The sequence below is a fragment of the uncultured Mailhella sp. genome (assembly GCF_963931295.1).
Taxonomy (GTDB): Bacteria; Desulfobacterota; Desulfovibrionia; order Desulfovibrionales; family Desulfovibrionaceae; genus Mailhella.
Window position 1 is genome coordinate 1,495,955 of the sequence record NZ_OZ007001.1, and the last position, 56,496, is coordinate 1,552,450.

General features: G+C 61.2%; 54 protein-coding genes and 1 other RNA gene (2 of these 55 only partly in view). 35 read left to right on the forward strand and 20 right to left on the reverse strand.

Annotation, left to right across the window (positions count from 1 at the left end; genetic code table 11):
• The 8 genes from ABGT79_RS06120 to atzF all read left to right on the forward strand — a co-directional run.
• Window positions 1-1,364, forward strand: the 3' portion of a protein-coding gene (locus ABGT79_RS06120; RefSeq protein WP_346665454.1) for an ammonium transporter. The gene continues 19 nt to the left of window position 1, outside the view; the window shows 1,364 of its 1,383 coding nt (coding positions 20-1,383); the start codon falls outside the window, past its left edge; it ends in the stop codon at window positions 1,362-1,364.
• A 32-nt stretch (window positions 1,365-1,396) separates the two neighbouring features.
• Window positions 1,397-1,723, forward strand: a complete 327-nt coding sequence (locus ABGT79_RS06125) for a P-II family nitrogen regulator (RefSeq protein ID WP_294484136.1) — start codon at window positions 1,397-1,399, stop codon at window positions 1,721-1,723.
• A gap of 59 nt (window positions 1,724-1,782) precedes the next feature.
• A complete protein-coding gene (locus ABGT79_RS06130; protein ID WP_346665455.1) occupies window positions 1,783-3,390 on the forward strand; it encodes an ABC transporter substrate-binding protein in 1,608 nt (535 codons plus the stop codon).
• 119 nt (window positions 3,391-3,509) lie between these two features.
• Window positions 3,510-4,523: an ABC transporter permease gene (locus ABGT79_RS06135; RefSeq protein ID WP_346665456.1), complete on the forward strand. Its 1,014-nt coding sequence runs from the start codon at window positions 3,510-3,512 to the stop codon at window positions 4,521-4,523.
• Entirely contained in the window at window positions 4,520-5,365 is an 846-nt protein-coding gene (locus tag ABGT79_RS06140) for an ABC transporter permease (protein ID WP_346665457.1), read from the forward strand. Before ABGT79_RS06135 ends, ABGT79_RS06140 begins: the two co-directional genes overlap by 4 nt.
• Window positions 5,365-6,219: an ABC transporter ATP-binding protein gene (locus tag ABGT79_RS06145; RefSeq protein WP_346665458.1), complete on the forward strand. Its 855-nt coding sequence runs from the start codon at window positions 5,365-5,367 to the stop codon at window positions 6,217-6,219. The genes ABGT79_RS06140 and ABGT79_RS06145 overlap by 1 nt, the downstream gene beginning before the upstream one ends.
• Before the next feature lie 8 nt (window positions 6,220-6,227).
• Window positions 6,228-7,025 (forward strand): ABC transporter ATP-binding protein, encoded by a 798-nt coding sequence (locus ABGT79_RS06150; protein ID WP_346665459.1) that lies wholly within the window; start codon window positions 6,228-6,230, stop codon window positions 7,023-7,025.
• 26 nt (window positions 7,026-7,051) lie between these two features.
• Window positions 7,052-8,884: an allophanate hydrolase gene (gene atzF, locus ABGT79_RS06155; RefSeq protein ID WP_346665460.1), complete on the forward strand. Its 1,833-nt coding sequence runs from the start codon at window positions 7,052-7,054 to the stop codon at window positions 8,882-8,884.
• Window positions 8,885-8,984: 100 nt separating this feature from the next.
• Here atzF and ABGT79_RS06160 read toward each other — a convergent pair whose 3' ends face one another.
• On the reverse strand, window positions 8,985-9,584 hold the full coding sequence (locus ABGT79_RS06160; RefSeq protein WP_346665461.1) for a nitroreductase family protein: 600 nt from the start codon (window positions 9,582-9,584) through the stop codon (window positions 8,985-8,987).
• Window positions 9,585-9,839: 255 nt separating this feature from the next.
• Here ABGT79_RS06160 and ABGT79_RS06165 point away from each other — a divergent pair, with 255 nt between their 5' ends.
• The 11 genes from ABGT79_RS06165 (at window position 9,840) to ABGT79_RS06215 (ending at window position 20,799) form a co-directional block, all read left to right on the forward strand.
• Window positions 9,840-10,076, forward strand: coding sequence for a KH domain-containing protein (locus ABGT79_RS06165; RefSeq protein WP_346665462.1), 237 nt, complete (start codon window positions 9,840-9,842; stop codon window positions 10,074-10,076).
• Window positions 10,076-10,681, forward strand: a complete 606-nt coding sequence (gene rimM, locus ABGT79_RS06170) for a ribosome maturation factor RimM (protein ID WP_346665463.1) — start codon at window positions 10,076-10,078, stop codon at window positions 10,679-10,681. Before ABGT79_RS06165 ends, rimM begins: the two co-directional genes overlap by 1 nt.
• Window positions 10,682-10,687: 6 nt before the next feature.
• Window positions 10,688-12,004 carry a tRNA (guanosine(37)-N1)-methyltransferase TrmD gene (gene trmD, locus ABGT79_RS06175; protein ID WP_294484153.1) on the forward strand — a complete coding sequence of 439 codons (1,317 nt, stop codon included), beginning with the start codon at window positions 10,688-10,690 and terminating at the stop codon, window positions 12,002-12,004.
• A 29-nt stretch (window positions 12,005-12,033) separates the two neighbouring features.
• Window positions 12,034-12,381, forward strand: coding sequence for a 50S ribosomal protein L19 (rplS, locus tag ABGT79_RS06180; protein WP_346665464.1), 348 nt, complete (start codon window positions 12,034-12,036; stop codon window positions 12,379-12,381).
• Between the two features lie 286 nt (window positions 12,382-12,667).
• Window positions 12,668-13,330, forward strand: coding sequence for a ribonuclease HII (locus tag ABGT79_RS06185; protein ID WP_346666656.1), 663 nt, complete (start codon window positions 12,668-12,670; stop codon window positions 13,328-13,330).
• On the forward strand, window positions 13,324-13,791 hold the full coding sequence (locus ABGT79_RS06190; RefSeq protein ID WP_346665465.1) for a YraN family protein: 468 nt from the start codon (window positions 13,324-13,326) through the stop codon (window positions 13,789-13,791). Before ABGT79_RS06185 ends, ABGT79_RS06190 begins: the two co-directional genes overlap by 7 nt.
• On the forward strand, window positions 13,718-14,566 hold the full coding sequence (gene rsmI / locus ABGT79_RS06195; protein ID WP_346665466.1) for a 16S rRNA (cytidine(1402)-2'-O)-methyltransferase: 849 nt from the start codon (window positions 13,718-13,720) through the stop codon (window positions 14,564-14,566). Before ABGT79_RS06190 ends, rsmI begins: the two co-directional genes overlap by 74 nt.
• A gap of 201 nt (window positions 14,567-14,767) precedes the next feature.
• Entirely contained in the window at window positions 14,768-15,442 is a 675-nt protein-coding gene (locus tag ABGT79_RS06200; RefSeq protein WP_346665467.1) for a Crp/Fnr family transcriptional regulator, read from the forward strand.
• Window positions 15,443-15,874: 432 nt separating this feature from the next.
• Window positions 15,875-17,503, forward strand: coding sequence for an FAD-dependent oxidoreductase (locus ABGT79_RS06205; protein WP_346665468.1), 1,629 nt, complete (start codon window positions 15,875-15,877; stop codon window positions 17,501-17,503).
• The gene (locus tag ABGT79_RS06210; protein WP_346665469.1) at window positions 17,500-19,230 is read left to right on the forward strand and encodes an FAD-binding protein; all 1,731 of its coding nucleotides are present in this window, start codon (window positions 17,500-17,502) and stop codon (window positions 19,228-19,230) included. The genes ABGT79_RS06205 and ABGT79_RS06210 overlap by 4 nt, the downstream gene beginning before the upstream one ends.
• Before the next feature lie 183 nt (window positions 19,231-19,413).
• Entirely contained in the window at window positions 19,414-20,799 is a 1,386-nt protein-coding gene (locus tag ABGT79_RS06215; protein WP_346665470.1) for an SLC13 family permease, read from the forward strand.
• Window positions 20,800-20,814: 15 nt separating this feature from the next.
• On the opposite strand, the gene ABGT79_RS06220 is transcribed toward ABGT79_RS06215, so the two are convergent.
• Window positions 20,815-21,102, reverse strand: coding sequence for a hypothetical protein (locus tag ABGT79_RS06220; protein ID WP_346665471.1), 288 nt, complete (start codon window positions 21,100-21,102; stop codon window positions 20,815-20,817).
• Between ABGT79_RS06220 and smpB the strand changes: the two genes are divergently transcribed.
• Complete coding sequence (gene smpB / locus ABGT79_RS06225) at window positions 21,083-21,532, forward strand: SsrA-binding protein SmpB (RefSeq protein ID WP_346665472.1); 450 nt, start codon at window positions 21,083-21,085, stop codon at window positions 21,530-21,532. The two genes, ABGT79_RS06220 and smpB, sit on opposite strands and share 20 nt — an antisense overlap.
• Window positions 21,533-21,723: 191 nt before the next feature.
• Here smpB and ABGT79_RS06230 read toward each other — a convergent pair whose 3' ends face one another.
• Window positions 21,724-22,902, reverse strand: a complete 1,179-nt coding sequence (locus tag ABGT79_RS06230) for an iron-containing alcohol dehydrogenase (RefSeq protein WP_346665473.1) — start codon at window positions 22,900-22,902, stop codon at window positions 21,724-21,726.
• On the opposite strand from ABGT79_RS06230, the gene ABGT79_RS06235 reads away from it, so the two are divergent.
• Window positions 22,883-23,236, forward strand: coding sequence for a hypothetical protein (locus ABGT79_RS06235; RefSeq protein WP_346665474.1), 354 nt, complete (start codon window positions 22,883-22,885; stop codon window positions 23,234-23,236). The two genes, ABGT79_RS06230 and ABGT79_RS06235, sit on opposite strands and share 20 nt — an antisense overlap.
• Window positions 23,237-23,530: 294 nt before the next feature.
• Here ABGT79_RS06235 and lpxA read toward each other — a convergent pair whose 3' ends face one another.
• The 9 genes from lpxA to ABGT79_RS06280 all read right to left on the reverse strand — a co-directional run bounded on the left by lpxA (window position 23,531) and on the right by ABGT79_RS06280 (window position 29,660).
• A complete protein-coding gene (gene lpxA / locus ABGT79_RS06240; protein WP_346665475.1) occupies window positions 23,531-24,346 on the reverse strand; it encodes an acyl-ACP--UDP-N-acetylglucosamine O-acyltransferase in 816 nt (271 codons plus the stop codon).
• A 1-nt stretch (window position 24,347) separates the two neighbouring features.
• Window positions 24,348-24,812 (reverse strand): 3-hydroxyacyl-ACP dehydratase FabZ, encoded by a 465-nt coding sequence (fabZ, locus tag ABGT79_RS06245; protein ID WP_294484177.1) that lies wholly within the window; start codon window positions 24,810-24,812, stop codon window positions 24,348-24,350.
• A 128-nt stretch (window positions 24,813-24,940) separates the two neighbouring features.
• Complete coding sequence (gene lpxD / locus ABGT79_RS06250) at window positions 24,941-26,047, reverse strand: UDP-3-O-(3-hydroxymyristoyl)glucosamine N-acyltransferase (RefSeq protein WP_346665476.1); 1,107 nt, start codon at window positions 26,045-26,047, stop codon at window positions 24,941-24,943.
• 14 nt (window positions 26,048-26,061) lie between these two features.
• Window positions 26,062-26,619 (reverse strand): OmpH family outer membrane protein, encoded by a 558-nt coding sequence (locus ABGT79_RS06255; protein WP_346665477.1) that lies wholly within the window; start codon window positions 26,617-26,619, stop codon window positions 26,062-26,064.
• A gap of 106 nt (window positions 26,620-26,725) precedes the next feature.
• Window positions 26,726-27,289 (reverse strand): homoserine kinase, encoded by a 564-nt coding sequence (gene thrB, locus ABGT79_RS06260; protein WP_346665478.1) that lies wholly within the window; start codon window positions 27,287-27,289, stop codon window positions 26,726-26,728.
• Window positions 27,290-27,442: 153 nt separating this feature from the next.
• Window positions 27,443-28,318: a DMT family transporter gene (locus tag ABGT79_RS06265; RefSeq protein ID WP_346665479.1), complete on the reverse strand. Its 876-nt coding sequence runs from the start codon at window positions 28,316-28,318 to the stop codon at window positions 27,443-27,445.
• A 269-nt stretch (window positions 28,319-28,587) separates the two neighbouring features.
• Window positions 28,588-28,980, reverse strand: coding sequence for a 30S ribosomal protein S9 (gene rpsI / locus ABGT79_RS06270; RefSeq protein ID WP_294484183.1), 393 nt, complete (start codon window positions 28,978-28,980; stop codon window positions 28,588-28,590).
• A 10-nt stretch (window positions 28,981-28,990) separates the two neighbouring features.
• Complete coding sequence (gene rplM, locus ABGT79_RS06275) at window positions 28,991-29,425, reverse strand: 50S ribosomal protein L13 (protein WP_294484185.1); 435 nt, start codon at window positions 29,423-29,425, stop codon at window positions 28,991-28,993.
• Between the two features lie 61 nt (window positions 29,426-29,486).
• Entirely contained in the window at window positions 29,487-29,660 is a 174-nt protein-coding gene (locus ABGT79_RS06280) for a hypothetical protein (RefSeq protein ID WP_346665480.1), read from the reverse strand.
• A 32-nt stretch (window positions 29,661-29,692) separates the two neighbouring features.
• Between ABGT79_RS06280 and ABGT79_RS06285 the strand changes: the two genes are divergently transcribed.
• Entirely contained in the window at window positions 29,693-30,943 is a 1,251-nt protein-coding gene (locus tag ABGT79_RS06285) for an HD domain-containing protein (RefSeq protein WP_346665481.1), read from the forward strand.
• A gap of 414 nt (window positions 30,944-31,357) precedes the next feature.
• On the opposite strand, the gene ABGT79_RS06290 is transcribed toward ABGT79_RS06285, so the two are convergent.
• The 3 genes from ABGT79_RS06290 to ABGT79_RS06300 all read right to left on the reverse strand — a co-directional run bounded on the left by ABGT79_RS06290 (window position 31,358) and on the right by ABGT79_RS06300 (window position 34,488).
• Window positions 31,358-32,755 (reverse strand): Na+/H+ antiporter NhaC family protein, encoded by a 1,398-nt coding sequence (locus tag ABGT79_RS06290; RefSeq protein ID WP_346665482.1) that lies wholly within the window; start codon window positions 32,753-32,755, stop codon window positions 31,358-31,360.
• Between the two features lie 301 nt (window positions 32,756-33,056).
• The gene (locus ABGT79_RS06295; protein WP_346665483.1) at window positions 33,057-34,184 is read right to left on the reverse strand and encodes an acetamidase/formamidase family protein; all 1,128 of its coding nucleotides are present in this window, start codon (window positions 34,182-34,184) and stop codon (window positions 33,057-33,059) included.
• Between the two features lie 25 nt (window positions 34,185-34,209).
• The gene (locus ABGT79_RS06300) at window positions 34,210-34,488 is read right to left on the reverse strand and encodes a hypothetical protein (RefSeq protein ID WP_346665484.1); all 279 of its coding nucleotides are present in this window, start codon (window positions 34,486-34,488) and stop codon (window positions 34,210-34,212) included.
• A 6-nt stretch (window positions 34,489-34,494) separates the two neighbouring features.
• Here ABGT79_RS06300 and ssrA point away from each other — a divergent pair.
• Window positions 34,495-34,877: a transfer-messenger RNA gene (ssrA, locus tag ABGT79_RS06305) on the forward strand.
• A gap of 117 nt (window positions 34,878-34,994) precedes the next feature.
• On the opposite strand, the gene ABGT79_RS06310 is transcribed toward ssrA, so the two are convergent.
• A complete protein-coding gene (locus tag ABGT79_RS06310) occupies window positions 34,995-35,147 on the reverse strand; it encodes a hypothetical protein (RefSeq protein WP_346665485.1) in 153 nt (50 codons plus the stop codon).
• A gap of 1,231 nt (window positions 35,148-36,378) precedes the next feature.
• Between ABGT79_RS06310 and ABGT79_RS06315 the strand changes: the two genes are divergently transcribed.
• The 5 genes from ABGT79_RS06315 (at window position 36,379) to ABGT79_RS06335 (ending at window position 39,988) form a co-directional block, all read left to right on the forward strand.
• Entirely contained in the window at window positions 36,379-36,984 is a 606-nt protein-coding gene (locus ABGT79_RS06315) for a recombinase family protein (RefSeq protein WP_294484196.1), read from the forward strand.
• A gap of 220 nt (window positions 36,985-37,204) precedes the next feature.
• Complete coding sequence (locus tag ABGT79_RS06320; protein WP_294484199.1) at window positions 37,205-37,636, forward strand: Rrf2 family transcriptional regulator; 432 nt, start codon at window positions 37,205-37,207, stop codon at window positions 37,634-37,636.
• Between the two features lie 41 nt (window positions 37,637-37,677).
• The gene (locus ABGT79_RS06325; protein ID WP_346665486.1) at window positions 37,678-38,622 is read left to right on the forward strand and encodes a DUF4037 domain-containing protein; all 945 of its coding nucleotides are present in this window, start codon (window positions 37,678-37,680) and stop codon (window positions 38,620-38,622) included.
• Window positions 38,622-39,413, forward strand: a complete 792-nt coding sequence (locus ABGT79_RS06330; protein ID WP_346665487.1) for a tetratricopeptide repeat protein — start codon at window positions 38,622-38,624, stop codon at window positions 39,411-39,413. The genes ABGT79_RS06325 and ABGT79_RS06330 overlap by 1 nt, the downstream gene beginning before the upstream one ends.
• An 11-nt stretch (window positions 39,414-39,424) precedes the next feature.
• Window positions 39,425-39,988 (forward strand): DUF4125 family protein, encoded by a 564-nt coding sequence (locus ABGT79_RS06335; RefSeq protein ID WP_346665488.1) that lies wholly within the window; start codon window positions 39,425-39,427, stop codon window positions 39,986-39,988.
• A gap of 166 nt (window positions 39,989-40,154) precedes the next feature.
• Here ABGT79_RS06335 and tmk read toward each other — a convergent pair whose 3' ends face one another.
• Window positions 40,155-40,778 (reverse strand): dTMP kinase, encoded by a 624-nt coding sequence (gene tmk, locus ABGT79_RS06340; RefSeq protein WP_346665489.1) that lies wholly within the window; start codon window positions 40,776-40,778, stop codon window positions 40,155-40,157.
• A complete protein-coding gene (locus ABGT79_RS06345) occupies window positions 40,763-41,809 on the reverse strand; it encodes an HD domain-containing protein (protein WP_346665490.1) in 1,047 nt (348 codons plus the stop codon). Before ABGT79_RS06345 ends, tmk begins: the two co-directional genes overlap by 16 nt.
• Before the next feature lie 154 nt (window positions 41,810-41,963).
• On the opposite strand from ABGT79_RS06345, the gene surE reads away from it, so the two are divergent.
• The 5 genes from surE to ABGT79_RS06370 all read left to right on the forward strand — a co-directional run bounded on the left by surE (window position 41,964) and on the right by ABGT79_RS06370 (window position 49,569).
• The gene (gene surE / locus ABGT79_RS06350; protein WP_346665491.1) at window positions 41,964-42,755 is read left to right on the forward strand and encodes a 5'/3'-nucleotidase SurE; all 792 of its coding nucleotides are present in this window, start codon (window positions 41,964-41,966) and stop codon (window positions 42,753-42,755) included.
• 142 nt (window positions 42,756-42,897) lie between these two features.
• Window positions 42,898-43,821 carry a class II fructose-1,6-bisphosphate aldolase gene (gene fba / locus ABGT79_RS06355; RefSeq protein WP_346665492.1) on the forward strand — a complete coding sequence of 308 codons (924 nt, stop codon included), beginning with the start codon at window positions 42,898-42,900 and terminating at the stop codon, window positions 43,819-43,821.
• Window positions 43,822-44,462: 641 nt separating this feature from the next.
• Window positions 44,463-46,442: an FAD-dependent oxidoreductase gene (locus ABGT79_RS06360; RefSeq protein WP_294484212.1), complete on the forward strand. Its 1,980-nt coding sequence runs from the start codon at window positions 44,463-44,465 to the stop codon at window positions 46,440-46,442.
• Between the two features lie 72 nt (window positions 46,443-46,514).
• Entirely contained in the window at window positions 46,515-48,494 is a 1,980-nt protein-coding gene (locus ABGT79_RS06365) for an NAD(P)/FAD-dependent oxidoreductase (RefSeq protein WP_346665493.1), read from the forward strand.
• A gap of 175 nt (window positions 48,495-48,669) precedes the next feature.
• Window positions 48,670-49,569: a LysR family transcriptional regulator gene (locus ABGT79_RS06370; protein ID WP_346665494.1), complete on the forward strand. Its 900-nt coding sequence runs from the start codon at window positions 48,670-48,672 to the stop codon at window positions 49,567-49,569.
• Window positions 49,570-50,181: 612 nt separating this feature from the next.
• Here the strand turns inward: ABGT79_RS06370 and ABGT79_RS06375 are convergent.
• Window positions 50,182-51,621, reverse strand: a complete 1,440-nt coding sequence (locus ABGT79_RS06375) for an SLC13 family permease (protein ID WP_346665495.1) — start codon at window positions 51,619-51,621, stop codon at window positions 50,182-50,184.
• Between the two features lie 364 nt (window positions 51,622-51,985).
• Between ABGT79_RS06375 and ABGT79_RS06380 the strand changes: the two genes are divergently transcribed.
• On the forward strand, window positions 51,986-52,909 hold the full coding sequence (locus tag ABGT79_RS06380) for a LysR family transcriptional regulator (RefSeq protein ID WP_346665496.1): 924 nt from the start codon (window positions 51,986-51,988) through the stop codon (window positions 52,907-52,909).
• 478 nt (window positions 52,910-53,387) lie between these two features.
• Here ABGT79_RS06380 and ABGT79_RS06385 read toward each other — a convergent pair whose 3' ends face one another.
• A complete protein-coding gene (locus ABGT79_RS06385; protein ID WP_346665497.1) occupies window positions 53,388-54,326 on the reverse strand; it encodes a LysR family transcriptional regulator in 939 nt (312 codons plus the stop codon).
• A gap of 281 nt (window positions 54,327-54,607) precedes the next feature.
• Here ABGT79_RS06385 and ABGT79_RS06390 point away from each other — a divergent pair, with 281 nt between their 5' ends.
• Window positions 54,608-56,496: the 5' portion of an NAD(P)/FAD-dependent oxidoreductase gene (locus ABGT79_RS06390; protein WP_346665498.1), read on the forward strand. 100 nt of this gene lie beyond the right edge of the window; the window shows 1,889 of its 1,989 coding nt (coding positions 1-1,889); it begins with the start codon at window positions 54,608-54,610; the stop codon falls past the right edge of the window.

Sequence of the window (56,496 nt, forward strand, 5' to 3'; positions counted from 1 at the left end):
TCTCCCCTCGAACCACCCGCGTGCTGCGACTCTCCGCAGCGGCTCTGGCGCTCGGCGCTCTGCTCGCTCCCGATACGGCTCTGGCCGAAGACGCCCCTTCCTTTCTGAGTCAGCAGGACGGCAACATCATCTGGACCATGCTCGGAGCCATGCTCGTCATGTTCATGCAGCCGGGCTTCGCCCTCGTGGAATGCGGCCTCACCCGCGCCAAGAACGCCGGCAACATCCTCATGAAGAACTTTGTGGACTTCAGCGTGGGCACGCCCCTGTTCTTCCTGCTCGGCTTCGGACTCATGTTCGGCGCGTCCAACGGGTTCATCGGTTCGCCGTCCTTCGGCATGAACTTCATTGATCCCACCACCCCCGAGGGCGGCTGGGCCTGGACCTTCTTCTTCTTCCAGGCCATGTTCGCGGCCACTTCGGCCACCATCGTGTCCGGCTGCATCGCCGAACGCACCGACTTCAAGGCCTACATTCTGGTTTCCATTCTGGTTTCCGCCTTCATCTATCCCATCAGCGGCGGCTGGGCCTGGAACAGCCTCTTCGCCGACACCAAGGGCTGGCTTGAAAATCTCGGCTTCATCGACTTCGCTGGTTCCACGGTCGTGCATTCCGTGGGCGGCTGGATAGGTCTCGCCGGCGCCATCTGTGTGGGTCCGCGCATCGGCAAGTACTCCCCCGACGGCAAGTCCCTCGCCATTCCCGGTCACAACATTCCTCTGGTCGCGCTCGGCGTGTTCATCCTGTGGTTCGCGTGGTTCGGCTTCAACTGCGGCTCCACCACCACTCCCGACGGCACCGTGGGCTACATTGCCGTGAACACCTGCCTCTCCGCCTGCACCGGCTTTGCCGCCGCCATGGTCACCATCTGGATCATCACCGGCAAGCCCGACCCCTCCATGGCCATGAACGGCGTGCTCGCCGGCCTCGTGGGCGTGACCGCCGGCTGCTATGAAGTCTCCCCCGTCGGCTCCATCTTCATCGGCATCATCTGCGGCATCGTGGTTGTGTTCTCCATCCTGTTCGTCGATCAGAAGCTCCACATCGACGACCCCGTCGGCGCGGTTTCCGTCCACGGCGTGTGCGGCTTCCTCGGCACGGTTCTCGTCGGCCTGTTCGCCGCTCCCGGCTACGGCTCCAACGTCGGCCTGCTCTACGGCGGCGGCGTCCATCTGCTCCTCATCCAGCTGCTCGGCGCGGTCAGCGTGGGCGCGTGGGCCTTCATCACCGGCATGTGCGCCTTCAAGATCGCCGACAAGGTCATCGGCCTGCGCGTGAGCCGCGAAGTCGAACTCAAGGGCCTCGACATCACCGAACACGGCGCCGACGTGTACAGCGGCTTCCAGATCTTCTCCAACGAATAAGCCGACCGATCAAACATAACAGGAGCTGAAAAATGAAGCTTGTAGTTGCCTATATCCGTCCGGAATGTCTCGGACCCGTCAAGCAGGAACTGTACGCCAAGGGACTCTACAGCATGTCCGTCACCAACATCCTCGGCTCGGGCCGCCAGAAGGGCTACGTGGAAATGTACCGCGGCGTGGCCACCGAAGTGACCCTGCTCAAGAAGGTGCGCATAGAACTCTGCCTGCACGACGAAGACGTGCAGACCGCCATGACCGCCATTTCCGAAGGCGCGTCCACCGGTCATGAAGGCGACGGCATCATCTACGTCGTGGACATCGTGGCCAGCCAGCGCATCCGCACCGGCGACAGTCTGTAAGCCCGATCTGCAACAAAGGGCGCTCCGTGCGCCCTCACCATTTTTTCTTTGAGGTTCCCATGAAGATTCTTCCCGCCATCGCCGGTCTCCTTCTGCTGGGACTGTGCGCCACAACCGCGCCCGTGCAGGCTCCCGCCGCGGGCATTCCCAAGGACACGCTGCTGTTCATACGCGAAAGCGGCGGCAACTCCTTCGACATTCAGGGCACCGGCACCAACCGCTCCGCCTACGGCCTCTCCTGGAACGTCTATGACCGCCTGGTGACCTACGGCATCAAGAAGCATCCTTCCGGCACGCTGATGTACGACTACACCAAGATCGAACCCGCCCTCGCCGAAAGCTGGGACATCTCTCCCGACGGCCGCGTGATCACCTTCCATCTGCGGAAGGACGCCGTGTTCCACGACGGCACGCCCGTCACCGCCGACGACGTGAAGTGGTCCTTCGACAGAGCGGTGTCCGTGGGCGGCTTCCCCACCTTCCAGATGAGCGCCGGCTCCATGACGAAGCCCGAGCAGTTCACGGTGGTGGACAAGTACACCTTCCGCGTGACCCTCGACAAGGCCGACAAGCTCGCGCTGCCCAACATCGGCACGCCCGTGCCCGCCATCTACAACTCCACGCTGGCCAAGAAGCACGCCACCGACAAGGATCCCTGGGCCATGGAATGGCTCAAGCTGCACGACGCCGGCAGCGGCGCCTACAAGGTGAAGAGCTTCAAGCCCGGCGTGCAGACCGTGTACGAACGCTTCGACGACTGGAAATGCGGCCCCCTGCCCGCCATGAAGACCGTCATCGAACGCGTGGTTCCTTCCGCCTCCACCCGCCGCGCCATGCTTGAAAAGGGCGACGTGGACCTCTCCCTCGACCTGCCTCCCAAGAACTTCGCCGAACTGCACGACGAGGGCAAGCTGAAGGTCGAAGGCATTCCGGTGGAAAACTGCATGTGGTTCGTGGACATGAACGTGACCATTCCTCCGTTCGACAATCCGCTGGTGCGCAAGGCCATAAGCTACGCCGTGCCCTATGAGGCCATCTACAAGGCTTCCACCTACGGCCGCGCCGCCCCGCTCTACGGCGCTGCGAGCGATACGCCCGCCACGGCAGAATGGCCTCAGCCCTTCCCCTATCATACCGACGTGGAGAAGGCCAAGAAGCTGCTCGCCGAAGCCGGCTACCCCAACGGCTTCAAGACTACCCTTTCCTACAGCCTCGGCAAGGCCTCGCTGGGCGAACCCGCCGCGCTTCTGCTGCAGAAGGCCCTCAAGGACATAGGCGTGGAAACCACCATGGAAAAGGTGCCCGGAGCCAACTGGCGCACGGCCATGACCCGCAAGGACATGCCCCTGCTCGTGGACGACATGGGCGGCTGGCTGAACTACGCCGACTACTTCTTCTACTGGAACTACCACAGCCAGAACGGCGTGTTCAACACCATGTCCTACCAGAACAAGGAAATGGACGGCTACATCGAAGCGGCCCGCTTCGCTCCCGACAAGGCCTCCTATGACGAAGCCATCAAGAAGTGCCTGAAGAAGGCCTTCGACGACGCGCCCCGCCTGCCCCTGTTCCAGCCCAACCTCGACGTGGCCATGCAGCCCTACGTTCACAACTACCAGTACTGGTTCCACCGTCAGCTCGACTTCCGAACCATTACCAAGGAATAAGCTCCCCCCCCCGCCGGGTCTCCCTCACGGGAGCCCGGCCCCTTTCTCATCAGGGTTCAGGGCCTTCGGGCCCTGCCCTGTTCCCGGATCCCCGCAGACTCCGGAAAACAGGATCCTCTATGCTTCGCTTCATCCTGCGCCGTATTCTCGCGGCCATACCCAACCTTGCGGGCGTGCTCATCATCACTTTTCTGCTGGCCCGCGCGCTTCCCGGCGATCCGGCCACGTATCTGGCCGGACCTTCGGCCAGTCTCGACGCCATCGAGCAGATCCGGCAGAATCTCGGTCTCGACAAGCCTCTCATCGAACAGTTCATTCTGTACGTTTCCGACATGTGCCGCGGAGACTGGGGCACGTCCTGGGCCACCGGCCTGCCCGTGACGGAAGAAATCTTCACCCGTCTGCCCGCCTCGCTGGAGCTCACCTTCGCCGGTCTGTTCTTCGCCGTGGCCGTGGCCCTGCCCATGGGCATTCTTTCCGCCACGCGCCCCGGCTCCCTTATCGACCACATCTGCCGCATCATCAGCACGCTCGGCGTTTCTCTGCCTACCTTCTTCACCGGGCTCCTGCTCGTGTTCGTTTTCTACTACCTGCTGGGATGGGCTCCGGCCCCCATGGGACGACTGCCGCTCACGGCCATCGAACCCGACGCCGTGACGGGCTTCTTCCTCATCGACACCCTCCTCGCCGGCGACTTTGAAACCTTCCGCGCGGCCGTGATGCAGATCACCCTTCCGGCGCTCACCCTCGGCATCTTCGCCCTCGCGCCGCTCGCCCGCATGACCCGCGCCGCCATGCTCCAGGTGCTCTCCGCGGACTTCATCCGCACGGCCCGGGCCTCCAATCTGCCCCGCTGGAAAATCATCTTCGTGTACGCGCTGCGCAATGCGGCCAATCCGCTGTTCACCACGCTCGGCATGGTGTTCTCCTTCACGCTCGGCGCCAACGTGCTGGTGGAAAAGGTCTTTTCCTGGCCCGGCATCGGCTCCTTCGCCCTTGAGGCGCTGCTCACCTCCGACTACGCCGCCGTGCAGGGCTTCGTGCTGACCATGGGCATTCTCTACGTGTTCGTGAACCTGATCACCGACCTGCTCCAGGTGCTGAACGATCCCCGCATAAGGATGAACATATGAGCTCCTTCACCCGTCATGTCTTCTTCTGCCTGAGGAGCAACGTGTTCTCCTGCCTTGCCGTGGGCGGTCTCGTGGTGCTCGCGGCGCTCACGGTGGCCGGGCCGTCCCTCGCCCCCTACGACGCCTTCCAGTGCGTGGACGACGCCATCATGCTTCCCCCCTCCCTGGCGCATCTTTGCGGCACCGATCAGGTGGGACGCGACGTGTTCAGCCGCATTCTCACGGCCTGCCGTCTCGACATGTCCATAGCCCTGAGCGCCGTCGGGCTCTCCCTTGTGGCGGGCACGCTCATCGGCGCCTTCGCCGGCTACTACGGCAGGCTCTTCGACAGTCTCGTGAGCCGCCTCGTGGACACCATCATGGCCTTTCCGCTCTTCGTGCTGGCCATGGCCATCGTGGCCTCGCTGGGCAACTCCGTGGCCAACATCGTCTATGCCACGGCCATCATCAACCTGCCCTTCTACATCCGCGTGGCCAGAGCCGAAGTGAGCGTGCGCCGCAACAGCCAGTTCGTGGAAGCCGCCCTCATCAGCGGCAACAGCGGCCCGCGCATCATTTTCCGCCACCTGCTGCCCAACATCATTCCCACCATCATGGTGCAGGCCTCGCTGAACCTCGGCTGGGCCATCCTGAACGCCGCCGGTCTGTCCTTCATCGGCCTCGGCGTCCGTCCGCCGGACGCCGAATGGGGCATCATGGTCGCCGAAGGCGCGCAGTACATCGTGTCCGGCGAATGGTGGATAGCCCTCTTTCCCGGCATCGCCCTCATGCTCACCGTGCTCTGCTTCAACTTTCTCGGCGACGCGCTCCGAGACATCTTCGATCCGAGGAGGCGTGCGTAATGACTACCTCATCTTCTCCGCTGCTTGAAGTGCAGCACCTCAGCGTAGGCTTCACCTCGGAAGGAAGCACGCTCACCGCCGTGCGCGACGTGACCCTGGAAGTCCGCCCCCACGAGTTCTTCTCCCTCGTAGGGGAATCGGGCTCCGGCAAGTCCGTGACCGTGATGACCGCCATGGGCCTGCTCGACGCCAACGGCTACGTGGAACAGGGCTGCATACGCTACGACGGCCAGATGCTGCTCGACAACAAGACGCCGCGCCGCCGCTGGCGTCGCCCCGGCGACATGGCCATGATCTTCCAGTACCCCATCGTATCCCTGAACCCCGTGCGCACCATCGGCCTGCAGCTTCGCGACGTGCTGGAAACGCTGCCCGAACGCCCCGCCTCCGCCAAAGAAGCCCGCGACGCCGCCCGGGAACTTCTCGAAAAGGTGCGCATCCGCGACCCGGAACGCTGCCTCGACGCCTATCCCTTCGAGCTTTCCGGTGGCATGTGTCAGCGCGTGCTCATCGCCATGTCACTGGCGCGGCGTCCGCGCCTGCTCTTTGCCGACGAGCCCACCACCGGCCTCGACGCCCTCACGCAGGACACCATTCTCAAGCTCCTGCGCGACATGATGGACGAAACCGGCATGTCCATACTGTTCATCACCCACGATCTCGGCCTGGCCGTGCAGTACAGCGACCGCATAGGCGTCATACGGCACGGCGAACTGCTGGAAACGGGACTGCCCGGCGATCTGCTGAGCCACCCCTCCCATCCCTACACGAAACGGCTCTTCGCCTCCACGCCGAGCCTCATGACCAGCCTCGACGACATCCGCCGTCTGGGCCCGGTCGAAGCCGATTCCTGAGGTGCGTCATGCTTCCGCTTCTTCAAGTCAGTCATCTCTACAAGTCCTTCACGCCCGGCGTGTACGCCGTGCAGGACGTGTCCTTTGAACTGAAACGCAGCACCTGCCTCGGCATTGCCGGGGAATCGGGTTCCGGCAAGTCCACGCTCATCCGCATGCTGGCGCGCCTCATCGACGTCAGTCCCGGCCCGGGCGGCGGCGACGAAGGCTCCATCCGCCTGTTCCGTGACGACATCAGTCTGCTGCCGCCGCGCTTCTTTGCGCATCATCCCCTGCGCTCGCAGATTCAGATGGTGTTTCAGGATCCCACCAGCAGCCTGAATCCCTGCTGGACCGCCGCCCGCTGCATTGCCGACCCTCTGCGCGTGCTGCTCGGCATCCGCGACAGGGACGTGCTTGCCAAGCACGTGCGCCGTCTGGCGCAGCTCGTCCATCTGCCGGAAGAGCTGCTCGACAGGCTGCCGCATCAGCTTTCCGGCGGACAGAAGGCCCGCGTGGGCATCGCCCGCGCCCTCGGCCCCCGGCCGAGCATCCTGCTGCTGGACGAACCCACCACCGCGCTCGACGTGTCCGTGCAAGGGCAGATTCTCTGCCTGCTCGACGACCTCAAGCGTCAGCTGGATCTCAGTCTCATTTTCGTGTCCCACGATCTCAACGTGCTGCGCCTGCTGTGCGACCGCCTCATCGTCATGCAGCAGGGCCGCGTGGTGGAGCAGGGAACCACGGCGGAAGTGTTCGCGCATCCCACGCACGAGTACACCCGTTCGCTTCTCTCTTCCATGCCTGTTCTGAACAAAACGGCCTGACCGGTCGAAAAAAACACGGAGACATCATGACCCCCTTTCCTTCCAGCCCCACTCTTTCCGCCGTCCGAGCCTGGTACGCCCAGGGCGGCGACCCTGAACAGGGCCTCTGCGACCTGGCCCGCCGCATCCGCCGCGACAGCGCAAACGGCGTATGGATCACCCTCATCGACGAAAACGAAGTGCGCGAGCGCGTGCGCGAACTGAAGGCCGCCTGCGCAACGCTCCCGGAAGAAGAGCGCCGGAGCCGGTATCCGCTTCTCGGCATTCCCTTTGCCGTGAAGGACAACATGGACGTCGCGGGCAAGGAAACCACCGCCGCCTGCCCGGCCTACGCCTACACCGCCGAGTCCACGGCCTTTGTGGTGCAGCGCCTGCTCGACGCCGGAGCCGTGCTCATGGGCAAGACCAACATGGACCAGTTCGCCACCGGTCTTGTGGGCGTGCGCTCCCCCTACGGGGCCTGCCCCAACAGCTTCGATCCCGCGTACATCAGCGGCGGCTCAAGCTCCGGTTCGGCGCACGTAACGGCCAAGGGCTACGTGAGCTTCAGCCTCGGCACGGACACCGCCGGTTCCGGACGCGTGCCCGCGGCGCTGAACAACCTTGTGGGCCTCAAGCCCAGCCACGGCCTGCTTTCCACGTGCGGCGTGGTTCCGGCCTGCCCCTCGCTGGACTGCGTGTCCATCTTCGCCCTCACCTGCGAGGACGCCGCCGAAGTGTTCGCCGTGGCGCAGGCTCCCGACGAGAAGGACGTGTGGAGCCGGGAAGCCGCATCTTCTCCCGCGCCCCTGGGCTCGACCTTCACCTTCGGCGTGCCCGAAAATCCTGACTTCTGCGGAAACGACGTCTGGGCGCAGGCCTTCCGCGAGGCCATCGCCCGCCTGGAATCGCTGGGCGGCACGGCCGTGGCCCTCGACTACGCGCCCTACCGCGAAGCAGCCGACATGCTGTATTTCGGCCCGTACCTTGCGGAACGCATGGCCGTGGTGGGCGACTTCGTGGAAAAGAATCCCGAATGCTGCGACGCCACCGTGCACAAGATCATCTGCGGCGCGTCGCACTGGACGGCCGTGGACACCTTCCGCACCATCTACCGCACGCGCAATCTTCGGCAGATCGTGGCGCAGGACTTCAAGCGCGTAGACGTGCTTCTGCTGCCCACCGCCCCCACCACCTACACCATCGACGCCGTGCGCCGCGATCCCGTGCGCACCAACGTGAACATGGGCGCCTACACCAACTTCGTGAACATCCTCGACATGTGCGCCGTGGCCGTGCCCTCCTCGGTGCCGCACATGCCCGGAACGGACGTGGCCATGCCCTTCGGCGTCACGCTCATGGGTCCGGCCTTTTCGGAAGCCCGTCTGCTCGATCTCGCCTCGCGCTTCCACGCCGCGGCCATGAAGGAAGGCGTCGGGCTCGGCGCGACGGAGGTGAAGCCCGCCGCCGACAAGGGCTCGCTGCTGCTGGCCGTGGGAGGAGCGCACATGAGCGGCATGGCACTGTGCCATGAGCTCGAAGCCACGGGAGCCGCATTCGAGTGCGCCGCTGCCACGGCTCCGCACTACCGCATGAAGCTGCTGCCCGGCGGTGCGCCCCTGCGTCCGGCCATCGTGCGCGTGGAGGACGGCGGCGTTCCCATTCAGGTGGAAGTCTGGTCCATGCCCCGCAGCGCCGTGGGCGCGTTTCTGGAACGCATTCCCGCGCCGCTCGGCCTCGGTTCCGTGGAACTTGCCGACGGCTCGTGGGTAAGAGGCTTCATCTGCGGAGCCGACCTCCCCGAAAACGCCAGAGACATCAGTAAATTCGGTTCGTTCCGCACCTTCATGGAACAGGAGGGCAACGCCGCCTCGAAATAGCGGCCTTCCCCCGCAAGACATCTCCCCTGCCGTTCGACGCGTCGCCGCCCTTCCCCTCCTTCATCAGGCCGCGTCGGGCGACAGGGGACTTTTTTTGCCGTCAGTCGGCCTTTGCCGGATAGCCCACGGGCTGAATCATGTACACCTTCCAGCCGTCCGGCAGCGGCAGCTTTCCGTCCAGCCGGTTCGTCTCCTGCGCCTTCATCACGTTGGCGAGCCCCGCCGAGGCGCAGTAGAGCGCCACGTTCTCGTACATGGAGCCGACGTGAAACGGCGAGTAGCGGTCGCTCTCCTTAGCCGCATGCAGCAGCACCAGCGGCGCTCCGTTGCTGTAGAGCTTCAGGTAGTCGCCCGCAAGCACCTGATCCAGCGCATTCTTCGCGGCGTCGTAGCGGTACACGCCGGCGGGCAGAACGGCGTACACGGCAATGAGCTGACGGTTCATGGCCGTGGGCACGGTGAGTCTGCCGTCCTCGCGGTTCACGCCGCAGGCCGCCCAGAGAATGTTCGACACTTCCTGCATCGGCAGCGGACGACTGTCGAACTTCCGCTCCACATGCCGCTTTGCCAGCGATTCCAGCAGAGAAAGACCGCCCTGCTTCTGCGGCGCGGGCAGTTCCACCATCTGCGCAAGCGCGGGCGCAGGCGCGGCCAGAACCGCGCAGCACAACGCGCCGAGCACAAGTTTCTTCATGTTCATCGCGCACTCCTTTGTCGCCGTCTTTCGCCCGGCCGCCAGAGCACTAGCCGAGCACGGGACTGTTTCAAAACCTGCCGAAAGTCTAGCAGAAACGCCTGCGCCCGTCCCGCCCTTTTCCGGCCCGGGGCTTCCGGGCTCCGCCCGGCCTGCGCGACGGCCCCTTCCCTTCATTGACGGGCGACGGAAGGGAATGATACTCTGAAAAAAATTTCGCGTTTTCTCCTCATGCTCCGGGAAAACGCGCGGAGAGCATACATGCAGCATAAAGAACTTGTGGAATTCATCGCCAAGTCGCTGGTGGACAACCCCGCTCAGGTGACCGTGCGCGAAACCGAAGGCGAACAGGCCTCCACGCTGGAACTTTCCGTGGCCAGAGACGACCTCGGCAAGATCATCGGCAAGCAGGGCCGCACGGCCCGCGCCATCCGCACCCTTCTGGGCGCGGTTTCCGCCAAAACCAAAAAGCGCGTCGTGTTGGAAATTCTCGAATAATGCCTGCTTCTTCTCTCGTAGTTCTGGGGCGACTCGCCAAGCCCCACGGCGTCAAGGGCGACATCCGCGTGGATTACTACGCCGATTCCGCGGACCTTCTGGACAAGCCCCTCATGCTGCGCGCCGGACGCTTCGCTCCGCGCCCCATCCGCGTGCGCGACTGGCACCTGTGGAAGGATCAGCTCATTCTCGGCATCGAGGGCTGCAACGACCGCTCCGCCGCCGAACAGCTGCGCGGTCAGGAACTGCTCATCGACGCCTCCTTCCTGCCGGAACCCGAAGAGGACGAGCCCTATCTGCGCGACCTCATCGGTCTTTCCGTGCGCCTTGAAGACGGCACGACTGTGGGCGAACTGGAAGACGTGGATTTCCCCGCCGGTCAGGAAATGTGGGTCATCCGCGCGCCGGAAGAGAGCGGCGGCTACGAAATTCTTTTCCCCGCCGTGCCTGAATTCGTGCGCGACATCGATCTTTCCGCGGGCACGGCCACCATCGCCCCGCCGGAAGGCCTGCTCGACCTGTACCGCGAAGGCGCAGCCTCGCTTGCTCCCGACGACGGGCAGGACGAACAGGACGCGGAAGAAGGCTCCGCCCGCAAGGCATAATCCGTCATGCGCTACAATCTCGTCACTCTTTTCCCCGAGTGGTTCGACTCGCCCCTTTCCAGCGGTCTCATGGAAAAGGCGCGCGAGGCGGGCATTGTGGAATTTTCCTTTGCCAACCCGCGCGACAAGTCCACGGACCGGCATCACTCCGTGGACGACCGCCCCTACGGCGGCGGCCCGGGCATGGTGCTCATGCTCGATCCGCTGGTGCGCACGCTGCGCGAACTGGCCCCCTGCAACGGCAGAAAGGGAAGACTCATCGCCCTCACTCCGGCCGGACGCCCCTTCACGCAGGACTTTGCCCGCGAGCTCGCCAAAGAAGAGGAAATCACCCTCGTGTGCGGCCGCTACGAAGGCTTCGACGCCCGCCTCTTCGATCTTCTTCCCGTGGAACCCGTGTGCGTGGGCGAAGCCGTGCTCAACGGCGGCGAAGCCGCGGCGCTCGCCGTCATCGAGGCCACGGCCAGACTCCAGCCCGGCTTCATGGGCAAGGACGAATCCGGCGACGAGGAGAGCTTCAGCAACGGCCTTCTGGAATATCCGCAGTACACGCGGCCGGACGAATTCGAGGGCCTTCGCGTGCCCGAAGTGCTTGAAGGCGGCAATCACGCGCTCATCGCCGCGTGGCGGCGCGAACAGTCGGTGCTCGCCACGGCAAAGCACCGTCCGGATCTGCTCGATCACGCCGTGCTCACCCATCACGACAGGGAGGTTCTGCGTGCCGCGCCCCGTTTCCGTCCGGGAAAAAACCTGCATGTGGCCCTGCTGCATCACCCCGTGCGATTAAAAGATCGGAAAACGGGCACAACCTCTTTGACAAACCTCGACATTCACGATATAGCACGAATTTCCCGCACCTATGGGATCAGTGGATTCTTCGTGGTCACGCCGCTGGAGGATCAGCGCAGACTCTTGGCAACACTGCTCTCTCATTGGACGGAAGGGCCGGGGCTGTCGTTCAATCCCGACAGAGCCGAAGCCCTTCGACTGGTCAGGCCCGAGGAATCTCTGGAAAGCGCGATTGCGACGTTGACAACCGATCGCGGCCTGCCGCCCTTTGTGGTCGGCACCAGTGCCCAGCCTGTCCTAGATAAAAAACACCGGGAACGCCGGCCCGCGACCACGTTCGACGACGTGCGGCGCAGGCTTGCGGACAGGCCCGTGCTCCTGCTTCTGGGAACCGGGCATGGCATTGCGCCTGAGGTGTTGGAGCAATGCGACGCCATCCTGCCGCCGCTGCGCTGGATGGACGAGTACAATCATCTTCCCGTGCGCGCCGCCGCCGCCATCCTTTTGGACAGGCTGCTCGGCGATCGGGGATAAACACCATTTTCCTCAAGGAGAGTCCCCCTATGGATATCATCAAGCAGATTGAACGCGAACACATGCGTATGGACATTCCGTCCTTCAAGCCCGGCGACGCCGTCAAGGTGTACCTGCGCATCGTCGAAGGCGAAAAGGAACGCATCCAGATGTTCCAGGGCAACGTGATCCGTATTCAGCGCGGCACCACCGGCGCCACCTTCACCGTCCGCAAGATTTCCGACGGCGTGGGCGTGGAACGCATTCTTCCCATGCACTCCCCCTTCATCGACCACATCGAAGTGGTGACCGAAGGCCGCGTGCGTCGTTCCCGTCTGTACTACCTGCGCGAACTGCGCGGCAAGGCTGCCCGCATCAAGCCCCGCAACCGCTACTAAGATTCCGGTCCGGCGCTGCCCGGGCCCTTCTTTCGAGCAGACAAATCCCCTTCCGGTTCTCCGGCGGGGGATTTTGTCTATCGGGCGACCGGCGTTTCCCGCTCGATGAAAAAATGCGGCGCTCCTTGCCGGACGCCGTTCGATTTTCAGCGCATTCCCGCTTTTTTTTTGCCGAAAAAATCCGTATCTTCGGCACACCGCCGCAGAAGCCCGTGTTCTGCGATCCATTTTCTTTTTCAGGTGAATCATGGCCAGACCCCGCAAAAAAGCCGTTATTGAACAGGGCATGCTCTTCAGCGCCCCGGATGCCCGGCAACTGCTCACCGCCGGGACCGACGAAGCCGGAAGAGGCTGCCTTGCCGGGCCCGTGGTGGCCGGCGCCGTCATTTTCGCCGACGGCTTCGACCTCATGGGACTGGACGATTCCAAAGTGCTCAAGGCCGAAGAACGCGACCGACTCGCCGGAGAAATCCGCAGTCTTGCCGTGGGCTGGGGCATAGGACTCGCCTGGATGAACGAAATTTCGCGCATCAACATTCTTCAGGCCTCGCTCATGGCCATGACCCGCGCCGTGGCCGCCATGCGTGTGCGCATGCGCGCCAAAGGAGAAAACGTGCCCGCGCGCCTGCTCATCGACGGCACGCAGATCATTCCGCCGCTCTACTTCCGTCAGTTCGGCATTCCGCTGCCCGAACAGGAAGCCGTGGTGGACGGCGACGCCAAGGTGCCTTCCATTTCCGCGGCGTCCGTGCTGGCGAAGACCTTCCGCGACGAGCTCATGACCAGATTCGACGCGCGCTGGCCGGAATACGGCTTTGCAAGGCACAAGGGCTACGGCACCAAGGAGCACAAGGAAGCCCTGAAAAAATACGGCCCCTGCCCCCTGCATCGCCTCGATTTTCGGGGCGTGCTGCCGCCGAAAGTGCAGGAGCAGGGCTGGCTGTGCTGAATCCCTTCCGCAGACATCAGGGCGAAAGCGCCCCCGACAAGGCTCCCCGTCAAAAGGCGGACACCGGCGCAGTCGGGGAAAATTGCGCCGCAGCAATGCTCGGCGGCATGGGCTGGCGCATTCTGGCCCGCAACTGGCGCAGCGGTCATCTGGAGCTCGACATTGTGGCGCAGGAAGGCGACACGCTCGTGTTCGTGGAAGTGAAAACACGCGATGCAGACGGCATGCAGCGCCCCTACGAAGCGCTTACTGCCGTCAAAAAAGAACGGCTGCTGCGCGCCGCGCAGGCGTGGCTTGCCGAACACGACGCCTGGAACAGGCCCTGCCGCTTCGACCTCGTGTGCGTGGCGGCCCGGTCGGGAACCTACCAAACGGAGCTGATACGAAATGTCATCGAATTCGCAGATATCGGAACCCGGCACGCTGTGGGTGGTGGGAACGCCTCTTGGCAACCCTGGTGATCTTTCTCCCCGGGCCCGGGCCTGCCTCGAAGCGGCGGATCTGGTGCTCGCCGAAGACACCAAGCGCGAAGGCCTCGCCTGTGCCCGCTGGGGCGTCGCCGTGCGCCGCTTCATCAGCTATCACGACCACAACGAAAAGGAAAAGGCGGCCTCCGTGCTGGAGCTTCTGCGCGAAGGGAAAAACATCGCGCTCATTTCCGACGCGGGCATGCCCGTCATGGCCGATCCCGGCTACGTGGTCATCCGCGCCTGCCGCGAAGCCGGACTGCCGGTTTCCGTCATTCCCGGGCCGTGCGCTCCGGTCACGGCGCTGGCCGGTTCCGGCATTCCGCCGCAGCCCTTCGTGTTCTTCGGCTTTCTGCCGCGCAAGCGCTCCGATCAGGAAAACACGCTCTCGCCCTACGCCACTATTCCGGCCACGCTGGTTTTCTTCGAGCGCAAGGACAGGCTTGAAGAAACCCTGAAAAACGCCCTGGCCCTGCTCGGCCCGCGCGAAGTGTGCGTGGCCCGCGAACTCACCAAGACGCACGAGGAATATCTGCGCTTCCGCCTCGAAGCTCTGCCCGATCTTTCGGGCATTCTCGGCGAAGTGACCGTGGTCGTCGGCCCGCCCGAAGGCAACGCCCGCAGCAGCCGGGAAGACATTCTCTCGCTCATCCGCGAAGAGCTTCCGCTCGGCGGCGCGCCCCGCGCCGTGGCCCGCCGCGTGCAGTCCCGCGCCCGGGGCTGGACCACCGGCGAAATCTACGCGCTCATTTCCGGCATGAAAAACTGACGCTCCGAACGTTGAAGCGCGCCTTGCGGGATCTGCGCCGATGTGGCACTCTTGAAGAGCAAGCATCATGCCGCAATGTTTCCGCTTTTGCGTCGCGCCTTTGCCGGGCCCGCGGCAGAATGCGGCGCAAAAAAAAACGCTGCCCACGACCGCGCAGCCGCCACGAGAAAAGGCGGACGCGGCCGAATCCGGGAGAAAGTCATGTCCAGCCATGCTTCCGCATCCAGTCTTCGCACCCGCATTCCCGCCCGGGCCTGGACGGACATGCTGCACCTTGCCGTGCGTCAGGTCTGTCCGGCCGGCTATCCGCTCATTCTCGAAGGCGACGCCCTCACCGACTTCTACTACATCGAAAAAGGACGCCTTCTCATCTCCTACGCCTCCCAGAACGGACGAGAGCGTTCCATCATCGGCCTTGAGGCGGGCAATCTCTTCAACGTGTCCACGGCGCTGACCGGCTTCGACAATCCGGATTCGCAGTACCTCTGCAAGGAGGAAACCGTGCTCTGGCGCTTTCCCGGCAGGCTGCTGCTCTCCCCGGACTTCGTGTGCAAGTGCCCGGAGCTCATCATTGAAATCATGCAGTCGCTGGCGAGAAAGAACCTTCAAATGCACGAAACCCTCTCCTACACCGGACCGGACGCCGCCCTCGTGCAGACTGCCCGCTGGATGCTGCGCGCCGCCGAAAGCCGCGCGTCGGAAAGTTTCCGCCCCGGCGTCACGCAGCAGGAACTCGCCGACAGGCTCGGCATCCATCGGGCCACGCTGGTTCGCTGCATTCACACGCTCAAGGAGCGCGGCATCATCAGCCGCTTCACCCGAAACGCGCTCGTCGTCACGGACATGAACGCCCTGCGGGATCTGGCTGAACAGTAACCGCCAGTCAGGAGCTCCGCCGCGCCCCGTGCACGGAAAATTTTCGCACAAGCGGAAGAATGATAAAAATAACAAATAAAATAAACAGGATATTTTTAAAAAATCGTGTTTCTGCGCTGCCGAAAAAGCGCTTTTTCCCTCCCGCAGCCTTAAAAAATTTCATTTTTCTCAAAAAAACTCATGCTCATGGCGCAGATGCGCCATTTTTTTCCCGCGTCATGTGAAAAATAACATTTAACAAATCAGTCAGGAAAAGCTTTTCCCTCCACGCGGCGCGACGTCTGCAGCGTCGGCCGCACCGCTCCCTGCCGGTTCGGCAGGGCGGCGTTTGTTCCCGAGAGCTCCCCGTCTTCCGACGTCGAAGCCCGAAGAACTGTGTTGCGCGAGCGCCTGCAAAGGCCGGTTCGCGCTTTCAGACAGGAGGATTTTTCCTTGATACGACACATCGACTCCGAAAAATGCACCGGCTGCGGTCAGTGCTTCAAGTCGTGCAGTCTCGACGTGTTCCGGCTGGACACCCGGCAGACGGAACTCTCTCCCTGCATGGCCGCCTGCCCCGCAGGCACGGACATACGCACATACAATCATCTGCTTCAGCAGAACCGCCTTGAAGAGGCGCTGGAAGTGCTCAAAAAGGGCACGCCCTTCCCGGCGCTCACCGGCCGCGTGTGCTTCCATCCCTGCGAAAGCAAGTGCACCCGCGCTTCCATGGACGAAAGCGTGAACATCAACGCGCTGGAACAGTTCCTCGGCGATCTCGACCTTCAGGAGCTGCCCTCCAGACCCGCCGTGCGTCACCTCTCCCGCGCGGCCGTGGTGGGCTCCGGCCCGGCCGGACTTGCCGCCGCCTGGTATCTGGCTCTTGAAGGCTGGCCCGTCACCGTGTTCGAGGCGCTGCCCAAGCCCGGCGGCATGCTGCGCTACGGCATTCCCGCCTATCGCCTGCCCGACAGCGTCATCGACGCCCACATCCGCAAGCTCGAAGCTCTGGGCGTGGAATTCTGCTGCAATACGCGCATCGGCGAAGGCTGCAATCTCAATCTGGCCGATCTGCACGATCTCGGCTACCGCGCCGTGCTTCTCGCTCCGGGCCTCAGCGCCGGCAAGAAGCTTCCGCTTGAAGGCATGGAGCTCGAGGGCGTATTCACCGGCGTGGAATTCCTGCGCGATCTGCGCACGGGCAACGCGCCTGCCGCCGGACGCCGCGTGTGCGTGGTCGGCGGCGGCAACGTGGCCATCGACGCGGCCATCAGCGCCAAAATGCTCGGCGCGGAAGAAGTTCACATGTGCTGCCTCGAAGACCGCGAACACATGCCCGCCTTTGAACACAACATCAAGGACGCACTCGAACGCGGCGTGACGCTGCATCCCACTCTCGGCCCGGCCCGCATCGAAGGCAAGAACGGAAAGGCCTGCGCCGTGGAATTTCATGTGTGCACGTCGCTGTTCAACGCCGAAGGCAAGTTCTCTCCCGTGCTCGACGAAACGCAGACCGTGCGCATAGAGGCCGACCAGATCATCTTCGCCATCGGCCAGACCGGCGACTTTGCCGACATCGCCTCCGGCGTGGACATGCGCGGCCCGCGCATTCTCGTTTCCGGCTCTTCCATGCGCACCAGCCGCGAGGCCGTGTTCGCCGCGGGCGACGCCGTCACCGGCCCCGCCTCGGTCATTCAGGCCATCGTGGGCGGCCGCGACGCGGCCCACGCCATGAGCCGCGCCCTGAACGGCCTGCTGGTGGAAGACGAAACGCCCGCCTCCCGCCCCGTGGTGGAACACATGCCCATAGACAAACTGCCCCATCTGCCCCGCAACGAACGCAGGGCGAACATGAACGGAGGCCTGTTCGACGAAGCCGTTGCTGGCTTCGATCAGCTCGACGCCCAGGCCGAGGCCATGCGCTGCCTCACCTGCGGCAGCAAGGCTTCCATCCGTTACGGCGACGACTGCATGACCTGCTTCAGCTGCGAACTGCACTGCCCCGCCGACGCCATCGACGTCCACCCCTTCAAGGAACGTCTTCCCTACACGCTGTACGACGGTGAAGGAGGCCGGATATGAACAAGTACGACTGCACACTTCAGACCGACGTTCTGGTCATAGGCGGCGGCTTCTCGGGAACCTGGGCGGCCATCAAGGCCCGCGAACACGTGAACAACGTGCTCATGGTGGACAAGGGACCCCGCGACTGGGGCGGACTCGGCAGCATGTCCGGCGGCGACATGATCGTCAAGCAGCCCGAGTTTGAAGCTTCGGACCTCGTGGACGAACTTACCTACTACTACGACGGACTGTGCGAACAGGACGTGCTCAAGGAAATTCTGGAGCTCTCCTACGACCGCTTCATGGATCTGGAAAAAATGGGCCACCGCTTCTATCGCGAAGACGGCGTGCTCCAGTCCATTCCCCAGCGCGGTCTGGACAAGATGCGCTACTATTTCTACCACCCCTACGGCAAGGGCGGCAGCCACACCACCGAAGTGCTGAACAAGCGCCTTCAGGAGATGAACGTCAAGCGCATGGGCCGCGTGGAAATCACCCGCCTCATCAAGGACGGCGACCGCGTGGTCGGCGCCGCCGGCTTCCACGGCCAGAGCGGCGCGTCCATTCTCATTCACGCGAAGGCCGTCATTCTGGCCGCGCATTCCGGCGGCTGGAAGGGCTCGTATCTGCTCAACACCTGCGCGGGCGAAGGCAGCCTGCTGGCCTACGAGGCCGGCGCCACCCTGCGCAACATGGAATTCATTGAAAACTGGAACGTGCCCAAGCTCTTCGCCTGGGAAGGTCAGACCGGTCTGCTGCCGCACGGCGCGCGCTTCCTGAACGGCAAGGGCGAAGACTTCATGCGCCGCTACTCTCCCAAGCTGGGCGCCAAGGCCGACCCCCACTACAACGTGCGCGGCATGGCCTTTGAAGTGCTGGCGGGCCGCGGCCCCATCTACTTCGACACCAGCACCCTCAGCGAAAAGGGCATTCGCGACATGACGCCCACCGGCGGCTGGATGAAGCTCAACGACACCAAGCTCAAGGCGCTCGGCATCGACTTCTTCCATCAGACCACGGAATGGATGTCGCAGGTGCTCACCTGCTTCGGCGGCGTGAAGGCCGACAAGCAGGGCTTTACCGGCGTGCCCGGACTCTACGTGGCCGGCAGAGCGCGCAGCGTGACCCCGGGCGTGTACATGGGCGGCTGGGACAGCTGCCTCACCGCCACCACGGGCTGGATTGCCGGTGAAAACGCAGGTCTTAGCGCCGCCTCTCAGAGCGAAACCACCTTCGACGAATCCCTCGCCCTCGACGCCCTGCGCGAAGACACCGCGCCCCTCGGCAGAGAAGGCGTGTCGCCCAAGGACATCGTGCGCAAGATGCAGCGGCTCATGTCGCCCATCGACGTGTGCATCCTCAAGACGCAGGACGGTCTTGCCCGTTCGCTCTCCCGTCTGGAAGCCTTCCGCGACGAAGTCGTGCCCCTGGCCGGAGCCTCGGATCCCCACTATCTGGTCAAGCTCACCGAAGCGCGCGGCATGACCCTGATTACCGAAGCCTTCCTGCGCGCCTCCCTGCTGCGCAAGGAATCGCGCGCGGGCCACTACCGCGCCGACTTCCCCCACAGGGACGACACCCGCGGTCCGGCCTGGATCAACGTGCGCAAGGGCGAACACGGCATGGAAGCAAGCTTCGACTCCGTGCCTCTGGACCGCTACCCGGTCAAGCCCTACCGCTACTACATGGACAACTTCAACTTCCCGGTCTGCGCTTCCGCAACCGTCTCTGAAAAACAGAACTGACGCCGAGCTCCGGTCTGCCGCTTCTCTCCCCGAGCGGCAGGCCGGAGCTCGCGCATCTATCCGCCGCAACGAACACGAACCGGATTTCCGCCGCGACGCGCGTTCAGGCCGCCGGCCTCGCCGACGCGCATTTTTTCGGTTCCTTCACGTGAAATTTATCCTGAACTCTCAAGGAAAATGCCCATGTCCAGAAGCCTTGCCTTGAAATGGCTCTCCGTTCTGCTGGCCGCCTCGCTGTTCTACACTCTGGCTCCGAACGACACCTACGCCAATCTTCCCCTGTATCTCGCTCTGACCGCCGTGGCCGTGGTCATCTGGGTCTTCGATCTGCTGCCCGCCGTGTTCGTGTCCGCGGCGCTCACCTTCGCCTATCTGATCACCAATCTCGCCACGCCGGAAGTCGTGTTCAGTCCCTGGACCACCGTGCTCATCTGGACCACCTTCGGCGCCGCCATCTTCGGCGAGGCCATGGATCAGACCGGTCTGGCCAAGCGCGTGGCCCTGCGCTGCATGCTTCTCACGGGCGGCACCTTCCGGGGCATGCTCATAGGCTTCGGCGTGGGCGGCATCATTCTCGGTCTGCTGCTGGCTTCCGGCTTTGCCCGCACCGTCATTTTCTGCGCCATCGGCATGGGCATCATTCAGGCGCTGGAACTGGACACCAAGTCCCGCATGTCCTCGCTCATCATGCTGGGCTGCTTCTTCGCCTCCTCCGCCCCCACCATGCAGTTTCTGCACACGTCGGAATCCTTCATCTGGGCGTTCCAGATTCTGCTCAAGGCCATCGGCGAACATGTGGACTTCTGGGAATACCTCTCCCACATGGGCCTCAACAACCTGCTGTACATCGTGCTGTGCTTCGTGGCCCTGTACCTCACCCGCGGCTCCACCAGAATGCCTGATGAAACCACCCTCAAACAGGTGCTCAAAAAGCGCATGGAAGAACTCGGACCCATGAGCACCGCGGAAAAGCGCCTTCTCGTTCTGGCGCTCATCAGCGTGCTCGGCTTCATGCTCGAACCCTTCACCGGGCTCAACGCCGTCTGGATTCTCTGCCTCGCCGCCCTGCTCTGCTACATGCCCGGCATGGGCATTCTGAATGTGAACACCTTCAACAATCTGAACATCATGTTCCTGGTCTTCGTGGCGGGCTGCATGGCCATTGGAGCCGTGGCCGGCGTGGTCGACGCCAACAAGTGGGCCGTGGCCTCCATCATGCCCTATCTGCAGGGCCTGCCGCCCACCATCAGCGTGGTGTGCTCCTACGTGGCCGGCACGGTGGCCAACTTCCTGCTCACGCCCTTTGCCGCCACCGTGGCCTTCACGCCCGCCTTCGGCGAACTCGGCGTGCAGATGGGAGTCAACCCGCTGCCTCTGTTCTACGCCTTCCAGCTCGGCCTCGACCAGTACTTCTTCCCCTATGAAGGCGTCATGTTCCTCTACCTGTTCACCACGGGCTGCGTCACCCTCCGGCACATTCTGCCCGCGCTCGGTCTGCGCACCCTGCTTGCCGGCGTGCTGCTCGTCGTGGTCTGGATTCCGTACTGGAACTATATAGGACTCATGTAAACCTGTGATCCCATCTCAGGCGATCCGGACACTCTCCCGCGTCTTCCCCATCGCCTGAGCTGCGGCATGCCGGACGATCTCTTTCTCGACAATTCGTCCGCCGCGCCGCCCGAAGGCCGCTCTTCTCCGCACGGCCTCCGGGCGGCGTTTTTCGTCCATCTTGCAGGAAAAAGGCTTGTATGGTACTTCCCCCTGTGAAATCCTTGGAAAAACCCGCCTCCCTCCCAGCTCTTCCTTTTTCTTGAGGCCGCCGTTTTCCGATCTTCCCTTCAGGAGCATCCCCATGGCCGACACGCCGCGCATCGACAACCGCAAAGCCCGTCAGTACTACGAATTTCTTGAATTTTTTGAAGCGGGCATCGTTCTTACCGGGCCGGAGGTAAAAAGCATCCGGGCCGGGCAGGTCAGCTTCGGCGACAGTTTCGTCGAGTGCCGCGAGGGCGAAGCCTTTGTCGTGGGCATGCGCATTGCTCCCTACGATCGCGGCGGCTACGTGCTGCAGGATCCCGACCGCGACAAAAAGCTCCTGCTTCATCACCGCGAAATTCATCTGCTCACCACTCGCATCGAGCAGAAGGGTCTCACCGTGGTTCCCACAAAAATCTACTTCAAGCAGGGCAAGGTCAAAATGGAAATTGCCCTCGCCCGGGGCCGCAAGCTGCACGATCAGCGCGAAGAGCTCAAACGCCGCGCCGAGTCCCGCGACATGGAACGCGAACTCGCGCGCCGCTAGGCATCCGCACACAACTGCAAACGGGGGAAGAGGCAAAAGCCTCTTCCCCCGTTTTTTCAACGCCGGCCGTCCCCGGCCGCGCTCAAGTCTCAACCATTGCGCCCGCCAGCGCCGCACAAACACGACGGATGAGCCGCCTCCGCACACGAGACTTCGGCGGAACTTGCCGCACGGACGCGCCTTCCGGCCTTCTACATGGCCATATGATAGATATTTATCAGATCGTCCACACCCAGCGGACGAATCACGCCCACCGGGCCGCCTATGCCGCGATGGCATTTTTCAGCCATGTCTCGGATCTGTTCTTCCGTGGGATGCACGCCGAGCTCCGAAAGCGACGTGGGCATGTGAATGGCCCGGAAAAAATTCTCCATGGCTGCAATGCCCTTTTCCGCCATTTCCTCATGGGTTCCGGCGCCGCTCACCCCCATGACCATATGCGCAAAACGGGCAAAGCGCGCCGCGTCCGCAGGATACGCATACCGGGCCCAGCTTCCCCACACAGCCGCCAGTCCCGCCCCGTGAGACACGTCGAACAGGCCGCTCACTTCATGCTCTATCTTGTGGGACGCCCAGTCGCCGCCGTCCGTTCCGCAGCCCGTCAGGCCGTTGTGCGACAGACTGCCCGCCCACATGACCTCGGCGCGCGCGTCGTAGTTCGAGGGATCGTCCCGGAGAATGAGCGCATTCTTCATCACCGTCTTGAGCAGCGCTTCGGCAATGCCGTCGGTAATCTCCATGCCGCCGCTGCGGTGAAAATACCGCTCCATGGTATGCATGAGAATGTCCACGCAGCCCGAGGCCGTCTGCCAGGGCGAAAGCGTGAGCGTAAGCTCGGGATTCATCACGGCAAAGCGCGGACGGGAATATTCGCTGGAATAGCCCCTCTTTATCCAGCCCTCCTCGCGGGTCACCACGCAGGAAGAACTCATTTCGCTGCCCGCGGCGGCGATGGTCAGCACCGCGCCGATGGGAGCGCAGGCGGTGGCCTTGCGCTTCTTGTCAAAGAAGTCCCACACCTCGCCTTCGTTGGCCAGGCCGTAGCCTATGGCCTTGGCCGAATCAATGACGCTGCCGCCGCCCACGGCCAGAATGAAATCCACGCCCTCGCGGCGGCCGAGCGCAATGCCCTCATGAATCTTGGAAAGACGCGGATTCGGCACCACTCCGCCGAGCTCCACCCAGCTGACGCCCGCCTCCTTCAAAGAATCGCGAATGCGCCCCAGAAGCCCGGAACGCTCCGCGCTGCCGCCGCCGAAGTGAATCAGCACGCGGCTGCCGCCGTATTCACGCACCAGTCCGCCGACTTCCTTTTCCGCGCCTCTGCCGAAAACCACCCTGGTAGGGGTATTGAACACAAAATTATTCACCCTGTTCTCCTTGCCGCGCGGAAAAACTCCGGCGCGAGTCCTGCCCATTGTGACACTGCGCCGCGTGTTGAGCAAGCAGGCGCTCAAGCGCGCCATGCCGAACCTTTCCGGCTTCCCCCTTCCCGATTTCCGCCGGTCAGACATCCACGAAAAGCTCAAAAACGGAGCACGACCGCTGCAAAGCTCCGGCAAACGCCCGAACATCCGGGGCACACGCGCCCTCCGACAACCGGTCACTGCAAAGCCGCCACAACGCCGTCTCAGCAGCCCCGCACACACGGCACAAGGCGACGGGCTCCGCTTCCACACGCCCGGACATCTCGCCCGAACATGATTTCTGCGCCTCCAGCGCCCGCCGCGCCATTCTTCCTTCCGCCTTCAGGGAAAACCCGCCGCTCGCCTTTCGAGAACGCCCGGGGACGCACACGCCGCAATCTTCCGCCCCCGTTCCGGGCCAGCGCCGTCCCCGTTCATGCCGCGCCCTCAAGGCCAAGGCTGCCCCTCATGCCGCCCCCCGTACCGAGAACTGCTCTTCTCTGCCGGACGCACAAAAAAAGGCCGTCTGCAAAGACGACCTTTTTTGAAAACACATCGGCGTTCCGCAGCAGAGGCGGAACGTTGTCCTGGCTCAGGCAAGATCCATGATCTTCTTGCGCTCGTCGCCGGGCAGAATGCCCCGCTTGCTTTCCCGCACGAAGTGAATGAAGCCCATGATCTCCGGCAGATGCCCGTATTCGGCCTCCAGCTGCATGAGCGCGTCCGGACGGGGAATGCCGGAATACCACGTCATGCGGTAGGCCTGCTTGAACGCGGAAAGCAGCTCCATGGACGCCTTGGCGCGGCGCAGGCCCACGATGTTGGGCGACTGCACCGTGGCCCGGTTGCCCACGGCCAGCATCCACGGAGGAAGATCCTGCGCGAGGCCGGACATGCCGCCCACGAAGGCGTGCGTGCCCACGCGCACGAACTGATGCACCGCAGACAGGCCGCCGATGATGGCGTTGTCGTCCACGAAGCAGTGTCCGGCGAGGGTGGCGTTGTTGGACATGACCACGTTGTTCATCACCGTGCAGTCGTGCGCCACATGAACGTAGGCCATGAGCAGATTGTTGTCGCCCACGCGGGTAATGCCGCCGCCCGATTCCGTGCCGCGGTGGAGCGTGGTGAACTCGCGGATGTTGTTCCTGTTGCCGATGACAAGCTGACTCTTTTCGCCGTGGAATTTCAGATCCTGGGGTTCTCCGCCCACGGCGGCGTAGGAATAGACGTGGTTGTCTTCTCCCATGGTGGTATAGCGCTTGATGGAGGCAAAGGCGTCGATGCGGGTGCGCGCGCCTATGACGACGTCGTCTTCAATGACGGCGCACGGGCCGATGACGACGTCTTCGCCTATCTGAGCCGTAGGTGCGACAAACGCGGTCGGATGGATCTGAGGGGCTGCCATATCAGAACGACTCCCTGGGAAGAACGGATGCGGTAAGTCTGGCTTCGGCAACGATGTTGCCGTCCACATACGCCTTGGTATCCATTTTCCAGAGCTGCATTCTGTGCGTCAGGTTGGTGCATTCCATGACCAGCTTGTCGCCGGGGCGGACGGGCGAACGAAAACGCGCCTTCTCGATGCCGGTGAACAGATAAATCTGATCGGGATGCTCCTTGAACTCAGGGAAGCTGTGCGCCACGAGGAGAACCCCCGTCTGCGCCATGGCCTCGATGATGAGCACGCCGGGCATAACCGGAACGCCGGGGAAATGTCCCTGGAAGAACGGTTCGTTGAAGGTAAGGTTCTTATACGCGCGAATGTGATCGCCGGGCACCAGCTCGTCCACGCGATCCACCAGAAGGAAGGGATAGCGATGGGGCAGGATGCTCAGGATCTCCTTGATGCCGAGGGAAATGGACTCGCTCATGGTGTTGTTGCCTTTTAACGGTTTATAGTGACGGCGTTGCCGCTTCCGACGTTTTCTTCGCGAGATACGAACGAAGAGGCGCGGAAACGACAACCGGCGGCAGGGCCAGCCCCGCCGCCGGGGCCGGATCAACGATGATGCATCATGGACATCCAGCGATTCCACATGGCCACCAGGGAGCGGTCCGTCTTGTCGCTGGCCATGGGCTTGTGGCCCATTTCCTTTTCGAGCCTGGCCACGCGCTTGAACAGCTCAGGAAGCTTGGGCATGAGCGTTGCGTTGCGCAGGTAGGTATTATAGTCCATGGTGGGGGAGCCGCCGACGACCTGCCCTTCGGAAATGTTCTTGGCAACGCCGGCCTGCGGCCCGATGGTTGAATTGCTGCCGATGTGCAGATGTCCGGAAATGCCGGCCTGCCCGGCCATGGTCACGTTGTCGCCCACGTGCGTGGAGCCCGAAATGCCCACCTGCGAAACGATGAGGCAATCCTTGCCGATATGCACGTTGTGGCCCACCATGACCAGATTGTCGATGCAGGTGCCGTTGTCGATGAGCGTGGCGCTGAGCGCAGCGCGGTCGATGGTGGTGTTGGCGCCCACTTCCACATGATCGCCGAGTTCCACATGACCTATCTGCGGCACCTTGCGGATTCCTTCCGCAGTGCGCACGAAGCCGAAGCCCTCGCCGCCTATCACGACGCCGGGCTGCAGCACGCACGCCCTGCCGAGTTTGGTTCCGGCCATGAGCACCGCACGGGGATACAGAATGCATCCCTCACCCAGCTCGCAATCCTCTCCGATGTAGCAGCCGGGAAAGAGCACGCATCCTTTGCCGATTTTGGTGCGGGGGCCGATGTAACAGAACGGATAGACGGTGCAATCCTCGCCAAGCTCGGCCTCCGGATGAATGCAGGCCATATGGCTCACGCCCGTGAAGCTGCCCTGCGGCTTGACGAACAGCGTCAGCGCCTGCGCAAACATGGGATAGGGATTATCCGTCACAAGCGCGCGGGCGACGTCGCTCTCATGTTCGGGCCGCACGATGACGGCCCCGGCTTTTGTGGTGGCCAGCTGTGAAACATACTTGGGGTTGGCCAGAAAGCTCAGCTCCGTAGGGCCGGCTTCTTCCAGCGTGTTGATCCCGGTAATGACGATGTCGTCGTCAGGCTCCTTGAGAGCCAGTCTCACACCGAGCTTTTCTGCAATTTCGGAAAGCTTGAACGAAGGATTGGGCATTCATGGCTCCTTTGTTACTTCACGGAGCTGAGATTGAACTTGCCGCCCTTGGACTTCCAGACCTTGTTGACTTCCTCGATCAGGCCGCTCGTCACGTCGTTGGCCTGAACGTAGAACATGACCACGGAAGCGTCCACGATCATGTCGTAGCCGTTCTTCTTGGCGTAGTTTTCGCAGGCGGTGCGCATCACTTCATTCATCTGGGAATTGATGGCCTGCTGCACGCGGGAAAGGCGCTGGGTGTAGGCGGTGCCTTTGGTTTCCAGTTCCTGGGCCAGCTTCTGAATCTTCTGGGCGCGTTCGTTGCGGGCCTTTTCAGAAAGCGCGGCGGCCTGCTTGCGCAGATCTTCGGCCTGCTTGCTGAGGTCTTCATTCTGCTTTTCAAGCTGCTGACGTTCCTTGCCAAACATGGAGGTCAGCTGCTTTTCAGCTTCCTTGCCGGGATCGCTCTGAGCGGAAAGGCGCAAAGGATTGGCCACGCCTATCTTGCCGGCGGCTTCAGCCTGGGAAGGCAGCACAACGGCGGAGCAGAAAAAGGCCACAACCAGCGCAATAACAGTGCGACGAAGCATAGTCAGACTCCTTAAAAGGAAAAATTAGCATAATCAACGTGCCGAAACAAGCGGCACAGACAACGGGTAAGAGTACCCTTGAGGGCGTCACGGCGTCAAGAATGATTTAAGCGTACCAGCGCGCAATCATTTCCAGAGCGCGGCGCGCGCTCTCTGCGGGAGAAACCCCGGCCGAGCTCACCACAAAGGAGGCATAACGGCGATACAGAGCTTCGCGCTCAAGAAAGAGATCTTCCACGGTCTGCCCTGGAGCGATGGCCAGCCCGCGATCGGGATTGCGGGCGATGCGCTCAAGAACCACGTTCATGGGCGCTTCAAGATAGATCACGGGCCCCAGGGAGGCCAGGTGTTCCATGGTGGAGGCGCGATACACCACGCTGCCCCCCGTGGCGATGACCGTGCGGCACAGCCGCAGACGTCCCACGATTTCGGCTTCGACGTTGATGAAGTCTTCCTTGCTCATGGCGTCGGCCACGGTCTGGAGAGACGCGGCGAACGCCGCTTCGATGACGTGGTCGCAGTCCACGAAGGCCCAGTCAAGCGAACGCGCCACAAGGCGGCCCACCGTGGTTTTGCCCGCTCCGGCCATGCCTATGAGCGTGATGCAGCCGTTTTCAGGAATGGAAGGCAGAGACGATGTGTTTTTCTGCTCGGACGAAGGTTCCGTCATAATGATGTTCCGGGCGAAAGCCTGTTTTTGCAGCGCAATATCGCGCTGTTTTTCACCTTGGCTATACGCCGCGCGCGCCAGGATTGCAAATGCGAATGCGCGCCGTCCGAAAAAGGCCGAGGAAAGCCGGAGGATTACGCCCGAAACAAAAGGTCAGCTCTTCTTTTCCGTGGAGGAAATGACCACGCCGGAAAGCGCAAGGGCCACGCAGAGCACCTGCGGAACGTTGAGTCTTTCGCCGAGAAGAACGTAGGCGAAAATCAGGGTGAACATGGGAATGAGATTGCCGAACAGCGACACGATGCCCGCTTCCAGATGCTTGAGCGAAAGATTGAGCAGCATATAGGCCAGGATTCCCACGCCGATGCCCATGTACAGCAGACCGCCGAGCGCGGGCAGCGTGACGTTCTGCGGCAGCGACGAGGTGAGCAGAAACGGCGAGAATGCAATGGCGCCGCCGATGGCCTGAATGGCGGAAATGCTGAGGAAGGAATAACGGCGGGCGATGAAGCGCGCGCACACCGCGTAACCGGTGGAGGAAAGCACGGCGCCGAACATGAGCAGGTTGCCGAGCAGAGGATTGGAGGCCTTGGCGTCGCCTTCGGCAAAGTACGAGGAGCCGGCCACGCCGATCACGGCCAGAACAATGGCGAGCACGGTGCGCTTCGTAAGCTTTTCCTTCAGGAAGAGCCACGCCGCCACCGCCGTGCATAGCGGAAAGCACGCCGCGATGACGCCGCCCTGCGAGGCCGTGGTGTACTTCATGGAAAACGTCTCGCACAAGAAAAACAGGCACGGCTCGAACATGACCAGGAGCAGCAGATATTTCCAGTCGCCCTTTTCATAGGGCATGTGCCGCCACTTGGGAAAAAGCGCAAGATAGAACAGCGCGGCAAAGGCCACTCGGGCATAAACCACATGCAGAACCGTGAAGGACTCGAACGCGTACTTCATGGCGATCATGCCGCCGCCCCACAGCGCGTAGCAGACCACAAGCAGCAGCATGACCATTCTGGGCGAGAACACCATGACAAACCTCCTGATGGAACTTCTTCCATCATACGGCGTTCCCGGAATAATTCTGACGCATGTGCGGCATTTTTCGCACTTCGGGCCTGCGCGCCGTGAAAAGAGCATGCGCGGCGCGCCCTGTCTTCAAGTCTGTCGGAACATTTGCCCATCCCCGCATCGACTTTTGCCGGGGGAGACTTCGCCGGGCGCCCTTTTCCGGCAGGCGAGGAGCAAAAAAAAGAGCCCGCCGAAAAACGACGGGCTCCCACATGGCGAGAATCGGAAGATTAACGCTTGGAGTACTGGTAACGGGCGCGGGCAGCAGCAAGACCGTACTTCTTACGTTCCTTCTTACGGGCATCGCGGGTCAGCAGGCCGGCATGCTTCAGGGTGCCGCGCAGGGCGGGATCGGCCTGGAGCAGAGCACGGGAAATGCCGAGGCGCACGGCTTCGGCCTGACCGGAAATGCCGCCGCCGCACACGTTGACCTTGATGTCGTACTGTTCGGCGAGCTTGGTGAGGGCAAGAGGCTGACGGACGATCATCTGCAGGGTCTTGCGGGGGAAATACTGATCCATGGGACGGCCGTTGATTTCAATCTGGCCGGAACCGGGATAAAGACGGGTACGGGCAATAGCGGTCTTGCGGCGGCCGGTGCCGTAATCAAAAGTGCTGGACATGGCTGGACTCCTACTTCTCAAAAGTCAGCGGCTTGGGGGCCTGAGCGGCGTGAGGATGTTCGGCGCCGGCGTAAATCTTCAGTTTCTTCAGCATGGCGCGGCCAAGACGGTTCTTGGGCAGCATGCCGCGAACGGCCTTGCGGAGCACTTCTTCAGGCTTGGAGGCAAGCAGCTTTTCGAGGCTGATTTCCTTGAGGCCGCCAACCCAGCCGGAGTGGCTGTAGTAGAGCTTGTCGTGCATCTTGGTGCCGGTCACGCGAATCTTTTCGCAGTTGATCACAACGATGAAATCGCCGTTGTCCATGTGAGGAGCGAATTCAGGCTTGTGCTTGCCGCGCAGACGATGAGCGATCTGAGCGGCGAGACGGCCAAGGATCTGATCTTCGGCGTCAACCAGATACCACTGACGGTCGATGTCGGCCGGGGTCGGGCTGAAAGTTTTCATGAAAATATCTCCTGTCCCGCGCAGAGCGGAACCGCATGAGTGTGCCGTTGAAGAGGCGTAGTCACAAAAAGGCTTCCCGCCAGAAGCCGGAAGCACATTCCTCGTTACACTGTTCCTTTTTCAAGGGAAACCGGAGCCATTCCGCCCGCAACGGGGAGCCGGCGAAACGCGCCTTGGGAGCGGCTACCAGACCGCCGTTCCCTTGCCAGAACGTTTGAAACAAGGTATCTGCCATAAAATGAAAGTTTAAGCAAGTGAGGAATGGCCATGCGGAGCATCAGAAAAAGCCTTCTCCAGTTCATTTTCTCGGGAGCCAGCATGCGGCGGTGGAACGACAAGCTGCGTCCCGTGGAACTTTTCGAGCTGGACAAGCAGGCGCACAAGATGATCGCAGCCTTTCTTCTCTGGCAGCAGAACACCGCCGGCATGAGCGACGAAGAGCAGCGCCGCATCGGCATCGACATCATTGAAGGCGGCATTTTCGACTATTTCTACAGGCTCATCATCACCGACATCAAGCCGCCGGTGTTCTACCGCATCAAGGCCAACAGCGAACACTACCGCGAGCTCACCGCCTGGACGCTCAAAGAACTCGAACCCCGCATCCGCCCGCTGGACGAAGACTTCTGGCAGCGCCTCACGGCCTATCATTCCCGCCCGGCGGAAGAGAGCAACGCCCTGAGCGACCGCATCCTCAGCGCAGCCCACATGTACGCCTCCCGCTGGGAATTCTGCCTCATCGAACCGCTGAACGGCTTCGACGAGGAAATCAAGGAAATAGGCCCGTCGTTCAACAAGCGCCTGCTCGCGCTCAAGGACGTGGACGGCGTCAACGAACTGCTCGCCGGTTCGGGCACCGCGCTCGCCCGCATGGCCAATCTCTGCGGGCAGCTCCGCTTCCAGATCCGCTGGGCCCAGACGCCGCGCGTGCCCGCCACCTCGGTGCTGGGGCACATGTTCATCGTGGCCGTGTATTCCTATCTGTTCAGCCTCTACCTCGACGGCTGCCCCCAGCGCCGCATCAACGATTTCTACTGCGGCCTGTTCCACGATCTCGCCGAACTGCTCACCCGCGACATCATCACGCCGGTCAAGCGCTCCGTGGCCCAGCTGCCGGAAATCATCCATCAGTACGAAGACGAGGAACTGCACAGCAAGATTCTCGATCCGCTGGAACAGGAAGGCTACGGACACATCCGGGAACGCCTCGACTACTACCTCGGCCTGACCACCAAGTCGGAATTCCACGACACCTTCCGCACCGATCAGGGCATTCAGAAGGCGGACGGTTTCGCCGATCTCCAGGCCCGCTGCAACGACGACCGCTTCGATCCCAAGGACGGCCAGCTCATCAAGGCCTGCGACAATCTGGCCGCTTTCATCGAGGCCTACAGCTCCATCCACAACGGCCTCGGATCTCCCCATCTCTACGAGGCCATGGCCCGCATGCGCCGCGACATCAGCGCCATCCGCCTCGGCTCCTTCAGTCTGGCTCCGCTGCTGGCCGACTTCGACTAGCCTCCGGCCTCTTCGCATCCTCTTCGTTCCGCCTTCGCCTGCCCGAAGGAGACCTTCCGACAATCCTCCCTTCCGCCGGATCAGCGCAGCGCCTCAGCCGGCGACGCGGCTTCTCGCAGCCGCACTCTCCTCCGCCCCGATCTCTGCAAAGCCCTGCGCACGGACGACGCGGCGCGTCATCCGCAGGCGTCCACTCTCCGCGCCCATCAACGCCCAATGACGGCCTGCGCACAGCGCGGACGTGTTCCGCTCCTTTCCCCCGCGCTTCAGAAAAAACACCCCGAAAGAAAACTTTCGGGGTGCCAGGGTACTCCGTGCAGGAGGTTACGGAGTAATGTTTTCCACCGGCGGCAAATGCGCCGGATGGTCGCTTTTTAAGGCGGAGTCCAAAGACTCCGCCCTGCGTGCCGAACGCTACGCGGCCTCGCTTTGTTCGCCCATGTCGTACTTGCGGTTCCAGCCGGTGACGGCGGAGAAGATCAGCACGAGGAGCAGAGCCCAGGAATACGGGTTGTAAAGCGCGGCGCTGATGCCGGGCGCGGGAATGCCGTAGCCTTCGGCCGCACTGTAGAGCGCGCCGTACCAGGCCGCCACGGCGATGTGCCAGGGCAGCGTGAAGAATAAGCTGCACACGGCGCAGTCCATGAGGTTGGCGCGACGGGCGGCCGCGAGCTTGAACTTTTCGCCGATGGGACGCACCAGCGTGGGACCGACAAGCAGTTCGGCCGGGGCGTTGGCGGAAATCGGAATGGATGCCAGCACCGTGACGCCGACAATGAACAGTTCCGCCTGACGCACGGAGGAAACCAGCGTGCTGTGGGCGAAGTCGAGGATGCGGCGCATGATGCCGCTTTCCACGAGGATCTGCGTGACCGCCAGAATCAGAATGGCGAAAATGATGGCGCCGACCACGCTGTCCACGCCGTCCTGAATGAGGCCGGTGGACGCGCCGCTCTTGGCCGGAACGCTGAAGATGGCGCCGAGAGGAATGTTGCCGATGAGCACGCCGATGACGGCCGCCGTCACGTTGCCGTAAATAAGCGATTCGATGATGTGGCGTCCCGCCAGGGCGGAAACGACCACCACGGCCAGCGCCACCAGCATGAATATGCCGGAAGGATTCAGATTGGCGTGAATTTCAGGCAGCGAGCTCACCTGACCGCCTCCGCCGAAGATCAGGAAGATCACGGCGCTCACGGCCGCGGCGGTAATGGACAGCGGGAAGCGGCTGCGCACCACGTCCTTCATTCTCGCGCCCTGCGTATAGGCGGAAACGATGGTGGTGTCGGAAATGGGAGCCAGGTTGTCGCCGAAGGCCGCGCCGGAAAGAATGGCCAGGCCCAGCATGGCCGGATCGGAGCCGAGAAAATACCCCGCCGGATAAAGCACGGGAGCCAGCGCAATGCAGGTGCCGGTGCTCGTGCCCGTGCCGAGCGCGAAGAGCATGGCCGCAAAGAACACCAGCAGCGTGAAGATGGAGCCCTGCGCGCCCGTAGTCATGCCCATCCAGAGCAGACCGTTGACCAGACCGCCGGCAGCCATGAGCTTGCCGAACACGCCTGCAAACAGCCACGCCGTCACAATGACGATGCCCGTCTTGTCGCTGATGCCGCGCATGGCGGCCTTGCAGTACTCCTCTTTGTTTCTGGCAAAGAACAGGCCCACGCAGAGTGCAAGCCAGGCGCAGGCCCAGAACGGCTTGGTGCCGCCGCGCTCGGCCACGGACAGCCAGACAAGACCGGCCACCAGCACCAGCAGCGGCACCAGTCCGCCGAGGAGCCCGCCATACATGTCGAGTTTCTTTTCCTCCATGCCAATTACTCCTTGTTATGAGTTCCCTCCCAGGGCGAGCTTCAAAATTTAGCTATAAAAATTAAATAATTTTAATATGATCTATGCTTTGTCGATTGTTGACAATGATATCCCGAGAAAAAGGCAAAAGCAAGGGAAAACCCCTGGCTTTTGCCTGAATTATGAAAAAAAACCAATATATTGCTATTTCGACGCGGAGCTTTTGCTCCGATGCCCTGCGGCGCAGCGTATCAGGGCAGGCGTCCCGGCGATGAGCGCTTCATGCGCACTTTCCGGGACGCCTGTCTCCTGCGCCCGCACGCTACGCAAGATAGCTCACTGCGCCGTCCTCATTCCAGAATTTGCCGAGCTTGCCGGCACCGATCAGCGACTTGGGAATGGCTCCATAAATGCCCTTCACACCGTTGACCACCTGGGCCACCTTGAAGTCCACGCCCATGCTGCACAGCACCAGCGCTTCGTTGAAGCTCATGCCGTTCTTTTCCGCAATGAAGTGCGCCGCTTCCATGATGGCCTGACGGGAAGCCCGAAGCAGTTCTTCATTGAGGCCCATGACCAGATAATGGGTGGGCGTTTCGCCTATGGGCATGCTGAGCTTCCAGTTCTTGTGCAGAATGAACTGCACTCTGCCGGTCATGGAAGTTTCAATGGCCGTAACGCTCACCTCGCCGTCGCCCTGCGCGGCATGGGCGTCGCCCGTGTAGTACAAAGCGCCGTCCACCTGCACGGGAAGATATACCGACGTCCCCTTGGTCAGGGCCTTGATGTCCATGTTGCCGCCGAACACGGAAGGCGGCGCGGAAGCCGCCAGAGCGGTGGGGGAAACGCCCATGACGCCGAAGAAGGGATTGAGCGGAATATTGAGGTTCTTGTACTTGCCCACCTTTTTGGCCTTGTCGTACTCAATGCGGAAGGAGGTGGTTTCCTTCACCTCATACGGAACGCCGCCGGCTCCGGGACGAGCCACGACGTTGCCGAAATCCGTGGTCAGGAAGGTGTCGAGAATGCGCACTTCCAGCACGTCGCCGGGCTTGGCGCCGTTGATGCGGATGGGGCCCGTCAGAACATGATTGCCGGGACTGCATGATCTCTTCAAACCTTCGGAAGCCAGAATGCGATAAATAATGGGATCGTCCGTCGACAGGGAATACCTCTTCACATAGTCGGCAAACGTGCCCGCGATGCCCAGCATGCTCACGGTCTCAATATCGACCACGGCTCCGGAATCCACGGAAAGCACAGGCTTTTTGTCGGGAGAGAGGCCGCCCTTGATCAGATTCTTGATGTCGGCGGGAACATAGTAATCGGCCTTGGGAGAAGACGCTGCTGCCGAGGCCCGGCGCACGTTCATGGTGGTATCGAACGCAGAGGCCAGAAGCATGCCCGAAGCCCCTATGCCTGCACAACGGATGAATTCTCTTCTGTTCATGACAGTCTCCTTTGCTTGTTGATAATCAAGAAGCAAGAAGCATGCCAAACGTAATGATCATTATTTTCAAACAGTTATAATTTTTTACGCAACAATTGGTTGAAACACTTTTGTTGTTTGCCGCCATTCCAGGAACAATTTTAATCCGAAGCTGCCCGCGGCGGTCGCTTTTCCTTGTGCCGAGCGCGGAAATCTGCCGCAGCGCCCCTTTACGAATACAGATTTTATGCGTATTTAATGCTTGTTCCGCCTGCGAGAGCGACGGAAACGTGGTCTTTCTGACCCGCGTCAGCAAAGGCACCATCCGCAAGGGGGCGCATTGGTTTCGACGGGGATGCTGGAAGCCATGGTTGCAGGTCGAGGCGCCGCTGGCCTCGTAAAAAGCGGCAACAAAGTAATTGCCAACAACGATTACGAATACGCCTACGCTGCGTAAGCAGCCGGGCATCCTGACGGCGCAAAGACCGTCACGCTGAAGCGGCCGACGTCCGATACGTCGCCGAAGCGCCAAGCTTATCGGGCTGGCGTGCGTCTGTTCCTTCCGGGGCGCACGCGAGGAGTCACGGCGGGATAACTGACGGACGCCCGTCTGCGGGCAAATCCCGAGGCGAAAACTCTGTACGCAGACTAAACCTGTAGAGGCCTTGCGCGGACCTTTCTCGGACGGGAGTTCGACTCTCCCCGCCTCCACCAAAAAGTCAATAAAATCCAATATGATATTGGATCAGAAAAACTCCCGATGTTCGGCGTGAAAGCGCTGTGCATCGGGAGTTTTTTATACCGTCGTTCACGACCTCAGCCGTCGGGCGGCTATTTCAGCGGTCTCGTGAACATGGACTTCCTGCTCCGTATGAATTCGGAAACATCCTCGTTCACGCGCTTCACCGTCATGCGCGTTTTTCCGCTGCCGCTGACGTTGACGTCGGGACTGCTGAAAACAACGGTAAGGGTATCTCCCGACAACGTTCCCGTCTCGTGCCCTTGGGATGGGAATCATTCCACGCGCCCTCCGAGACGTCGGCCACGCAGGTGGCAGAAAACGAAGTCGGCGTCCTTTTGGTAATCTTGAAGAGCAGGGCACCCTCTCCGTCACCGACATAATACCGTATGAACTCTGTCCTTATCTATGGTCAGATAGTAATCATCGCCATTGACCGTAGTCGTAAGGCCCTGTGGTTCCGTATAATTTATGCCCGAAGACGCGGAAGATTGCGTCCCGTCCGCCGCACCGAGTATTTTTTCCGCAGAATCCAGCATGCCGTCCAGCGCTTCGAGAGTTCCGGCACACGCAGGCGTCGCAACCAGCAGGCCGAGGAAACACAACGCCGTCATTCATCTCTTAATTTTCCATCCTCCCTGAATATTTTGTAAAAACATTTCTTTCAAGAGCAACGGACTCTTGTTCTTCTCGACAGGTCAATCCAATGACCGCTCTCTGCCATGTACAGCAGCATTTCCGAAGCATAAAAGAGGCATTTTCAAAGCCCGGATCTCCTCAAAATGCACTTCTATTAATATCCGAGCCAGCGGCATCACAGAAGTTTTCCTGCAAGAGCAGCATGTCATAATGTCTCAAACTGCGTCACGACCGACATTTCCAGCCCCGCGCTCCTCCCACGGTCGATTCCGATGCATGCATCTGCCCGACTTCCCATGTCGCTTCCGGCAGCCCCCGCTTGTGCCTCGTCTTCCGAAGGGCAATCATTAACAACATCAATTACTCCACCTCTGACGGCGGCGTATGCGGAATATCCTTTTTTCTTGCGGGCAAGGCAGCACTCCCGTATTGCCGAAAGGTCTTTCTCTGTTCCGTCCCTTCCTTGCACTTTTAACAACTGACAATTCCACAAACAAAAAAAACTGGTTTATTCCCATGGGATAACGTTAAGCTCTGCTTCCCGGCTGAGAAGCGGCGGCTTCTCCCTCTTCAAAACCGGCATCCTTGCCGAAACGTCAGGAGGTATTCCATGCACGGTGCAAACAAAGCCCATCTGCCGCAACATTCCATTCCCAGGCCCCCTCGTCCTCCGTGCGTCGTTTTCCGTCCACCGGACGGTCCGCTCGAGCGATGCCGACGAACGTTCTCCGCAACTTTCACGTCCGACGAGCATGACGGCCCCGAATTCACGGCCGACGTTGAAACAACACAGGCTCCCGTGAAACAACGCACCTCTATCTCAGGAGTTCCACCCCTATGGGAAAAACATACGGATACATCCGCGTATCCAGCACGGATCAGAACGAAAGCCGCCAGTACCTGGCCATGCAGAAACGGGATATTCCCAAAAAGCACATCTTCATCGACAAGGTGTCGGGCAAGGACTTTCAGCGACCGCAGTACCTCGCCATGCTCCGACGCCTGAAGCCCGGCGATCAGATATGCATCACCAGCATCGACCGGCTGGGACGCAACTACAAGGAAATCCAGCAGCAGTGGCATGTGCTCACCAAGGAAATGAAAGTGGACATTCTCGTGTTCGACATGCCTCTGCTCGACACCCGCAGGGACAAGGATCTGCTCGGCACCTTCATTGCCGATCTTGTGCTTCAGGTACTGTCGTTCGTGGCGCAGAACGAACGGGAAAACATACGCCGCCGTCAGGCGGAAGGCATTGCCGCGGCGAAAATCAGCGGCACGCGCTTCGGTCGGGAGCCGAGTCCGCTGCCTTCCGGCTTTCCGCGGGTGTTCGCCCAGTGGAAAAACGGTGAAATCAACACGTCCGAAGCGGCGAGGCGCTGCGGCATGGCCCGCTCCAGCTTCCGCTACCGGGCCAGAACGTACATGAAGAACACCTCGTAACAGAACGGCATGGCGTGCCTTCCGGCGGCAACGCAACAAGGAACGTACGCCATGCCTCAACGCGCAGACGCCGGTGCAGAAAATTCTCCGACTGCGGCGTCTGCGCGTCGAGCCAAAGAAAACGAGTTTGTACCGCACATTTTACCGGGCACACCCCGGCCCGGCTATGGTCATGCGGACGGCTCCATGCTAAAAGAGGCAAGACTGCAGGAGTGAAGCCATGAAATTCTTTACCAAGAGCCGCTATGCCCTCCGTGTGATGATAGAACTTGCCCGGCGTCCGCACAACGACAACACGCCGCTCAAGTCCATCGCGCAGTCGCAGCACATCAGTCTCAAATATCTTGAACAGGTCATTGCGCCCCTGAGCCGGGCCGGACTGGTCAAGAGCGAACGCGGCAGTCAGGGCGGATACCGGCTGGCCATGCCGCCCGAAAACTGCACGGCGGGCGACATTCTGCGCGCCGTGGAAGGCAGCCTCGCGCCCGTGGACTGCCTCGATCCGGAAGCCGAAGCCTGCAACTTTCAGAAAAGATGCGCCTCGCTGCGCTTCTGGAGCGGCCTTGGCGACTGCATCGAACGCTACGCCGACAGCGTCACGCTGCGCGATCTCGCCGCTCTGCCCGGCGAATGCTGTCCTCCCGGTCTCTGACGCCTTCCTGCCCGTTCAACCTTCTGCCTTCGAGGTTTTTCATGCCATTCAACGGACTCGCTCTTTCCCGACTTTTCTTTGAAGCCTCACTGCCCCTGCTCAGGGAACGCATTCCCGACATCATGACGCGCTCCGCCGCCGGCCTTGTCGGCGAAGGCTCGGAATGCCTCGGCCTGGACGACGACATTTCCCGCGATCACGACTGGGGCCCCGCCTTCTGCCTGTGGGTGCCGGACGATCTGCTCCGCGCGGAACTCACTCGCGTGGAGAGCGCCATAGCGTCGCTCCCCGCCTCATTCCAGGGCTTTCCCACGCGCATGGCCAGAGAGAGGCGCATGGGCAGAACCGGGCCGCTGCCGCTCAAGGGCTTCTACCGCCGCTTTCTGGGCATGGATCGCGCGCCTGAGACCTGGCGCGCATGGATGGCCGTTCCCGAATATCACCTCTGTTCCTGCACCAACGGCGACGTATTCCTGGACGAAGGCGGAGAATTTTCAGCCGTGCGCGAGGCTCTGCTCAAGTACTATCCCGACGACGTGCGCCGCAAGAAAATAGCCGCCCGCTGCATGATAATGGCGCAGGCCGGTCAGTACAATATGCCCCGCAGCCTCCAGCGCGGCAATTCCATGGCCGCCATGCTTGCCGCCGCGCGCTTTGCCGAGGCCGCGCTGTCCATGGCCTTTCTGCTCAACCGCCGCTACATGCCCTTCTACAAGTGGGCCGGACGCCTGGCCGAAACCCTGCCCGTGCTCGGTCAGCAGACGGCGTCCACGGTCAAAATTCTGGCGCGCACGCCCTGGGATTCCCAAAGCCTCGGAGCCGAAGCCTCGGAAGCCGTCGAAAAGCTGTGCGATCTCGTGGCTGCGGAACTTCGCCGTCAGGCGCTGTGCGACATTCAGGGCAACTGGCTGTGGCAGGCCGGGCCTCTCGTGCAGCGCGGCGTCAAGGATCCCGAACTGCGCGCCCGCAACGTCATGGAGGACTGATGGAAGACTTTCGTTCCGCGCTCAATGCGGCCAGAACACTCCCGGACGCGCAGGCCGAAGAGGCGCTGCGCACTCTTCTGAAACAATACCCCGATCTTTCGCCGGAAGACGAAGGGAATCTCCGCTACACGCTGGGCGTTGTTCTGTTTCATCAGGGCAGGGCCGATGAGGCGGCACACGAAACCGAGCAGGCCTGCCGTCTGCTGGAACACGCTCCCGGAGCTGCAAGGGCCCTGGCGCTGACGGCCCTTGCCCGCATGAAGCTCGCCTGCCGCGACGCATCCGGAAGCGTGAACGTCGGCAGAACCGCCCTGGCGCTTCTGCGCCAGAGCCTCGGGCCGGACGATCCGCGCCTGGCGCCTTCGCTGTTCGCCCTCTCCTTCGGCGAATACGAAAGCAGAAACTTTGCCGAAGCCGAAGCCCTCTGCCTTGAAGCCAGAGCCCTCTGGGAAAAGCAGAAAGGGCCGGAAAGTCTGGAAGTGTCCACCTGTCTGAACAATCTCGGCCGCATCTGTGAGGAAACGGGGCGGCCGGACGAAGGCATTGCGCTTCACCGCGCGGCGCTCGACATACGCCGCAGGGTGCTGAGCGATCACCCGGAAACCGCCTTTTCCATGGGCAACCTCGGCACGGCGCTCGCCTCGGCGGGCAGGTGGCGCGAGGCCGCCGACATGCTGGAACAGGCCATTGCCTGCTATGCCCGCTGCGGGCACACGGGCGGCAACGATATTGAGGGCTACCGCCGCAATCTGGAAGTATGCAGAAGCGCGCTGGCCCGGGAAAATGACTGAGGAGATGTCTCATGAATACCGAAGCAGAAAAAAAGGAAGAGCTCATCAAGGAAATCGTGGAACGGGAGCTGGCCATGTTTCTCGCCACGCCCAACGAAGGCGGCACCAGCGAATGCCAGACCAGACCGCAGTCCTTCCGCATGATGCGCCGCATGAATCACTGCACGCACGATACGGCCACGCTGGAGTCCTACCTGGACGATCTGAAGAATGCTGCCGCCGAGGGCAGAAACTTCATGATTGAAAAATACGCCCGCCTGGACAACCGTCTGCCTCCGCTTTCCCACAATCCGCTTCTGGACAAGATTGCCGACGCCGAATGCGCATTCCTGCGCGAGGCTTCGGCGCACTATCCGCACGCCATCAAGACGAACGGCGAACAGGCCTTCCGCGCCTACTGCCGCTGCGAACTGGAAACCCTCTCCGACCGCACGCTGCAGCTGTACGCCGACGAAGTGGACCGTGCCGTGAAGGAAGGACGCAACCTTGCCGAAGAGCGCTACGACGACCTGTGGCGCATGCTCGGCGAAGGCTCCCTGGCCGCCTACGACGCCAAGCTCGCCGCCAGGAGCTGAACATTGCAGCGATTGCCCGAGTGACGGAACTTTTGCACCCGGCCCGACAGGGCGGCGCTTGTCTGCCGGGCCGACAACACACGGAAAGCCTGCGCGGTCGCATGGACGGCGCAGGCTTTCCGTGTTCTGAACGCGTGTGAAGGCGAAGACGCTTTCCGGCGGCGGATCAGTCGAGATTCAGTGCTGCAACGGCCGCCTTCAGAAGTTCTTCCGGGCTCCGGCGCGCGTCGAGCACGCAGAAGCGCTCGGGCCAGCGGACGGCGCGGGCGAGAAAGCCTTGCCGGATGCGCTGATGAAACGCCAGCTCCTCCGCTTCAAAGCGGCCTTCGCTGGTGCTGAGTCCTTCGCGGCCGTTGCGGGCCCGCGCTCGTTTCAAGCCTTCTTCCACGGGCAGATCGAGCAGCAGCGTGCGCTCCGGCCAGAGGCCGCCCGTGGCGTGATCGTTGAGTTCCTGAAGCCTGTCCGCGTCCATGCCGCGGCCGTAGCCCTGATAGGCAATGGTGGAATCGGCATAGCGGTCGCACAGCACCCATTCGCCGCGCTCCAGCGCCGGGCGGATGATCTCGGCCACGTGCTGCGCGCGGTCGGCAAGAAAGAGAAAGAGTTCGGCCCGGCTGTCCAGCGAACTCGACACGTCGAGCAGCAGCGGACGCAGTCTGGCGCCGAGTCCGCATCCGCCGGGCTCGCGCGTGCGCACGAACGGCAGACCTCGCTTTTCCAGCTCCTGCACGAGCAGGTTCATGAGCGTGCTCTTTCCTGCGCCCTCTATGCCCTCTAAAGTAACGAACACTGTCTTTCCTCCTGGCGGGGTTCCTTCTTTTCCTGCCGCGACGCCTTTGTTTCCGCAGCGGAGGACGGCGTGCGCACGGGACGGCAGACGCTGCGCCCGAGAAGCGACTGATAAGGGCTCCACGCCATGCCTTCCCCTTCGCCGGGGGCCGGAAGAATGCCGCGGCACTGCGCAAGCTTGGCGTCGATGTTGTCGGCGTAGTGCAGCACGAACGCCTCGGGCGTGGACGGCTCGCGCGCCGCGCCGAACTCGGGCTCGCCGTGATGGCTTGCAATAAGATGCTTGAAGTGCATGACAAGTTCCGGCTCAAGCCCCGACTTGCGCAGATACGGCTCAAGCATGACAATGCCCTGCACGATGTGCCCGAGAAGACGCCCCTCGTCGGTGTATTCGGTCACCAGAACGCCGCTCATTTCGTCGATCTTGCCTATGTCGTGCAGAAGCGCCGCGGCAAGCAGCGTCTGCCGGTCGAGCTCCGGATAGTGATCGGCCATGAGCATGCACAATTCGGCCACGGAGAGCATGTGCTCAAGAAGCCCGCCCATGTAGGCGTGATGCACCGACTTGGCCGCCGGAGCCTTCATGAGCAGCGGACGAATGCGCTTGTCGGAAAGCACGGAGCGCATGAACTTCTTCCAGGGCTTGTGCGTGAGCACGGCGTCGCAGAGGCGTTCCACGTCCGCCATCATGTCCGCCGCGGGCCTGCTGCTGGAAACAAGATAGTCCTCCATGGGCAGCGCGGCGCACTCCTCTTCGCTGAGAACGCGCAGCGCCTCCACCGTGAGCTGAAGCTGCTCCCGGTACAGGGAAACATGACCTTCCACCCTCACCATCTGTCCTGCCGTCAGCGAGGGCAGGGAAAGGCTGAGCGGACTCCATATCTTGGCTTCCAGCGCGCCGCTGGCGTCCTTGAGTTCAAGCCTCCAGTACGGTCCGTTGCGGGACTGCTGAAGAGATGCCAGCGACACGAGATACGCGGACGCTATCTCGTCGCCGGCCGACATGGCGCTTATCTTCTGATGCTCGGTCATGTTCGCCTCGGAAAATTTGACTTTTGGTTCCCGTTCTATACAAAAAACATGGGAAGAGGCGAAATCGCCCCTCCCATGACATGTTCCTTTCTTTCCAGTATATGGCGCGGCAAGGCTTGTCAAAGGTTTCGGCCGCGCCGCGGAGATGTTCCCCATGCGCGTACTCATCAGCAACGACGACGGCATCTACAGCCGCAACCTGCACCTTCTCTACTCCGCCCTGCGCCGCGCAGGCCACGACGTGAGGGCCGTGGCCCCCGCCGAACAGCATTCCGGCGCGGGCTGCTGCCTCACGGTGCATGATCCCATTCTTACGAAGCGGGTCCGCCTCACCCTCGAAGGCGGCGAACGCTTTGAAGGCACGGCCGTTTCCGGCACCCCGGCCGACTGCGTCATTCTCGCGCTGCGCGGCCTCATGCCCGATTTTCGGCCCGACATCGTAATTTCCGGCATCAACTTCGGGCCCAACGCCGGACAGGACGTCTTTTTCTCCGGCACGGTGGGCGCGGCCATTCAGGCGGCCATGTACGGACTGCCCTCGCTGGCGGTTTCCCACTGCTCGCACGACGGAGCCACCGAAGCGCATGCCGATCTCGCCGTGCGCCTCGCCGCGGCCCTCGACTGGGAACATCTGCCCCGTCACCGCGTATACAATCTCAACCTGCCCGACTGCCCGGCGGAAGAGATCCGCGGACTCAAGGTGTGCAGACACAGCACCGACTGGGCCTGCCTCGATTCCTACGAACGCCGCTTCTCGCCCGCAGGCAGGGAATATTTCTGGATGAAGGATCCCTTCCAGCACTTCCTTCTTGAAGACGAAGGCACCGACAAAAGCTGGCTGCACCAGGGCTGGGCCACGCTCTCTCCCCTGAACATCGATCTCAACGACGAAGCCGCCGCAAAAAAGCTCAACGAAAACAGTCTGTGGGAGTCCGTGCGTCCGTAAAAGCAGGAGAGAGAGACGTTCTTTTCGGCGTTATCCCTTGCGAAAAATCCTCACTGCGGATACAAAAGAAACAAAGAAAGAGGAGAGGATTCCTTTATTGTTCATGCCTCTCCAAGATACTGACGCTCCCCGGAGGGAAGCCATGCCTATCACCACTCCCAAAGAGATGTTTGCCCGCGCCTACAAGGAAGGGTATGCCATCGGCGCTTTCAACGTCAACAACATGGAAATCATTCAGGGCATCATGCAGGCCGGCGCGGAAGAGCGCTCGCCGCTGATCCTTCAGGTTTCCGCCGGCGCCCGCAAGTATGCCGGTCAGGTGTACATCATGAAACTGGTGGAAGCCGCCCTTGCCGAATCCGATCTCCCGGTGGTGGTGCATCTCGATCACGGCCCCGACTTTGAACTGTGCAAGGCCTGCATCGACGGCGGCTTCAGCTCCGTCATGATCGACGGCTCGCACCTGCCCTTCGAGGAAAACATCGCCGTCACGAAGCAGGTGGTGGACTACGCCCACGACCGCGGCGTGTGGGTGGAAGCCGAACTCGGTCAGCTCGCCGGCGTGGAAGAACACGTTTCCGCCGAAAAGAGCATCTACACCGATCCCGATCAGGCCGTGGAATTCGTCCAGCGCTCCGGCTGCGACTCTCTGGCCATCGCCATCGGCACGAGTCACGGCGCGTACAAGTTCAAGGGCGAAGCCAAGCTCGACTTCGAACGCCTCGACAAGATTTCTTCCATGATGCCCGGCTATCCGCTGGTGCTGCACGGCGCTTCCAGCGTGCCGCAGGAATTCGTGGAAATGGCCAACCAGTACGGCGGCAAGCTCGGCGACGCCAAGGGCGTGCCCGAAGAGATGCTGCGCAAGGCCGCCAAGTCCGGCGTGTGCAAGATCAACATCGACTCCGACATCCGCCTCGCCATGACCGCCAACATCCGCAAGTACATGGCCGAACATCCCGAAGCCTTCGATCCGCGCGCCTACCTCAAGCCCGCCCGCGAAGCCGTCAAGAACATGGTGCAGCGCAAGATCCGCAACGTGCTCGGCAGCTCCAACAAAATCTGATTCTCCGGCCGCTCCTCCGGGCAGCCAATTCCGAAGGCGCAGCCTTCCTCCACGGCAGACCGTGTTTCGCGGTCTGCCTGTTTTTTTTCTCTGGTTCAGATTCAGGCGTCGCCCCCCTGACGCAAACGAAAGGACGCGGCCCGTCCGGCGCGCCCTTTCTCCCCTCCCCCCCAAAAAAAACGCAAAGCCGCGAAATGCGCCCCGACGGCCTGCACCGCCTCACGTGCTCTTTCCCGCGCTTCCCCGAAACGCACGGCAAGCTCTCCCACCCCACTTTTCCACGCGCAGGCGCTCACCCGGAGCCTCCAGCACCGGCCCTGCATCAAAGCCGCCCTCTTCCGCGCGCAGGCGCCCGCTCCCTGCCCGCCCTTTCGTTTCGCGCTCCTCTTTTTGCAGCAAAGCCGCCCGGATACCGATTCGCGCCCGCGCTCTTTCCCGCGCCGCTCCGTCCGTTCCGCGCCTTCGCTTCGCGTCCTCAGCATAAAACCTGCTGATAACCAGCCATTGAAAATTAATATTTTTCTTTTTTTTCCTGCTCTCCTATTTTCTGGAATAGACGTTCAGAAAAGTTGACGGCCCGTAGCAAGCGGATTTCCCCGCCGTCCAGCGCGCAAAAATCACGTATCGCCAAAGGAGAGCGTATGAAGCCCATCTACAAAGAAAAATATCCCCATCTGTTTGAACCGCTCTATGTCGGCAAGAACAAAGTGCGCTTCAACAACCGCTTCAACGTCGCGCCCATCGGCTCCGGCGCCACGGGCGGCGGCGAAGACAGCGACGGCCGCATCAACACCTTCGGCATCGATTACTGGATGCGCTACATTCAGGGCGGATTCTCCCGCGTGACCCTGCCCATGGAAGTGCCCATCGACGGCAGCCACGAACACATGTTCAACCTGAATCCCAAGACCTGCAACCAGATGAACTTCCAGCGCCTGCAGCGCGCCGTTCACGCCTTCAACGGCAAGACCTTTGCGGAATTCCTGCACGGCGGCCCCTACATGCGCGCGGGCTTCAAGAAAATTTCCGCCGACGACGAACCCCATCTCGGCTCCCAGGCCGCCACGGTGGCCGACATGGAAGAAGTGGCCGCCCTCTTCGGCGAATACGCCCACTGGGCTCAGATAGCCAATTTCGACGGTCTGCTGCTGCACTACGGTCACGGCTGGCTGTTCAACTACTTCCTCTCCCCGCTCACCAACCACCGCACCGACGAGTTCGGCGGCTCCATTGAAAACCGCTGCCGCTTCCCGCTCATGGTCATCAAGGAAATCCGCCGCGTGGTGGGCGACAGCCTGCTCATCGAACTGCGCCTCAACGGCACCGACGGCGTGGAAGGCGGCATCACCCCCGAAGAATGCGCCGAGCAGGTCAAAATCTTCCAGGACTACGTGGACATGGTTCACATCACCTGCGGCCACCGCATCGACGCCTTCACGCGTCCCAAGATGCACCCCACCGGCTTCGATCCCATGGCCCACAACGCCTGGGCCAGCGAAATCGTGAAGAAGTCCGGCGTGTCCATTCCCATCGGTCTCGTGGGCGGCGTGTATGATCCCGCCGTGGCCGAGGAAGTGCTCGCCAAAGGTCAGGCCGACTACGTGCTCATGGCCCGCTCCGCCATGGCCGACCCCGAACTCGTCAAAAAGGCCAAGGAAGGCAGAGAAGACGACATCCGTCCCTGCCTGCGCTGCAACTACTGCATGGATCACGGCCGCCGCGTGGCCATTTCCAAGGATCTGCACCTGCTCACCTATCCCAGCTACGACCGTCAGTGCATGACCAATCCCATGCAGTTCCAGAGCGCCCAGAAGCTGCGCATTCCCCCGGCGGACCGTCAGAAGAAGGTGGCCGTCATCGGCGGCGGCGTGGCCGGCATGGAAGCGGCCCTGAGCTGCGCCATGAGAGGCCACACCGTGGTGCTCTACGAAAAGACCGACCGCCTCGGCGGACAGGCCCTGCTTTCCGATCCCATGTGGTTCAAGAAGGAAATGAAGCTGTTCCACGAATATCTGGTACGACAGATCAAGAAGCGCCCGGCCATCACCGTGGTGTACAACACCGAAGCCACCCGCGAAATCATTGAAGAAAACGACTTCGACGCCGTCATCGTGGCCGTGGGCGCGGAACAGGTCGTGCCCCGCATTCCCGGCGTGGAAAAGGCCGTCATGTCATTCGACGTGTTCGGTCATGAAGACAAGGTGGGCAAGAAGGTGGCCATCATCGGCGGCGGCGCCATCGGCGTGGAGCTCGGCATTCATCTGAGCGGCCTCGGCCACGAATGCACCATCGTGGAAATGGCCGAATATCTTGCCTCCAAGGCACAGCTCACCGAACGCACCGCCTACCTCATCAATCTGGAAAAGAACCACGTGAACAGCATGGTGAACACCACCTGCCAGGAAATCACCGACAAGGGCGTGTGGGTGGAAAACGCCGACGGCAGACAGTTCATCGAAGCCGACACCGTGATCATCGCCGTGGGCACCAAACCGCTCGTCAAGGAACGCGAAAAGTTCAAGGACGTGGCCTTCGACGTGATCTGCGTGGGCGACTGCGTGGAAGCTTCCAGCATCGTGCATGCCGTGCATACCGGCTTCGACGCCGGTCTTACCCTGTAAATACCGCAATCTTGCGTAGTCCGCACGGGGCGCCCGCAAAAAGCGGGCGCCCCACAACCTCGGGAGTTCGCCATGAAACCGATATACAAAGAAAAATATCCTCATCTTTTTGAACCCATGTACGTGGGCAAGAACAAGGTCATGTTCAACAACAGGGTGCGCGTGGCACCCATCGGCACCGGCGCCACGGGCGGCGGCGAAGACAGCGACGGCCGCATCAACACCTTCGGCATCGACTTCTGGATGCGCTTCATCCGCGGCGGCTTCTCCTCCGTGGCCCTGCCCATGGAAGTGCCCATCGACGGCAGCCATGAACACTGCTTCAATCTGAATCCCAAGACCTGCAACCAGATGAACTTCCAGCGCTTCCAGCGCGCCGTCCACGCCTACAACGGCAGAAGCTTTGCGGAATTCATCCACGGCGGCCCCTACATGCGCGCGGGCTTCAAGAAAATCGCCGCCGACGACGAACCCCATCTCGGCGCCAAGGCCGCCACGGTGGCGGAAATGGAAGAAATCGCCGCCCTGTTCGGCGAATACGCCCACTGGGCTCAGATAGCCAACTTCGACGGCCTCATGCTGCACTTCGCGCACGGCTGGCTCATCAACTACTTCCTCTCCCCGCTCACCAACCACCGCACCGACGAATTCGGCGGCTCCATTGAAAACCGCTGCCGCTTCCCCGTGATGATCCTCAAGGAAATCCGCCGCGTGGTGGGCAACAGCCTGCTCATCGAACTGCGCCTCAACGGCACCGACGGCGTGGAAGGCGGCATCATGCCCGAAGAAACCGCCGAACAGGTCAAAATCTTCCAGGACTACGTGGACATGGTCCACATCACCTGCGGCCACCGCATCGACGCCCTCACCCGTCCCAAGATGCATCCTACCGGCTTCGATCCCGTGGCCCACAACGCCTGGGCCAGCGAAATCGTGAAGAAGTCCGGCGTGTCCATTCCCGTCGGCGTGGTGGGCGGCATCTACAGCCCCGAAATCGCCGAAGAAGTGCTCGCCAAGGGTCAGGCCGACTACGTGCTCATGGGCCGCTCCGCCATGGCCGATCCCGAAATCATCAAGAAGGCCAAGGAAGGAAGAGAAGACGACATCCGTCCCTGCCTGCGCTGCGACTACTGCCTCGACCACGGTCGCCGCGTGGCCATTTCCAAGGATCTGCATCTGCTCACCTATCCCAGCTACGACCGCACCTGCATGGTCAATCCCCTGCAGTTCCAGAGCGCTCAGAAGCTGCGCATTCCGCCGTCCGACCGTCATAAGAAGGTGGCCGTCATCGGCGGCGGCGTGGCCGGCATGAACGCGGCCCTGAGCTGCGCCGACCGCGGTCACTCCGTGGTGCTCTACGAAAAGACCGACCGCCTCGGCGGACAGGCCCTGCTCTCCGATCCCATGTGGTTCAAGAAGGAAATGAAGCTGTTCCACGAATATCTGGAACGCCAGGTCAAGAAGCGTCCGGCCATCACCGTGGTGTACAACACCGAAGCCACCCGCGAAATCATTGAAGAAAACGATTTCGACGCCGTCATCGTGGCCGTGGGCGCGGAACAGGTCGTGCCCCGCATTCCCGGCGTGGAAAAGGCCGTCATGTCCTTCGACGTGTTCGGTCATGAAGACAAGGTGGGCAAGAAGGTGGCCATCATCGGCGGCGGCGCCATCGGCGTGGAGCTCGGCATCCATCTGAACGGTCTCGGCCATGAATGCACCATCGTGGAAATGGCCGAACACCTCGCCTCCAAGACGGAACTCACCGAACGCACCGCCTACATGATTCACCTGGAAAAGAACCACGTCAAAACCATGGTGAACACCACCTGCCAGGAAATCACCGACAAGGGCGTGTGGGTGGAAAACGCCGACGGCAGACAGTTCATTGAAGCCGACACCGTCATCATCTCCGTGGGCACCAAGCCGCTCGTCAAGGAACGCGATCAGTTCAAGGACGTGGCCTTCGACGTGATCTGCGTGGGCGACTGCGTCAAGGCTTCCAGCATCGTGCACGCCGTGCATACCGGCTTCGACGCGGGCCTCACCCTGTAAAAAAACGACAATCCCCTTCCCCGGCTGCGGGGGCGGAAGAAGAGCCCCCTTCTTCCGCCCCCGCACGTCTTAACTCTCTGCGCAGGTTGCAGAAAACACTCCGGCAATGTATCATGCCCGGGCATTTTTGCCGCACCGGAGCCGCACGGTCCCGAGCCCGGAAAAGGAGAGCGCCATGCGTCTGGAGCAACTGAGTCATCTTATTGAAATCACCCGCCTGCAATCCATCAGCAAGGCGGCGGAAACGCTGCACATCTCTCAACCGGCCCTTTCCGCTTCCGTCAAAAGCCTGGAAACGGAACTCGGCGTCGCCCTGTTCAAGCGCACCAACAGAGGCATTTTTCTTACCTCCGAAGGAGAAAAAATTCACGACGACGCCGTCGGCATTCTCAACGTCATCAACGGATGGTACACGCAATACCACGATCAGGAGCCGGAAGGCGAAATACACCTCGCCTGCACGCCCATCATCAGCTGCTACATCACGCCCAACATCATCGTTCCGTTCCAGAAGCGCTATCCCAAGATCACCATTTTCGTCCACAGCGCCCAGCACTACGACATCATAGGCAAGCTCACGAGCACCAGCGCCGACATCGCGCTCACCACGCTTTCCGGCAACGCCCGCCTCATCGAACAGATACGCGACATGAACTGGGACGAGCAGCATCTGTTTACCGACGAGAGGCGGCTGTTCATCGGCTCCAGACATCCTCTGGCCGCCAAGGACGAGCTCTCCCGCGAAGACCTCAAGAGCCTGAACCTCGCCTACTACTCCGACGTGCGGGATCAGATTTCCCGATTCTACGTGCCCTTCTTCGGCACGACCTACCGCCTTGCGAACAAGGAAGACATTCTCGATCTCGTCATCAAGAACGAGGCCGTGTTCATCCAGCCCTGCCACCTTTTCCGCCACGACTACCGCGTCATGGAAAAGCTTCTTGTGGAAAAGCGCATTCCCCTCACCGAAGTGGACAGCAGAGCCGACGTCTTTGCCCTGCACGCCCCGGAACTTTCGCCCATCGAACAGATGTTCTGGGATTATCTCATCGAAAATTTTTCCTGCAATCTCTGACGAGCGACGGAAGAGTCAAAGCTTCGGCGCGCCTGAACGCCGGAGAGGCATCTGTCGAACAACGGACGGGGAAGAAGCGCGGACTTCTTCCCCGTTTTGCATGAAACGCGCATCTTCCAGGAGCGCCATCCGCCGCTGTGTCGCCCCTCCCCGCAGCCGAAAATCCTGCCATGCGACCGCCTTGCCCTTTCGCTGGCGAGACATCCGCGCACCCTGCCTGCCTCAAACTCTTTTCCTCGCCATGCTGCCGAGGACGGCAACACCCGCGTCCTTGCCCGCCGACGTCACCGTCATTCCTCCCGTCACAACGCATCCCGGGTCTGCGCGACCGACGCGCGTTCGGAACGGCAATCCGCAGAACAATGTCCGCCGCCGGATTCCGCGCACTGGAGGATCTAGCACACGTCCAAACACGGCAACCCCCTCGGCCTTCATCCCCCCAAAAGTCCGGACGAATCGCCGCAACGCCCGACGGCCAGGCCGTCGGCCCCGGGGCTCGTTCCCATCTTCCGACAATAAAAATCCGGGCGCATCGCCTCATGACGCAGCGATGGCCCGGAAAACACAAAGGCGTTCCGGCAGCACCGGAACGCCTTTTCAGGGGGAGAGCCTTTAGAAGGCGACGGTCATCAGCGGATAACCGACGAAGGAGAGAAGCAGGATATTGAATATCCAGAAGAAGCTTGCGTACTTGATGACGGTTCTCTGATGGACCCATTCCGTGTCGCCGTAGAGAATGGCGGACGTGGTGGCCGCGGCGGGAGTGGCGATGCCGAGGGTGCAGGAGAGAATGACGCAGGAGAGCAGGGCCTGAGGATCGACGTTGCCGTTGGCCACGGCCAGGGTGTAGGCGATGGGAGCGAAGGTGGCGGCGCAGGCGTTGTTGTTGGTGAGCTGGGTGCACAGGGTGGTGGTGCACACGACGATGAACACCAGCAGGTTGCCGCTGAATCCGGCCAGCATGGGCTCGCAGGTGTCGGCGATGAACTTGGTCACGCCGGTGGCTTCAAACGCGCCGGTGATTCTGAGCACGGCCGCGACGAGGAAGAGGGCGGGCCAAGCCACGGACTTGTGCATGATCTCCTTCAGGCCGATGCCTTCCTTGAAGTTCAGCATGAGATAGATGCCGATGTAGGCCAGCAGAATGCCGTTGTTGCCCATGGCCTTGAGGAACTTGGAAAGCGCCCAGCTTCCGGGCAGAATGTTGGGCAGAAGCAGCAGAACGATGAGGCCGAGGAACGACCAAAGAATGGTCTTCTGGTAGGGAGAGAGCTGTTCGTCGAAGTGCATGCATTCGCGGTTTTCCAGAATGGGAGTCACGTCCGCCTTGAGCACGTACTTGCAGATGAAGATGACGAAGAAGATGGAGATAAGCAGAAGCAGACCGGTGACGCCCACGTACGCGGCGAGATTGATTTCCTGACCGCCGCTCATCTGGCCGTAAATGCCGAACACGATGGCGGGGAGACTCTTGAAGGGCAGCATCATGTACGCGATGTCGGCGACGTACAGCATGGCGAGCAGCAGAATCATGGGGAAGGAGTCGCCGGGCTTGTAGCCGTACTGCCTGCACACTTCCTTGATGAGCGGAAACGCAACGAGCACGGCGGCGGTCATGGTCAGCATGGTGGCCAGAGCGCACATGGCGATGCAGAGCATGAACACGAGCACCCACGGCCTTCCGACCACCACGGGAACGCAGATGATGCGCCGGGCCACATATTCGGCAATGCCGGCCGCGTTGATGATGCTCGCCACCATGCAGAAAAAGAGCAGAAGCAGATAGGTGTTGTTGCCGAACGCGCCTCCGAGCACGGCATCCATGGGTTGCGGCAGCGTCATGCCGAGCACGACAAGACCCATGAAGGAAGGCCAGATCATGTCGATGAAGAGCCATCCGTAAAGGACTCCAAAAAAGACGCCGACAACCGCAAGACCGTCTGCAGTCATTCCCGCAGGAGGCGTAATAAACCGAAATCCCACCATGATGAGAATCATAATCGCAAGATTGACATAGAATTTCGGTTCATTCTTTGTCAGTGCAAAACTCATGTCCTACCTCCATCCCATTAACATTCCGCCAAAACGACGTCTCCCTGTCGTTTTATGCGAAAAAAATTTTATTCACATGGGTAGTTGTAAAAAAACAGCAGCAAATCAAAAGGATAGTTAAACTGCTGTAAAGGCCGTAAATGCACGTCTAAGAACAGCGCTCTCTTATTGATTAAGATTAATAAAGAAAACTGGAGAAAAGAAAAATATTAATTATCAATGGCTGGATATCAGTTTGAATTATGGGAGAAAGAACCTTGCCTGACGGGGAAAAGGAGGGCTAAGATAATAACGGGAGTCGGCGTGGCGCCTGCCCTGAAGGCAGATCTGAACACGGCACGCGTCAAGACAAGGGAGGGGAGAAATGCGACTGGAACAGCTGGAGTATTTTGTGGCCGCCGCCAACGCCGGGGCCATCAGCGCGGCCGCGCAGCGCCTGGGTATTTCCCAGCCTGCGGTTTCGGCGGCGGTGAGAAGTCTGGAAAACGAACTGAGCAGTCCTCTTCTCAAGCGCGGCAACAGCGGCGTGAGCCTCACTCCGCTCGGCCGCCTCACCTATCGCGACGCGCGCGCCATTCTGGAACTCGCGCAGAACATTCAGGCCAGAGGCAAGGATGTGGAGGCCGGCGGCTCGCTGGCCGTGTGCGCGCAGCCGCTGCTCTCCTTTCATCTGACGAGCGGCATCGTGCTGCCCTTCAAGAAGCTGCATCCGAAAATCAACGTCTTCGTGCGCAACGTGCCCAATGTGGACATCATTGCCGACCTCAGGAGCGGGCGCTCCAACATTGCGGTCACGCTGGTCTGCATGGGGCTCAAGATCCGCGAACAGGCGCGCGGCATGGGCTGCGAAATCGTCCCCCTCTATGCCGACGAACGAAAGATGTTCATAGGCGCCGGGCATCCGCTGGCCGCCAAGGCCGAACTGACGCCCGAAGACCTGAAAAGCCTGCGCATCGCCTACTACTCGCACAGCTCGGATCACGTGTCTTCGCGCTATGCGCCGTATTTCGGCGGAGAGTACCGCCTGGCCAACAGGGACGACATTCTCGATCTCGTCATCCGCAACGAGGCCGTGTTCATTCAGGCCGCCGCCATGTTCCAGCACGACTACCGCGTGCGGAAGGGCATGATGGTGGCCAGAAGCATTCCCCTGAAGGAAGTCAACCACAGCGCCCCCATCGTGGCCATCCGCACGCCGGAAATCTCGCTGGTGGAAAGGCTGTTCTGGGAATACCTCATAGAAAACTTTTCCAAGGGACTGCCCGAACGGCCTTCGCTCCCCGTTTGATTGCCTTCCCCGCGCGTCCGATCGCGATTTTTATTGATCCTGTTTTCACATGACGTCATGTCTGAAACGCGCCTGTCCTCGGCAATCAATGCAGACGGCGCAGAACGCCCGGAGTCCGGCATATCCGATGAGCTCCGGTGCCCATGAAGACGCTCCCGTTCGTGCCCTTGGTCGCGTAAAAGCAGCAAAGAGCAACGGAGGAACGTCGCCCGCTGCACGCCTTCACGTGCCCCGCTTTCCTGAGTCGGCCGAACCTGCTGGAATCAGTATTGAAATACATGCCTTCGCAAGCCCGCTCTTCTGAGGCTCCGGGCGCACAGCCCGGTCACGCCGATCCCGCGCAAGTTCTTCACCGCCCCGCGCGTAAGGCCCTGCGAATCTCTTCCCCCCAAAAAACACCAAACCGCGAAATGCACTCCGACGACCTGCCCCGCCGCTGCGCTTTCCGCGGTTCTTTCACGCGCTTTGCCTGGAAAATCTAAAGAATGGATGAGCTCTCCATCTGAGCAAACTGCTTTTTCACCAGCGCCACAATCTCCTCTTCCAGGGCGTTCAGCTTTCTGTTCGAGGGAATGACCAGACAGAACACCAGCGGAATGGATACGTCGTCTATTTCCCGCGCGGTTATGACTTTCTGCCTGATGAGCAGATTGTCGAAGGCATCGAGCCGCAGGGACACCGTGTAGATGTTCTGCGATTTGGCAATGGCGTCGAAAAGCGTCTGTCTGTCGGGAAAGACCACGCTTTTCTTTATGGAAGCCTTCTGCATGAATATGTTATTGTAGTCGTAAATTCTTCTGAGCGCTCTGCCTGACGTGGCAAATGAAAGCCCGTCCAGATCGCTCAGAAGCACATGCTTCTTTTTCGCCAGCGGAAGCCTGGAATTGACGAACAGAGAAATGCTTCCCGACGCAAGAGAAAGGATTCTTTTTCCTTTTTCTTCCGCCTTGCGCACAATGAGCGAAAGCATCTCCTTCGGATAAAAACGCAGGCACAGACGGCTGTCGTTTCCGTCGCCTTCTCCATGAAGCAGTCTGTCCTCCACGGCTCCTGAATGAATGATGAGCTTCGATGTTTTGACATACTCGATGAGCTCGGGCGACAGAAATATCTTGCTCAGACTCCTCTGCGCCAGAATAATCACGGGATCGCACGTCTCTTCACCGGAATTTTTCAGGGCAAGCAGGTTTCCGTATTCCTTTATAATGACTTCGATATGCTCGAGCGCCTTTTTCCCGACGTCGGTAATCAGTATGCCGTTGTTGGTCCTGCGAAAAAGCTGCACGCCCAATTCCTCTTCAAGTGAACGAATGGACGCACTCAGCGACTGCTGCGAAAGATGAAGATACTTTGACGATTCGTTCAACGACTTTCTGCGCGACGTTTCATAAAAATATATGAGATGGTCTATCTTCATAAGCCGCACCGCACCTCGGAAGATATTTCAAGCATTCCTTGTATTAACTATGATTGCAAAATATTTTTCTGTCAACGCGGGTCTTGCTCCGGGGATTTCCCTGTGCTGCGTCAAAAAAATGACGGAGGCCTTGCGTTCTTTTCAGCACAAATACCGTTCCGCCGATTCCGCCTCCTGTTTTTTTTTGAACGCCTCCAAAAAAAATCGATTATGCAAAAAATCACAATTCTCCTATATCCATTAACAAGTCCCCGATCATTAAAACTTTTCAGGAGGAGCCCATGAAACCTCTGTACAAGGAAAAATATCCTCTTCTTTTCACCCCCCTCATCGTCGGCAAGAACAAGGTCGAATACAAGAACAGAATTTTCCAGGCTCCCATGGGCATGGCGCTCGGCACGGACGCCAACGGCCTCATCAACATCATAGGCGAAGAATACTACAGCAGTTTTGCCCGCGGCGGCTTTGCGCAGATATGCCTGCCCATCGAAGTGCCCAAGGACGGCGGTCATCCCCGCACCTATTCCATCGACGAGCAGTACCACGCCTTCATGAACATGCATAAGCTTCAGCGCGTGGTGCATGCCTACGGCGCGCGCAGCTCCTGTGAAATCTATCACGCCGGCTGCTGCATGACCCCCGGCCCCGGCCGCACCATCATGAGCGCAAGCGCCTTCGTGTACAACGGCCGTCAGGTCAAGGAAATGGACGACAAGGACATGGAAGACGTGGCGCAGATGTACGCGCACGCCGCGTTCATGGTCAAAAGAGCCGGCTTCGACGCCATCACGCTGCACTACGGTCACGGCTGGCTCATGAACAACTTCCTCTCGCCTCTCACCAACCACCGCACCGACGAATTCGGCGGAAGCGTGGAGAACCGCTGCCGGTATCCGCTCATGATCATGAAGCGCATCCGTCAGGAAGTGGGCAACGATCTGGTCATCGAAGTGCGCATGAACGGCTCCGACATGATGGAAGGCGGCATCACCCCGGAGGACGCCGCAGAACAGGCCCTCATCCTTTCCGAAGAAGCGGATATGCTGCACATGACCTGCGGCACCCGCCTCGACGCCTCCAGCCGTCCGAAGATGCATCCCACGCACTTCCTTGAAAGAGCGCACAACGCCAGAGCCAGCGAACTTGCCAAGAAGGCCGGCGTCAAGATTCCCGTGGGCGTGGTGGGCAGCATTCACGATCCCGATCTCGCCGAAAAGCTGCTCGAAGAAGGCAAGGCCGACTACGTGCTCACGGCGCGGCAGGCCCTTACCGACAGCGACTTCGTCAACAAAATCCGTGAAGGACGCCTTGAGGACATCCGCCCCTGCCTGCGCTGCGACTTCTGCCTCGACGGCTCCAAGCGCGGCTCCCTCACCACGGAAGTGAACATCCGCAAGGACTCCACCTACGACAGACAATGCGCCGTCAATCCGCTCTGGTATCAGGGCATCACCAAGAAGCACCTCATTCCCGCGCCTTCCAGAAAGCGCAAGGTCGTCGTTGTCGGCGGCGGCATTGCCGGCATGCAGGCAGCCTTCACCGCGGCCGAACGCGGCCACGACGTCACGCTCTACGAAAAGAGCGACAAGCTCGGCGGTCAGGCGCTGTTCTCCGACGGCATGTGGTTCAAGCAGGAAATGAAGGCCTTCCGCGAATACCTCATACGTCAGGTTCACAAGTCCGGCGTCCATGTTCTGATGAACGTCGAAGCCACCCCGAAACTGATTTCCGAAATCGACCCCGACGTGGCCATCATCGCCGTGGGCGCGGAACAGGTGGTTCCTCCCATTCCCGGCATCGACGGCAAAAACGTGTTCATGTCCTGGGACGTGTTCGGACACTACGAGCTGCTCGGCAAGCGCGTGGCCATCGTGGGCGGCGGTCTTGTGGGCTGCGAACTTTCCATTGACCTCGCAGGCCAGGGGCACGACGTCACCGTGGTGGAACTCGGACACTATCTCGCCGCTACGGCGCAGATCAGCGAACGCATGCACATCATGGAATTCATGAAGAAGAACAACGTCGCCTCTCTGGTGGACGCCACGGTAGAGTGCATCGAACCTGACCACCTCAACGTGCGCACGGCCGAAGGCCCGCAGACCATTGAAGCCGACAGCTTCATCATCTGCACGGGCACCCGCTCTCTGACCGACCTGCGTGATTCCTTCCG

Bases quoted from the DNA above. Each gene is read 5' to 3' on its own strand.
- ABGT79_RS06325 (WP_346665486.1), top strand. From the start codon at position 37,678: ATGCCATTCAACGGACTCGCTCTTTCCCGACTTTTCTTTGAAGCCTCA.
- ABGT79_RS06375 (WP_346665495.1), bottom strand. From the start codon at position 51,621: ATGAGTTTTGCACTGACAAAGAATGAACCGAAATTCTATGTCAATCTT.
- surE (WP_346665491.1), top strand. From the start codon at position 41,964: ATGCGCGTACTCATCAGCAACGACGACGGCATCTACAGCCGCAACCTG.
- ABGT79_RS06290 (WP_346665482.1), bottom strand. From the start codon at position 32,755: ATGGAGGAAAAGAAACTCGACATGTATGGCGGGCTCCTCGGCGGACTG.
- ABGT79_RS06360 (WP_294484212.1), top strand. From the start codon at position 44,463: ATGAAGCCCATCTACAAAGAAAAATATCCCCATCTGTTTGAACCGCTC.
- ABGT79_RS06135 (WP_346665456.1), top strand. From the start codon at position 3,510: ATGCTTCGCTTCATCCTGCGCCGTATTCTCGCGGCCATACCCAACCTT.
- ABGT79_RS06220 (WP_346665471.1), bottom strand. From the start codon at position 21,102: ATGCGCGGCGTGTCGGCCATGGGGATGCTCCTGAAGGGAAGATCGGAA.
- ABGT79_RS06160 (WP_346665461.1), bottom strand. From the start codon at position 9,584: ATGAACATGAAGAAACTTGTGCTCGGCGCGTTGTGCTGCGCGGTTCTG.
- rplM (WP_294484185.1), bottom strand. From the start codon at position 29,425: ATGAAAACTTTCAGCCCGACCCCGGCCGACATCGACCGTCAGTGGTAT.
- rsmI (WP_346665466.1), top strand. From the start codon at position 13,718: ATGTCATCGAATTCGCAGATATCGGAACCCGGCACGCTGTGGGTGGTG.
- lpxD (WP_346665476.1), bottom strand. From the start codon at position 26,047: ATGCCCAATCCTTCGTTCAAGCTTTCCGAAATTGCAGAAAAGCTCGGT.
- trmD (WP_294484153.1), top strand. From the start codon at position 10,688: ATGCGCTACAATCTCGTCACTCTTTTCCCCGAGTGGTTCGACTCGCCC.
- ABGT79_RS06370 (WP_346665494.1), top strand. From the start codon at position 48,670: ATGCGTCTGGAGCAACTGAGTCATCTTATTGAAATCACCCGCCTGCAA.
- fba (WP_346665492.1), top strand. From the start codon at position 42,898: ATGCCTATCACCACTCCCAAAGAGATGTTTGCCCGCGCCTACAAGGAA.
- ABGT79_RS06285 (WP_346665481.1), top strand. From the start codon at position 29,693: ATGCGGAGCATCAGAAAAAGCCTTCTCCAGTTCATTTTCTCGGGAGCC.
- ABGT79_RS06265 (WP_346665479.1), bottom strand. From the start codon at position 28,318: ATGGTGTTCTCGCCCAGAATGGTCATGCTGCTGCTTGTGGTCTGCTAC.
- rimM (WP_346665463.1), top strand. From the start codon at position 10,076: ATGCCTGCTTCTTCTCTCGTAGTTCTGGGGCGACTCGCCAAGCCCCAC.
- ABGT79_RS06330 (WP_346665487.1), top strand. From the start codon at position 38,622: ATGGAAGACTTTCGTTCCGCGCTCAATGCGGCCAGAACACTCCCGGAC.
- lpxA (WP_346665475.1), bottom strand. From the start codon at position 24,346: ATGGCAGCCCCTCAGATCCATCCGACCGCGTTTGTCGCACCTACGGCT.
- ABGT79_RS06365 (WP_346665493.1), top strand. From the start codon at position 46,515: ATGAAACCGATATACAAAGAAAAATATCCTCATCTTTTTGAACCCATG.
- ABGT79_RS06385 (WP_346665497.1), bottom strand. From the start codon at position 54,326: ATGAAGATAGACCATCTCATATATTTTTATGAAACGTCGCGCAGAAAG.
- ABGT79_RS06150 (WP_346665459.1), top strand. From the start codon at position 6,228: ATGCTTCCGCTTCTTCAAGTCAGTCATCTCTACAAGTCCTTCACGCCC.
- ABGT79_RS06125 (WP_294484136.1), top strand. From the start codon at position 1,397: ATGAAGCTTGTAGTTGCCTATATCCGTCCGGAATGTCTCGGACCCGTC.
- ABGT79_RS06130 (WP_346665455.1), top strand. From the start codon at position 1,783: ATGAAGATTCTTCCCGCCATCGCCGGTCTCCTTCTGCTGGGACTGTGC.
- ABGT79_RS06255 (WP_346665477.1), bottom strand. From the start codon at position 26,619: ATGCTTCGTCGCACTGTTATTGCGCTGGTTGTGGCCTTTTTCTGCTCC.
- ABGT79_RS06295 (WP_346665483.1), bottom strand. From the start codon at position 34,184: ATGAACAGAAGAGAATTCATCCGTTGTGCAGGCATAGGGGCTTCGGGC.
- ABGT79_RS06315 (WP_294484196.1), top strand. From the start codon at position 36,379: ATGGGAAAAACATACGGATACATCCGCGTATCCAGCACGGATCAGAAC.
- ABGT79_RS06215 (WP_346665470.1), top strand. From the start codon at position 19,414: ATGTCCAGAAGCCTTGCCTTGAAATGGCTCTCCGTTCTGCTGGCCGCC.
- ABGT79_RS06165 (WP_346665462.1), top strand. From the start codon at position 9,840: ATGCAGCATAAAGAACTTGTGGAATTCATCGCCAAGTCGCTGGTGGAC.
- ABGT79_RS06145 (WP_346665458.1), top strand. From the start codon at position 5,365: ATGACTACCTCATCTTCTCCGCTGCTTGAAGTGCAGCACCTCAGCGTA.
- ABGT79_RS06200 (WP_346665467.1), top strand. From the start codon at position 14,768: ATGTCCAGCCATGCTTCCGCATCCAGTCTTCGCACCCGCATTCCCGCC.
- ABGT79_RS06320 (WP_294484199.1), top strand. From the start codon at position 37,205: ATGAAATTCTTTACCAAGAGCCGCTATGCCCTCCGTGTGATGATAGAA.
- thrB (WP_346665478.1), bottom strand. From the start codon at position 27,289: ATGACGGAACCTTCGTCCGAGCAGAAAAACACATCGTCTCTGCCTTCC.
- rpsI (WP_294484183.1), bottom strand. From the start codon at position 28,980: ATGTCCAGCACTTTTGATTACGGCACCGGCCGCCGCAAGACCGCTATT.
- ABGT79_RS06345 (WP_346665490.1), bottom strand. From the start codon at position 41,809: ATGACCGAGCATCAGAAGATAAGCGCCATGTCGGCCGGCGACGAGATA.
- ABGT79_RS06380 (WP_346665496.1), top strand. From the start codon at position 51,986: ATGCGACTGGAACAGCTGGAGTATTTTGTGGCCGCCGCCAACGCCGGG.
- atzF (WP_346665460.1), top strand. From the start codon at position 7,052: ATGACCCCCTTTCCTTCCAGCCCCACTCTTTCCGCCGTCCGAGCCTGG.
- rplS (WP_346665464.1), top strand. From the start codon at position 12,034: ATGGATATCATCAAGCAGATTGAACGCGAACACATGCGTATGGACATT.
- fabZ (WP_294484177.1), bottom strand. From the start codon at position 24,812: ATGAGCGAGTCCATTTCCCTCGGCATCAAGGAGATCCTGAGCATCCTG.
- smpB (WP_346665472.1), top strand. From the start codon at position 21,083: ATGGCCGACACGCCGCGCATCGACAACCGCAAAGCCCGTCAGTACTAC.
- ABGT79_RS06140 (WP_346665457.1), top strand. From the start codon at position 4,520: ATGAGCTCCTTCACCCGTCATGTCTTCTTCTGCCTGAGGAGCAACGTG.
- ABGT79_RS06300 (WP_346665484.1), bottom strand. From the start codon at position 34,488: ATGGTGCCTTTGCTGACGCGGGTCAGAAAGACCACGTTTCCGTCGCTC.
- ABGT79_RS06280 (WP_346665480.1), bottom strand. From the start codon at position 29,660: ATGGCAGATACCTTGTTTCAAACGTTCTGGCAAGGGAACGGCGGTCTG.
- ABGT79_RS06210 (WP_346665469.1), top strand. From the start codon at position 17,500: ATGAACAAGTACGACTGCACACTTCAGACCGACGTTCTGGTCATAGGC.
- ABGT79_RS06185 (WP_346666656.1), top strand. From the start codon at position 12,668: ATGCTCTTCAGCGCCCCGGATGCCCGGCAACTGCTCACCGCCGGGACC.
- ABGT79_RS06335 (WP_346665488.1), top strand. From the start codon at position 39,425: ATGAATACCGAAGCAGAAAAAAAGGAAGAGCTCATCAAGGAAATCGTG.